At 64.1% G+C, this 56,729-nt stretch carries 50 protein-coding genes (1 of these 50 cut by a window edge); 28 read left to right on the forward strand and 22 right to left on the reverse strand.

Annotated features, from left to right (window positions below):
* From AC0L2L_RS04705 to AC0L2L_RS04720, 4 genes are all read right to left on the reverse strand, one after another.
* Window positions 1–17: the start of a PIG-L deacetylase family protein gene (locus AC0L2L_RS04705; protein ID WP_473576497.1), read on the reverse strand. It extends 724 nt beyond the left edge of the window; only the first 17 of its 741 coding nucleotides appear in the window; the start codon lies at window positions 15–17; its stop codon lies beyond the left edge, outside the window.
* Window positions 14–889: a carbohydrate ABC transporter permease gene (locus AC0L2L_RS04710; protein ID WP_473576498.1), complete on the reverse strand. Its 876-nt coding sequence runs from the start codon at window positions 887–889 to the stop codon at window positions 14–16. Before AC0L2L_RS04710 ends, AC0L2L_RS04705 begins: the two co-directional genes overlap by 4 nt.
* Complete coding sequence (locus AC0L2L_RS04715) at window positions 886–1,818, reverse strand: carbohydrate ABC transporter permease (protein WP_473576499.1); 933 nt, start codon at window positions 1,816–1,818, stop codon at window positions 886–888. Before AC0L2L_RS04715 ends, AC0L2L_RS04710 begins: the two co-directional genes overlap by 4 nt.
* Before the next feature lie 119 nt (window positions 1,819–1,937).
* Complete coding sequence (locus AC0L2L_RS04720) at window positions 1,938–3,209, reverse strand: extracellular solute-binding protein (RefSeq protein ID WP_473576500.1); 1,272 nt, start codon at window positions 3,207–3,209, stop codon at window positions 1,938–1,940.
* 321 nt (window positions 3,210–3,530) lie between these two features.
* Here AC0L2L_RS04720 and AC0L2L_RS04725 point away from each other — a divergent pair, with 321 nt between their 5' ends.
* The 5 genes from AC0L2L_RS04725 (at window position 3,531) to AC0L2L_RS04745 (ending at window position 10,466) form a co-directional block, all read left to right on the forward strand.
* Window positions 3,531–4,823 (forward strand): ABC transporter substrate-binding protein, encoded by a 1,293-nt coding sequence (locus AC0L2L_RS04725; protein WP_473576501.1) that lies wholly within the window; start codon window positions 3,531–3,533, stop codon window positions 4,821–4,823.
* Window positions 4,824–4,858: 35 nt separating this feature from the next.
* A complete protein-coding gene (locus tag AC0L2L_RS04730) occupies window positions 4,859–5,749 on the forward strand; it encodes a carbohydrate ABC transporter permease (RefSeq protein ID WP_473576502.1) in 891 nt (296 codons plus the stop codon).
* On the forward strand, window positions 5,746–6,606 hold the full coding sequence (locus AC0L2L_RS04735) for a carbohydrate ABC transporter permease (protein WP_473576503.1): 861 nt from the start codon (window positions 5,746–5,748) through the stop codon (window positions 6,604–6,606). The genes AC0L2L_RS04730 and AC0L2L_RS04735 overlap by 4 nt, the downstream gene beginning before the upstream one ends.
* A 152-nt stretch (window positions 6,607–6,758) precedes the next feature.
* The gene (locus AC0L2L_RS04740; protein ID WP_473576504.1) at window positions 6,759–7,646 is read left to right on the forward strand and encodes a class I SAM-dependent methyltransferase; all 888 of its coding nucleotides are present in this window, start codon (window positions 6,759–6,761) and stop codon (window positions 7,644–7,646) included.
* Window positions 7,647–7,883: 237 nt separating this feature from the next.
* Window positions 7,884–10,466 carry a bifunctional diguanylate cyclase/phosphodiesterase gene (locus tag AC0L2L_RS04745; protein ID WP_473576652.1) on the forward strand — a complete coding sequence of 861 codons (2,583 nt, stop codon included), beginning with the start codon at window positions 7,884–7,886 and terminating at the stop codon, window positions 10,464–10,466.
* Between the two features lie 51 nt (window positions 10,467–10,517).
* On the opposite strand, the gene AC0L2L_RS04750 is transcribed toward AC0L2L_RS04745, so the two are convergent.
* Window positions 10,518–11,702, reverse strand: a complete 1,185-nt coding sequence (locus AC0L2L_RS04750) for a Gfo/Idh/MocA family protein (RefSeq protein ID WP_473576506.1) — start codon at window positions 11,700–11,702, stop codon at window positions 10,518–10,520.
* A gap of 267 nt (window positions 11,703–11,969) precedes the next feature.
* Here AC0L2L_RS04750 and AC0L2L_RS04755 point away from each other — a divergent pair, with 267 nt between their 5' ends.
* From AC0L2L_RS04755 to AC0L2L_RS04795, 9 genes are all read left to right on the forward strand, one after another.
* Window positions 11,970–12,866 carry a MurR/RpiR family transcriptional regulator gene (locus AC0L2L_RS04755; protein ID WP_473576507.1) on the forward strand — a complete coding sequence of 299 codons (897 nt, stop codon included), beginning with the start codon at window positions 11,970–11,972 and terminating at the stop codon, window positions 12,864–12,866.
* Between the two features lie 71 nt (window positions 12,867–12,937).
* Window positions 12,938–13,720 carry an SDR family oxidoreductase gene (locus AC0L2L_RS04760; protein WP_473576508.1) on the forward strand — a complete coding sequence of 261 codons (783 nt, stop codon included), beginning with the start codon at window positions 12,938–12,940 and terminating at the stop codon, window positions 13,718–13,720.
* Window positions 13,717–15,243, forward strand: coding sequence for a mannitol dehydrogenase family protein (locus tag AC0L2L_RS04765; RefSeq protein WP_473576509.1), 1,527 nt, complete (start codon window positions 13,717–13,719; stop codon window positions 15,241–15,243). Before AC0L2L_RS04760 ends, AC0L2L_RS04765 begins: the two co-directional genes overlap by 4 nt.
* Window positions 15,244–15,263: 20 nt before the next feature.
* Window positions 15,264–16,178: a sugar phosphate isomerase/epimerase family protein gene (locus AC0L2L_RS04770; protein WP_473576510.1), complete on the forward strand. Its 915-nt coding sequence runs from the start codon at window positions 15,264–15,266 to the stop codon at window positions 16,176–16,178.
* Between the two features lie 66 nt (window positions 16,179–16,244).
* Window positions 16,245–17,279, forward strand: coding sequence for an ABC transporter substrate-binding protein (locus AC0L2L_RS04775; RefSeq protein ID WP_473576511.1), 1,035 nt, complete (start codon window positions 16,245–16,247; stop codon window positions 17,277–17,279).
* A gap of 102 nt (window positions 17,280–17,381) precedes the next feature.
* Window positions 17,382–18,926 carry a sugar ABC transporter ATP-binding protein gene (locus tag AC0L2L_RS04780; RefSeq protein ID WP_473576513.1) on the forward strand — a complete coding sequence of 515 codons (1,545 nt, stop codon included), beginning with the start codon at window positions 17,382–17,384 and terminating at the stop codon, window positions 18,924–18,926.
* Entirely contained in the window at window positions 18,923–19,909 is a 987-nt protein-coding gene (locus tag AC0L2L_RS04785; RefSeq protein WP_473576514.1) for an ABC transporter permease, read from the forward strand. The genes AC0L2L_RS04780 and AC0L2L_RS04785 overlap by 4 nt, the downstream gene beginning before the upstream one ends.
* Window positions 19,906–20,892 (forward strand): ABC transporter permease, encoded by a 987-nt coding sequence (locus AC0L2L_RS04790; protein ID WP_473576515.1) that lies wholly within the window; start codon window positions 19,906–19,908, stop codon window positions 20,890–20,892. Before AC0L2L_RS04785 ends, AC0L2L_RS04790 begins: the two co-directional genes overlap by 4 nt.
* Window positions 20,893–20,950: 58 nt before the next feature.
* Window positions 20,951–21,505 (forward strand): hypothetical protein, encoded by a 555-nt coding sequence (locus tag AC0L2L_RS04795; RefSeq protein WP_473576517.1) that lies wholly within the window; start codon window positions 20,951–20,953, stop codon window positions 21,503–21,505.
* A 93-nt stretch (window positions 21,506–21,598) separates the two neighbouring features.
* Here AC0L2L_RS04795 and AC0L2L_RS04800 read toward each other — a convergent pair whose 3' ends face one another.
* The 13 genes from AC0L2L_RS04800 to AC0L2L_RS04860 form a co-directional block, all read right to left on the reverse strand.
* Entirely contained in the window at window positions 21,599–24,292 is a 2,694-nt protein-coding gene (locus AC0L2L_RS04800; RefSeq protein WP_473576518.1) for a nitrate reductase, read from the reverse strand.
* Between the two features lie 3 nt (window positions 24,293–24,295).
* Entirely contained in the window at window positions 24,296–24,628 is a 333-nt protein-coding gene (gene nirD / locus AC0L2L_RS04805) for a nitrite reductase small subunit NirD (RefSeq protein WP_473576519.1), read from the reverse strand.
* 20 nt (window positions 24,629–24,648) lie between these two features.
* Entirely contained in the window at window positions 24,649–27,099 is a 2,451-nt protein-coding gene (gene nirB, locus AC0L2L_RS04810; protein ID WP_473576520.1) for a nitrite reductase large subunit NirB, read from the reverse strand.
* Window positions 27,100–27,115: 16 nt separating this feature from the next.
* Window positions 27,116–28,420 (reverse strand): MFS transporter, encoded by a 1,305-nt coding sequence (locus AC0L2L_RS04815; RefSeq protein ID WP_473576521.1) that lies wholly within the window; start codon window positions 28,418–28,420, stop codon window positions 27,116–27,118.
* A complete protein-coding gene (locus AC0L2L_RS04820; protein WP_473576522.1) occupies window positions 28,417–28,635 on the reverse strand; it encodes a hypothetical protein in 219 nt (72 codons plus the stop codon). Before AC0L2L_RS04820 ends, AC0L2L_RS04815 begins: the two co-directional genes overlap by 4 nt.
* Before the next feature lie 299 nt (window positions 28,636–28,934).
* A complete protein-coding gene (locus AC0L2L_RS04825) occupies window positions 28,935–29,075 on the reverse strand; it encodes a hypothetical protein (protein ID WP_473576524.1) in 141 nt (46 codons plus the stop codon).
* Window positions 29,041–29,838, reverse strand: coding sequence for an ABC transporter ATP-binding protein (locus AC0L2L_RS04830; RefSeq protein ID WP_473576525.1), 798 nt, complete (start codon window positions 29,836–29,838; stop codon window positions 29,041–29,043). The genes AC0L2L_RS04825 and AC0L2L_RS04830 overlap by 35 nt, the downstream gene beginning before the upstream one ends.
* 10 nt (window positions 29,839–29,848) lie before the next feature.
* Window positions 29,849–30,739: a nitrate ABC transporter permease gene (ntrB, locus tag AC0L2L_RS04835; protein WP_473576527.1), complete on the reverse strand. Its 891-nt coding sequence runs from the start codon at window positions 30,737–30,739 to the stop codon at window positions 29,849–29,851.
* 111 nt (window positions 30,740–30,850) lie between these two features.
* Window positions 30,851–32,167, reverse strand: a complete 1,317-nt coding sequence (locus AC0L2L_RS04840; RefSeq protein WP_473576529.1) for a CmpA/NrtA family ABC transporter substrate-binding protein — start codon at window positions 32,165–32,167, stop codon at window positions 30,851–30,853.
* A 352-nt stretch (window positions 32,168–32,519) separates the two neighbouring features.
* Window positions 32,520–33,752 carry a CmpA/NrtA family ABC transporter substrate-binding protein gene (locus AC0L2L_RS04845; RefSeq protein WP_473576531.1) on the reverse strand — a complete coding sequence of 411 codons (1,233 nt, stop codon included), beginning with the start codon at window positions 33,750–33,752 and terminating at the stop codon, window positions 32,520–32,522.
* A complete protein-coding gene (locus tag AC0L2L_RS04850; RefSeq protein ID WP_473576533.1) occupies window positions 33,749–34,351 on the reverse strand; it encodes an ANTAR domain-containing response regulator in 603 nt (200 codons plus the stop codon). The genes AC0L2L_RS04845 and AC0L2L_RS04850 overlap by 4 nt, the downstream gene beginning before the upstream one ends.
* A 120-nt stretch (window positions 34,352–34,471) precedes the next feature.
* On the reverse strand, window positions 34,472–35,965 hold the full coding sequence (locus AC0L2L_RS04855; RefSeq protein ID WP_473576534.1) for a helicase HerA domain-containing protein: 1,494 nt from the start codon (window positions 35,963–35,965) through the stop codon (window positions 34,472–34,474).
* Between the two features lie 123 nt (window positions 35,966–36,088).
* A complete protein-coding gene (locus tag AC0L2L_RS04860; protein ID WP_473576536.1) occupies window positions 36,089–37,438 on the reverse strand; it encodes a lactonase family protein in 1,350 nt (449 codons plus the stop codon).
* Window positions 37,439–37,555: 117 nt separating this feature from the next.
* On the opposite strand from AC0L2L_RS04860, the gene AC0L2L_RS04865 reads away from it, so the two are divergent.
* Both AC0L2L_RS04865 and AC0L2L_RS04870 read left to right on the forward strand, forming a co-directional pair.
* Entirely contained in the window at window positions 37,556–38,449 is an 894-nt protein-coding gene (locus AC0L2L_RS04865) for a LysR family transcriptional regulator (protein ID WP_473576537.1), read from the forward strand.
* 130 nt (window positions 38,450–38,579) lie between these two features.
* Entirely contained in the window at window positions 38,580–38,831 is a 252-nt protein-coding gene (locus AC0L2L_RS04870; RefSeq protein WP_473576539.1) for a hypothetical protein, read from the forward strand.
* Between the two features lie 50 nt (window positions 38,832–38,881).
* On the opposite strand, the gene AC0L2L_RS04875 is transcribed toward AC0L2L_RS04870, so the two are convergent.
* Both AC0L2L_RS04875 and AC0L2L_RS04880 read right to left on the reverse strand, forming a co-directional pair.
* Window positions 38,882–39,400, reverse strand: a complete 519-nt coding sequence (locus tag AC0L2L_RS04875) for a hypothetical protein (protein WP_473576540.1) — start codon at window positions 39,398–39,400, stop codon at window positions 38,882–38,884.
* Between the two features lie 335 nt (window positions 39,401–39,735).
* On the reverse strand, window positions 39,736–40,221 hold the full coding sequence (locus AC0L2L_RS04880; protein ID WP_473576541.1) for a hypothetical protein: 486 nt from the start codon (window positions 40,219–40,221) through the stop codon (window positions 39,736–39,738).
* Window positions 40,222–40,483: 262 nt separating this feature from the next.
* Here AC0L2L_RS04880 and AC0L2L_RS04885 point away from each other — a divergent pair, with 262 nt between their 5' ends.
* Window positions 40,484–40,861 (forward strand): RidA family protein, encoded by a 378-nt coding sequence (locus tag AC0L2L_RS04885; RefSeq protein ID WP_473576655.1) that lies wholly within the window; start codon window positions 40,484–40,486, stop codon window positions 40,859–40,861.
* Between the two features lie 26 nt (window positions 40,862–40,887).
* Entirely contained in the window at window positions 40,888–42,120 is a 1,233-nt protein-coding gene (locus AC0L2L_RS04890) for an amidohydrolase/deacetylase family metallohydrolase (RefSeq protein ID WP_473576543.1), read from the forward strand.
* Window positions 42,121–42,322: 202 nt separating this feature from the next.
* Here AC0L2L_RS04890 and AC0L2L_RS04895 read toward each other — a convergent pair whose 3' ends face one another.
* A complete protein-coding gene (locus AC0L2L_RS04895) occupies window positions 42,323–44,110 on the reverse strand; it encodes an NAD(P)/FAD-dependent oxidoreductase (protein WP_473576544.1) in 1,788 nt (595 codons plus the stop codon).
* Window positions 44,111–44,325: 215 nt separating this feature from the next.
* Window positions 44,326–45,273: a MurR/RpiR family transcriptional regulator gene (locus AC0L2L_RS04900; protein ID WP_473576546.1), complete on the reverse strand. Its 948-nt coding sequence runs from the start codon at window positions 45,271–45,273 to the stop codon at window positions 44,326–44,328.
* 274 nt (window positions 45,274–45,547) lie between these two features.
* Here AC0L2L_RS04900 and AC0L2L_RS04905 point away from each other — a divergent pair, with 274 nt between their 5' ends.
* The 10 genes from AC0L2L_RS04905 to kdpC all read left to right on the forward strand — a co-directional run bounded on the left by AC0L2L_RS04905 (window position 45,548) and on the right by kdpC (window position 56,611).
* Complete coding sequence (locus AC0L2L_RS04905; RefSeq protein ID WP_473576548.1) at window positions 45,548–46,375, forward strand: ABC transporter ATP-binding protein; 828 nt, start codon at window positions 45,548–45,550, stop codon at window positions 46,373–46,375.
* Complete coding sequence (locus AC0L2L_RS04910; RefSeq protein WP_473576550.1) at window positions 46,372–47,220, forward strand: ABC transporter permease; 849 nt, start codon at window positions 46,372–46,374, stop codon at window positions 47,218–47,220. Before AC0L2L_RS04905 ends, AC0L2L_RS04910 begins: the two co-directional genes overlap by 4 nt.
* 72 nt (window positions 47,221–47,292) lie before the next feature.
* Window positions 47,293–48,465, forward strand: coding sequence for an ABC transporter substrate-binding protein (locus tag AC0L2L_RS04915; RefSeq protein ID WP_473576552.1), 1,173 nt, complete (start codon window positions 47,293–47,295; stop codon window positions 48,463–48,465).
* Between the two features lie 76 nt (window positions 48,466–48,541).
* Window positions 48,542–49,633 carry a Gfo/Idh/MocA family protein gene (locus AC0L2L_RS04920; protein ID WP_473576554.1) on the forward strand — a complete coding sequence of 364 codons (1,092 nt, stop codon included), beginning with the start codon at window positions 48,542–48,544 and terminating at the stop codon, window positions 49,631–49,633.
* Window positions 49,634–49,822: 189 nt separating this feature from the next.
* Complete coding sequence (locus tag AC0L2L_RS04925; RefSeq protein WP_473576556.1) at window positions 49,823–51,259, forward strand: amidase; 1,437 nt, start codon at window positions 49,823–49,825, stop codon at window positions 51,257–51,259.
* A gap of 634 nt (window positions 51,260–51,893) precedes the next feature.
* Entirely contained in the window at window positions 51,894–51,983 is a 90-nt protein-coding gene (locus AC0L2L_RS04930) for a K(+)-transporting ATPase subunit F (RefSeq protein ID WP_036257910.1), read from the forward strand.
* Window positions 51,984–52,004: 21 nt separating this feature from the next.
* Window positions 52,005–53,708 (forward strand): potassium-transporting ATPase subunit KdpA, encoded by a 1,704-nt coding sequence (gene kdpA / locus AC0L2L_RS04935; RefSeq protein WP_473576558.1) that lies wholly within the window; start codon window positions 52,005–52,007, stop codon window positions 53,706–53,708.
* A 7-nt stretch (window positions 53,709–53,715) separates the two neighbouring features.
* A complete protein-coding gene (locus AC0L2L_RS04940) occupies window positions 53,716–53,946 on the forward strand; it encodes a hypothetical protein (RefSeq protein ID WP_473576560.1) in 231 nt (76 codons plus the stop codon).
* The gene (gene kdpB, locus AC0L2L_RS04945) at window positions 53,943–56,036 is read left to right on the forward strand and encodes a potassium-transporting ATPase subunit KdpB (protein ID WP_473576562.1); all 2,094 of its coding nucleotides are present in this window, start codon (window positions 53,943–53,945) and stop codon (window positions 56,034–56,036) included. The genes AC0L2L_RS04940 and kdpB overlap by 4 nt, the downstream gene beginning before the upstream one ends.
* An 11-nt stretch (window positions 56,037–56,047) precedes the next feature.
* A complete protein-coding gene (gene kdpC / locus AC0L2L_RS04950; RefSeq protein WP_473576564.1) occupies window positions 56,048–56,611 on the forward strand; it encodes a potassium-transporting ATPase subunit KdpC in 564 nt (187 codons plus the stop codon).
* The last annotated feature ends 118 nt before the right edge of the window (window positions 56,612–56,729 follow it).

The following is a 56,729-nucleotide window of genomic DNA, read 5'->3' on the forward strand; positions in this document are numbered from 1 at the left end:
ACCTTGTCCTCGATCATTTCATGCCTCCCCCGGCGCCGACGCCCTCGCGAATCTGGCGCGCCAGCAAACAATACATGATCAGGATCGGCGCCATGGAGATCGCCAGCGAAGCGAACACCAGGCCCCAATCGGTGCGGAACTGCCCGACGAACACGCTGATCGCCAACGGCACGGTCTTGTAGCGGTCGTCGAAGATGAAGATCAGCGGGAAGAAGAAATCGTTCCACACTGCGATTGCCGTGAAAATGGCGACGATCGACACCGCCGGCTTCACCATCGGCAGCACGATCTGGAACAGGATGCGCGCCTCGCCGGCGCCGTCCATGCGTGCCGCCTCGTCGAGCTCGGAGGGCAGCACGCGCATGAAATTGGCGAAGATGAAGACGGCGAAGGGAATGCGGATCGCCGAGTAGACGAGGATCAGCCCGGTGAGCGAATCGAGCAGGCCGAGGCTGCGCATCAGCGTGAACAGTTCCACCGAGGCGAGCCGGATCGGCAGCATGATGCCGGAGAGGAAGAGGCCGAGCATGATGCCGTTCCAGCCGAGCCTGTAGCGGCTGAGCGGATAGGCGGCCATCGCCGAGACGACGATGGTGAGGATCACCGCGCCGCCGGTGACGATCAGGCTGTTGATGAAATTCTGGCCGAGATCGGCGCGCGTCCAGGCGCGCACGAAATTGTCGAACGCCCAGCTTTGCGGCAGGCCAAGCCGGTTGTCGTAGATTTCCGCCGTCGTCTTGAAGCAGGAGACGACGAGAATATAGAGCGGCAACAGCACCGCCGCTGTCCAAAGCACCAGGATGGCCCAGCCGGGCAGCCGCGCCAGTCGCTGCGGGATAGCCAATCCTTGCTGGAGGGACAATCTTCGCTGGAGGGATGGCGCGCTCATAGCTCGACCGTCCGCTTGTCGAAGAAGCGCAGCATCAGAAGCGTGCCGAAGCTGAGGACAAGGAACAGCATGGTGCCGAGCGCCAGCGCCAGCCCGATGTCGGTGATGCCGACCGCACCCTCGGCGCCGAAGGCCAGCCGGTAGAAATAGGTCACCAGCGTATCGGTGGAATAGCTCGGATTGCCCTGCACGCCCTGCATCACATAGACGATGTCGAACTGGTTGAAGGTGTTGATGAAGGAGAGCGTCGTCAGAGTGCCGAGCGCCGGCATCAACAGCGGCAGCGCGACGGAATAAAGCATGCGCGCATTGCCGGCGCCGTCGAGTTTCGCCGCCTCGAACACCTGCGGCGAGATCTGCCTGAGGCCCGCCGTGTAGATCAGCACCGGCAGGCCCATCCAGTTCCAGGCGTCGACGGCGATCAGCATGCCAAGCGCGGTGTGGCTGTTGCCGAGCACGGTCAGGCTGCCCTGATGCAGGCCAAGGCCGTTGAGCGCCCATTCGACGATGCCGCCGGGCGCCAGCAGCAGCCGCCACAGCGCACCGACGATGACGGGGCTGAGCACTGCCGGGAAGAAGAACACCGACTGGAAGAAGGCGGCGCCCCTGCCGCGCAGGAAGAGCAGCCAGGCGAACAAAAGGCCGAGACCGTTCTGCAGCACCATGATGCCGAAGAACCACGCGACGTTATGCCAGAGCGCCCCGTAGAGCCGCGCGCCGCTTGGGAACACGAACAGCCGCGAGAAGTTCGCCAGCCCCGCGAACTCCTGCATGCGCAGCCCCTTCCAGGTGAAGAAGCTGCCCCACAGCGACAACAGCAGCGGATAGAGCACGAACAGCCCGTAGACGGCCAAAGCCGGCAGGATGAACAGCACCGCCATGCGCTGCTGCGTGCGCTGGAGGCTGGTCGTGTGGCGAAACTTGGTCATGCGCTGCATTCTATCGAGGTAAAGCGCCGGTCGACCGGGGCATGATGCCGAAAAGTGTGAAGCGGTTTTCGGACGACATCATGCCCCGTCTCTCTGATAAGAGCGTCCGGCGGCACACCTTACTGCTTTGGCTTGAACCATGTGGCGACGGCCGCCTGCATGTCGGCCGCCAGCTTCTCCGGCGCGACATTGCCTTCGACCATGTCGATGATCTCGGATTGCAGCACCGACGACGCGGTCGGCGTCTGCCAGCGGAAGCCGACGAGTGTCAGGTAGGGCGTCGAGTTTTTCGACATCTCCATCATCTTGGCAAGCACCGGGTCCTTGACGGTGACGTCGGTGCGGGCCGGCGGCCAGCCGAGCTCGTCGGCGAAGGCCTGGGCGAATTCGGCCGAGGCCATGTAGTTCAATACCCTGGTCGCTGCTTCCTTGTTCTGGCTTTCCGAGACCAGGCCGTAGGAGCCATCCGAGAAGGCCGAGGTGTAGAGCTTGGTCGAGGCGTCGTCGGCCGGGAACGGGAAGATCGAGAATTTCAGCTTCGGGTTCTGCGACTTGAAGCTGCCGTTCTCGAACGAACCGCCGAAGAACATAGCCGCCTTGCCACCGATGAACTGCTGCGTCGCGGTGGTGTAGTCGATGCCGGCGAAACCGTCGGAATAGTATGGCTTGAGCTCGGCGAAACGCTTCAGCGCCGCGACATAGCGCGGATCCTCGAAACTCGCCTTGCCGCTCATCATCTCGTCATAGAAACCGGAGCCGTAAAGCGTCGGGCCGATAACGCCGACCCCGATCTCTAGCTCCCAGGCCGAACCGTTGGCGCCGCCATTGGCGATCGGCGTGATGCCGGCCGCCTTGAGCTTCTCGCAGGCGGCGACGAAGTCCTTGTAGGTCCTCGGGATCTCGATGCCTTGCGCGGAAAAAATGTCCTCGTCGTAGAAGACGCCCATCATCGGCACCGAATAGGGCACGCCGTAGATCTTGCCGTCGGCGCGGCCGCGCGCGCCGCCAAGGGCTGCGTCCGGCATGTTCTTCAATTCCGCCACGCTGTCGTCGAGCGCGTCGAGATAGCCACCCTCGATGAAAGGCTGCAATTCGCCATAGGCCTTGAGCTGCGCGATGTCGGGCCCGCGGCCGCCACGCAGCGCCGTGCTCAGGCGGTTCTGGTAATCGGCGTCCGGCGTGAACTGGATGTCGACCTTGATATCAGGGTTCTTCTTCTCGAAGGCCTCGAAGATGCGGCGCATGGCGGCCTCGTCCTCGGTGCGCCAGCTCCATAGCGTCACCGTCGAGTCGGCGCGGGCCGGCAGCGTCGTGACGACGCCGGCACAGGCCGCCGCGATACCGCCGATCAGACCGAGCGCGGCGCGCCGATGGATTGAAAACATGCTCATTGCCAGTTCTCCCATTTTTCGGTTTTGAGGCTCGCGCGGCAACAGGCCGAAGGCAGTTGTCTGCTTTTCCGCAAAGTCATTATAACGACATGATGCCATCCGCAAGAGCTATGAAGATGCTGACTGCCGACAGTCGATCGGAAGTCAGACGGGAAGAGATGTCATAATCATCTGAGTTATATGAATAATTTAATGCGATCGGCATTGCCGGGGATTTTTGATCCACAAGCGTAATCAAAACGTTCGCGTGCAAGGGCTTGCGCCTTTGCTCAAACTTGTCATAACGTCGTTTGCTCTCGTACGGCTATGTGGAGGATGCGGATGTCGCTTGCCTGGATTTCGAAGCTCGCTCTCGCCGCGGGGCTCATCGTCCTCCCCGCAACCGGCTGGGCGCAATCGGTTAACATTTCCTATCTGACACATTGGTCGCCGGAGACGGTCGCGCTGCTCGAAGCGGCGGCCAAGGATTTTTCCAAGGCCAATCCGGATGTCGCCATCACCGTTCGCGCCGTTCCCTTCGGCGATCTGCTGACCACGTTGCGGTCGCAAGGCGGCTCCTCCGACGGTCCGACGATCGGCGGCATCTATGATTTGTGGCTGCCGGAACTCGCAAGGGACAAGCTCGTCGCCCCTGCCCCCGAACCGGTGGCTGCCGAGGTGAAAAGCGCCTGGCCGGCCGGCGTCGTCAGCGCCGCGTCGGTCGGCGGCACGCTCTATGGCATCCCGAATGAGATCGACGTCTACGCGCTGAACTACAACAAGGAACTGTTCAAGGAAGCAGGCGTCGCCGCGCCTCCGAAAACATGGGCCGAATTCAAGGAAGCCGCCGCCAAGCTGACCAACAAGGACAAGGGCCAGCAGGGCTTCGGCATGATCAACTCATGGGCGGCGGGCGTGGTCCATCCCTTTGCCTCGCTGCTCGTCTCCAATGGTGGCAACCTGGTCAAGGATGGCAAGCCGGCGCTGGACAGTCCCCAGGCCGGCGAAACCTTCGCGCTCTACGAAGACTTGATAAAGTCCGGCGCGAGCAATCCGGCGATGGCGACGGCCGACGCCAACACCACCGGTCCGTTCCTCGACAATTTCGTGTCCGGCAAGACCGGCATGATCATCATGGCGAACTGGTGGGAAAGCGCGCTGAAGTCCGGCATGGGCGACAAGTTCACTAATGTCGCCACCGCGCCGATCCCGGTGGGTCCGAGCGGCGACAAGCCGCATTCGATCTCCTATTCCTGGATGACCGTCGTCAACGCCAAGGCAGGCGAGTCAGAGCAGAAGGCGGCCTGGGAGTTCCTCGCCTGGCTGAACAGCCCGAAATCGGGCAAGAACGGCGCCTCGGCCATGTCTGATATCCTGATGTCGATGGGCATCCTGCCGTCACGCAACTCCGACATCGAGGCGCACAAGGACAAGCTCGGCTCCGAGTTCCTGTCCGGCTATGTCAGCGTACTTGCCGATGCGCGGCCCTTCCCGGTCGTGCTCGGTGGCCAGGAGTTCTCGGAATCGCTGCAGCAGACGCTCGAGGCGTTGCAGTATGGCCAGGTCTCGGCCAAGGATGCGCAGGCGAACGCTGAGACCGACGCGACCTCGATCCTGGAGCGCGCCGCGAAGTAACGCTGGGAGATCCCAGCGCTTTTCGGGACCGAAGAATGGCGAAAGCTTTTCGTGCCTCGGCGGGCATCATGCTTGCGCCCGCCGCGACGTTGATCGGCGTGTTCGTGCTGCTGCCGATGCTGCTCACCATCTGGCTATCCTTCCAGGACTGGTCGACGCAGACGCCCTTTTCCGACGCGAGCTTTGTCGGGCTTGGCAATTTCCATGAGATTTTTGGCGCAACATCCGTCGGGCGCGATTTCAAGACCGCGCTCCTCAACACGGCGATCTACACAGCGCTCTCGGTCGTTCTCATCCTGCCGCTTTCGGTCGTCTTCGGCCTGCTGGTCTATCAGCGCGAGGTCGTGGGCGGCACGGCGCTGCGCACGGTGCTGTTTTCCACCTACATGGTGCCGATGATCGCTGTGGCGCTCGTCTGGTCGAAACTCTATTCGCCAAGCGAGGGCCCGCTCAACCAGTTGCTCGGCCTGGTCGGCATCGGCCCGCAGCCCTGGCTCTCCTCGCCGCGCTCGGCGCTGGTCTCGATCGTTTTCCTCAATGTCTGGCAGCAGGTCGGCTATTTCACGGTGCTCGCGATCGCCGGACTGACGCAGATCCCCGGCAGCCTCTATGAGGCGGCGACGCTCGACGGCGCCAACCGTCGCGAGCAGTTCCGCTTCATCACGCTGCCCCTGCTTCGCCGCACGCTTTTGTTCAGCGCCGTCATCGCCATCATCAACGCCGTTCAGGTGTTCGAGCCGGTGGCGCTGATCACGCAAGGCGGGCCGGTCGGCTCGACCAATGTGCTCACCTACCATATCCGCCGCGTCGGCATCGAACGCGCGCAAGGCGGGTTGGGCTCGGCCATGGCGGTGATGCTGATGCTGTCGCTGATCGTCTGCGTTTCGGCGCTGTTTGCCTTCGTCAACCACAAGGACAGCGAATGAGCGCGGCAACCCGGTCGCTCGTCCGCAAGCGCCCGTCAGGGCGCAAGGCGCTGGTTGCGACACTGATGCTCCTGGTCGCCGTGGCCTCCGCTTTCCCTCTTGCCTGGATGGTGCTCTCCAGCCTGAAGACGCCAGCCGAGACGATGCAGGTGCCGCCGGTCTGGATCCCGCGCACGCCGACCCTCGATGCCTACGAAAAGGTCGCGGGCGTCATCCATGTCGGCCGCTCGATGTGGAATTCCTTGGTCATCGCCACTATCACCACGGCCGGCATTCTGGTCACCAGCATGATGGCCGGCTACGCCTTCGCCAAATATTCGTTCCCTGGCCGCTCGCTGCTGTTTTCGCTGCTGATCGCCACCATGTTTCTGCCGCCGATCGTGACGCTGATCCCGCTCTACCGCATGGTCGGCTCGCTCGGGCTGAATGCCAGCCTGGCCGGTATCATCGTGCCCAATCTGGCCAACGCCTTCGGCATCTTCCTGATGCGCCAGTTCATCGCCGGCGTGCCTGACGATTTGATCGACGCCGCGCGCATGGACGGCGCCTCCGAGCTGCTCATTCTGTTCAAGATCGTGGCGCCCAGTATCGCTCCCGCGATCGCCGCGTTGGCGCTGTTCGCCTTCGTCTATCACTGGAACAGCTATCTCTGGCCGCTTACCGTGCTGCAGGGCAATGCCGACGCCTATCCGATCGTCATCAGCCTGAGCCGGCTGCTCAGCTACAACCGCGGCGCCATGAACACCGGCCTGGTGATGGCCGGCGCGACGCTCGCCGTGCTGCCGCCGCTGGTCCTGTTCGTCTTCCTGCAGCGCTTCTTCGTCGATTCGATCGTGGGTTCCGCAATCAAGGGCTAGCTCTCGCGGCATTCAGGTACCGGTCGGCAATTCCCCTCAGGCGTAGTAGCACCTGAGCATCTTTGTCGAGCCGCACGCCCCTGCGCCATTGCGACATCCAGGATTGACGGGCATGCCCGCGCACTGCAATGTGCATTAACCAGCTGTTTACCATGCGGCGGCTGAAGATCGGGGGCGATTTGGAACCGTTTTTGGACGCGAACCTCCTGAACTGGGATGATCGGGCCGAGCTGCATGCGACCGACAGAACAGGCAGCTACCGCATCGAGAATGTACTGGCTGGCGGATCCAATCTCTATGAGCTGGAAACGCGCGAGGTCGGTGACATTCTCGGCAAGGACATCGTCCATCTGCAATGTCACATCGGGCTCGACACGATCAGTCTGAGGAACCTCGGCGCGGGCAGCGTGACCGGCCTGGACTTTTCACCAAAAGCAATCGCTGCAGCGCGGGATTTCGCCTCCAAGGCGGGCAGCGACGTTCGCTTTGTGGAAGCGCCGCTGTATGAAGCTGTCGAAGCACTCGACCGGACCTACGACATCGTCTACGTCACCTGGGGATCGGTAAACTGGCTTGACGACGCCTTCCGTTGGGCCCGTGTGGTCGCCGATCTTCTGCGGCCCGGCGGCCGGCTCTATTTGGCCGAGGGCCATCCCTTGATGTTCCAGTGCAATCGCAAGGCTGCGGCGCTCGAGTTGAAGCACGACTGGCGCACGCCACTGACGCGGCCGCTCGTCTGGAACGAGGATCTGACCTACACCGGCGATGAGCGCACCTTGAAGCATCCTCGATATTATGAATGGATCCATCCGATCAGCGACGTGGTGAACGCGCTGATCGCAGCGGGACTATCGCTCGATTTTCTCAACGAGCACGACGCGGTTTCGTGGCAGCACTTTTCCTTCGCAGTGAGGGCCGGCAGGGATATGTACGGCCTGCCCGAAAACGCCCCCAAGATTCCGATGGCCTATTCAATCGGAGCGACCAAGCGCGGCGCCGGGACATATCGGATCATGCCACAGAAGGTCGATAGCCACTAGCTTCGCCATGTACGGGTTCTGGTGCGATTGCGCGCGCAACGGCCCCGAACGGTCGGAAGGCTCAAAAATTTTAAAGATTGTGAAGGCTAATATTAAGTTATTGCGAACTAATATTCCCTTGGTCAGGTTCGCCCGGAGAGCCTGAGAAGCACAGGGAAACTCGCCCTATTGGCTCTTTTCGCCAGCAGGTTCGGCCGCCTGAAGGGGGTCTTTTCACCGGCAAGGATTCCGGCGGCGATCGCGATTGTGGTCATTGCCGTTTGCGCGATGTTCGCGGACCATCAGAATAAAATCGTCTCCGACCAGGCCACCCGCGCGGACGTTCTGGCCAAGGTCAGTGTCATTCGCGCCAAGCTCGAAGGCAACATCAACGGCAACCTTCAGCTGACTCGAGGACTGGTCGCGGCAGTCACGACCGAACCCTACATGGGACAGCAACGTTTTGCTGAGCTTGCCAGCCGGCTGTTCAACGAAGAGTCACAACTTCGCAACATTGCAGGCGCGCCCGACCTGGTCATTTCCTTGATGTACCCAATGGCCGGCAACGAGAAGGCCATCGGGCTTGATTACCGCAAAAACGACCAGCAGCGTGCGGCTGCCCTGCGCGCGCGCGACGAGCGCAAGCCCATTCTCGCCGGTCCGATCGATTTGCAGCAGGGAGGACAGGCCTTCGTCGGTCGATTTCCGGTATTTGTAAAAAGCGCAGGCAACACGGACCGATTCTGGGGCATCGTTTCCGCTGTAGTCGACGTGCAGCGCCTTTACCGGGCGAGCGGTCTTCTCGACAAGGATCTTGGAATTGACGTCGCCCTCACCGGCAGTGACGCCCTTGGCGCGAAGGGACTCCAATTCTTCGGTGACGAACGGGTCGTCAAGAGCAATCCGGTGACGGCAGACGTTCTGGTTCCGTCGGGCTCCTGGCAGATTGCTGCCATTCCCAAGAACGGTTGGCCCACCACTCCCGCCAATGCATGGCTGCTGCGGACGATCATGGCGGCGGCGGCGGCGTTGATCTTGCTTCCTTTCCTGGCGGCAGGCCGCCTCATTGATGAAAGACAGCGAAACTATTGGGAACTGCAACGGCTGTCGCGACGGCTGGAACTTGCTTTGGAGGCGTCGGCCATCGGAGTATGGGAGCACGATCTCGAAACCAACCATCTTGGTTGGGACGATCGCGTCAATGAGATATACGGCAGAGAGGCTGACGGCGGGCCGCGCGGATATACCGACTGGGCCGCAGCCATTCATCCTGCCGATCTGCCTGGCGCGCTTGCGGACTTCGACAAAGCCGTCGCCGGGCGGAGCACATATTCCTCGGAATACCGCGTCGTTCGCCCCAACGGCGAAATTCGTCACGTCCGGTCCAGGGCAATGTTTTACCAGACTGCAAGCAATTCGCCTCGAATGGTCGGCGCGGAGTGGGACGTAACGGCAGACGTTTTGCTGAACAACGATCTGGTTCGTGCAAAACAGCTGACCGAGTCGAAAAATGTGGAACTCGAGTCTGCCAGGGCGCGCATAGAACACATCGCCCTGCACGATTCGCTGACGGATTTGCCCAATAGGCGTTACCTGGACCAGGTGCTGGAGGATTACGCGGCAAAGGCCAGGCTCGACGGCGGTTACGCAGCGCTGCTTCACGTAGATCTGGACCGCTTCAAGCACATCAACGATACGCTCGGCCACGCGGCAGGCGACGCAATGCTGGTGCATGCGTCATCCGTTCTCCAGTCCAACGTCGGCGACCGCGGTTTCGTCGCCCGGATTGGGGGAGATGAATTCATCGTGCTCTGCACGGTGCATGATGATGTCGGCCAGGCAGCCACGCTTGCCGACCGTATTATCGAGCAGATGCGCCGACCCGTGTATTACCACGGTCATCAATGCCGTTTTGGCGTCAGCGTCGGAATAGCAATCGACAATGACAGAGACACCGATGCCAAGCAGTTGCTGGTGAACGCCGATATCGCGCTTTACCGGGCAAAGAGGCGGGGTCGCAATCGGCATGAATTCTTCAGTGGAGAGCTGCAAAGCGAAATCGTCAACACGAAGAGGATTGCCGACGAGATTCTGGCCGGCCTCGAGCGAAACGAATTCATCGTATTCTACCAGCCTCAATTCGACGCGAAGACACTGGAAATTGTGGGCGTTGAAGCACTGGTGCGGTGGAAGCACCCACAGAAGGGTATTCTGGCTCCTGACGTTTTCCTGAAGACCGCCGAAGAACTGAACGTCGTCTCGATGATAGACCAGAAGGTCCTCCAGCAAGCGCTTTTGGATTTCGAGGCGTGGTCTGCCGAGAAGATTGGCATTCCGCGCGTGTCAGTCAACGTCTCGGCGCGGCGCCTTCGCGATGAGGAACTCCTGAAGAGTTTGCGCGACCTCAATATCGGCAAGGGAACTTTTTCATTTGAGCTCGTCGAGTCGATCTTCCTCGACGACAACGACGATCTGGTCACATGGAACGTTGAGCAGATCAAGCAACTCGGCATCGACATCGAAATTGACGATTTTGGCACCGGCTATGCGTCCATTGTCAGTCTGCTCAAACTGCAGCCGCGCCGCCTGAAGATAGATCGCCAATTGGTGGATCCCATCGTGAACTCACCCCAGCAAAGGCAGATCGTCTCCTCGATCATCGAGATTGGCAAATCCTTGGGCATCGAGATCATTGCCGAAGGTGTCGAGACAATGGAGCACGCACGTCTGCTCAGGGGGCTGGGCTGCGACATACTGCAAGGCTATGCATTCGGGCGCGCAATGGATTCCGATAGCCTGAGAAGGTTTGTTCGATCTCGTCGGTTCCGCGTCGCAAGCTAGTCCAATTGAAACTCCGGCATGCATTCTGTCGCGGCAAGGCTTCGCCCCGCGTCAGCCAAACCGCGCCCGAGTCCACGCCCCACCCCCCGCGTTCGACTCCACCGCCGCCGCCACGAATTTCACGCCGCGCGCACCGTCGACCACGTCGGGCACCTGCGCCACGCGCGCTGGATCGACCGCGGCGCCCGAGCGATGCGCGCGGATGATGTCGGCGGCGTCGCGGTAGAAATTGGCGAAGGCCTCGATGTAGCCTTCAGGATGCGCAGCCGGCATGCGCGAGACGCGCCGGGCCTCCGCCGTCGAGCCATGGCCGCCGCGCACCAGCGTGCGCGTTTCCTCGCCATAGGGCGAGAAGCGCAGTTCCTCCGGCCGCGAACCAAACCATTCAAGCCCGGCCTTCTCGCCATAGATGCGCACCGAGAGGTCGTTGTAGTGGCCGGGCGAGGTCTGGCTGGCCAGGATGGTGCCGCGCGCCCCGCCGGTCCAGCGCATCAGCACATGCGCGTTGTCGTCGAGGCGCCGCGCGGGCACGGCGGTGAAGAGGTCGGCGGAAACCGCCTCGGCTTCGAAGCCGGAGATGAAACTCGCCAGGTTGAAGGCATGCACGCCGATATCGGCGAGCACCGCCGACTGGCCGGCGCGCGCCGGGTCGGTGCGCCATTGCGCCTGCTTCTGGCCCTCGGCGTCGATCGGCTTGGTCAGCCAGTCCTGGATATAGGCGCCATGCACCGACACGATGCGGCCGAGCTCGCCCGCCTCGACCATTTCGCGCGCCTGGCGGACCATGGCATAGCCGGTGTTGTTGAGCGTCACGACGAAACGGCGCTTCCTCGCCTTTGTCAGCGCCACCAGCGCTTCAGCCTCGGCAAGCGTCGTCGATAGCGGCTTGTCGCAGATCACGTCGATGCCGGCTTCGAGGAAAGCGGTCGCGATCGGCGCGTGCAGATGGTTGGGCGTGACGATGACAACCGCCTCGATGCCGTCCGGCCGTGCTGCCTCGGCCTTCGCCATGGCATGGTAGTCGGCATAGCTGCGCTCGGGCGCGATCCCGATTTCCGCGGCGGAGGCCGCGGCATTGTCGGGATCCGAGGACAGCGCGCCGGCGACAAGCGCGATCTGGTCGTCGAGCCGCATGGCCAGCCGATGCACGGCGCCGATGAAGGCATTGCGGCCGCCCCCGACCATGCCGACCCGAAGACGTTGACGCGACATACCATCGGCGGTTGCATAGACCATGATTGCGATTATTCTCCCTAAGGTTCGATGTACCGGCCGGCGCGGATGCCTGTCGTGACCGACAGCCATTGTTTTCGAATGATATTTCTATTTTTTGTTTTGTAAAACGATTGTGCCGCGTTAGCTTTTGCACAGGTCCGGCTAGAGCATGATCCCGAAAAGTGGGAACCGGTTTTCGGAAAAGATCATGCTTCAAAAGGAACCGCATCCGGAGGGCAGCGATCGGATGAAGCATCCGATGGTTGGGGTCACAATGAGGCATATCCTATGAGCGGCCGTCGTGGAGCGGTCGACGAACCGTCCGCGCATAGCCTGGAGACGGCGGCGAGAAAGCGAAGCCGTTCGCTGGCGGCGCTGGGCTACACCAAGCCGCAAACCTATGAAGAGCTGCGCGCGGTGCTTTCGTCAGGCACCGTGCATTTCCCGAAGCGGCTTCGCCAGGTCGCGATCTTCCTGTGGCAGCATCCGAGCGAAGTCGCGCTGGGCACGATCGCGCAGGTGGCGGACCAGGCCGGCGTGCAGCCTTCGACCCTGGTGCGCTTCGCCCAGATCTTCGGCTATTCCGGCTTTTCCGATTTCCAGGTCCTGTTCAAGGACCGGATGAAAGGTTCCTGGCCGGATAAAGGCAGCCAGGAAAAGGCCGCCGAACCGAATGCGAACCTGCATTTCCTCAACGGCATGGTCGGTGCCTGCCAAGCCTCGCTCGGCCGCGTCGGCAATACATTCGACATCGACCGTTTCGAGACGATGGTCGGCCATCTGGCGGCGGCGGAACTGATCTATGTCATCGGCAGCAAGCGCGCCTTCCCCGTCACCGCCTATCTGTCGCTCACGCTCTCGCAGCAGGGCGTGCGCAACGTGCTGGTCGACAATGTTGGATCGACCGCGCTCGACCAGGTCGGCTGCATAGGCCAGCGCGACGCGGTGCTTGCCGTCTCCTTCAGTCCTTACAATTCGATCACGCCCGATCTCGTCGCCGTCGCGCATGAGCGCAAGGCGCGCATTGTCACCATCACCGACAGCACCTTTTCACCGCTTGTGAAGCTCTCCGACACTTGGCTGGAAGTGGTCGAGCAGGATTTCGCGGGCTTCCGCTCGCTCGCCGCCTCGCTGGCGGTCGGCATGGCCTTGGTCCACGGCGTCGTCGCGCGGCGGACAGGCTGACGAGAACGATTGACTAAAAAGAACTGCCGTTCCATATTTGAAAAAATGGAAACTTTGTTCCGGGAGGAGGAATGGAGGTTCGTCTCGACGGCAAGGTGGTGCTGGTCACCGGCGCGACGCAAGGCATAGGCCGCGCGGTCGCCAAGATCGCCGCGCGCTCCGGCGCCGCCGGACTGCTGATCACCGGCCGCGATCAAAAACGCGGCGACGCTGTCGCCGCGGAGATCTCGGCCATGGGCACCGCCACCGCCTTCGCTTCCGCCGACCTCGGCGATCCCGAAGCTCCAGCGCGGCTGGCGCAGGCCTGCATCGAACGCTTCGGCCGCATCGACGGCCTGGTCAACGCCGCCGGCCTGACAGACCGCGCCTCCTTCGGCGATGCCACGCTCGACGATTGGTCGTCGCTGTTTGCCGTCAACGCGCGCGCCCCCTTCTTCCTGATGCAGGCGGCGATCGCCGACATGAAGAAGCGCGGACAGGGCGGCGCCATCGTCAACATCCTGTCGATCAACGCGCATTGCGGCTCGCCGGAGCTTGCCGTCTATTCCGCGACCAAGGGCGCGCTGGCGACGCTGACCAAGAACGCCGCCAACGCCCACCGCTTCGACCGCATCCGTGTCAACGGCATCAATGTCGGCTGGACCGACACGCCGGCCGAGCGCGTCATGCAGGCCGACACGCTCGGCCATGGTCCGGGTTGGCTCGACGCGGCCAATGCGACGCAACCCTTCGGCCGGTTGTTCTCCGTTACCGACATCGCCAACCTTGCCGTCTTCCTGCTTTCCGATGCGGCCGGCCCGATGACCGGAACGCTGGTCGACCAGGAGCAATGGGTCATCGGAGCCAACCGGTGAGGCCCGAAAACCTCGGCCCTCACCTGCTCGACCGCTTGCCGTCAGAGGTCCTCAAGCCGGCTTACGATCGCGCCGCGCTGAAGCCGGGCATCGCCCATATCGGCGTCGGCGCCTTCCATCGCTGCCATCAGGCCGAATATACCGACGATCTCTTGGCAAACCATTTCGACCACTGGGGACTGGTCGGCATCAACATACGGCCGCCTTTGCTTGGCCGGTCGCTTGGCCGGCAGGACGGTCTCTACACGCGGCTCATCCGCCAGAGCGACGAGGTCGAGGCGCGCATCATCGGCAGCATCGTCCGCACCGTCGACAGCCAGGAAAATGCTGCGCCGGCGCTGTCCGTGCTCGCCTCGCCGGAGATCGAGATGGTCACCATGACAGTGACCGAGAAAGGCTATTGCCACGTCCCGTCGAGCGGCGCCCTCGACCTCGATCACCCTGATATCGTCCACGACCTCGCCAATCCCGAGACGCCGCGAAGCGTGCCCGGCATCATGGCAAGAGCTCTGGAACTGCGCATGGCTTCGCATGGGCGGCCGGTGACGCTGCTTTCCTGCGACAACATCCCGGCCAACGGCATCATCCTCGGCAATGTCGTGCGGACATTCGCCGAACGCCGCGGCGCCGCTTTGGCGGACTGGATCGAAGCCAACGTCGCCTTCCCGTCGGCCATGGTCGACCGCATCGCGCCGGCGACGACCGGAACTGACATCGAAACCGTCGCAAAACGCTTCGGCTACCATGACAGCGCCGTGGTCGTCGGCGAGCGCTTCCGCCAATGGGTGATCGAGAACCGCTTCGCCGGCCGCGTGCCGCGATGGGATCTCGTCGGTGCGACCTTCGTCGACGATGTCACGCCATTCGAGCATCTCAAGATGCGGGTGCTGAACGGCGCCCAGACGACGCTCAGCTATCTTGGCGTGCTCGGCGGCTTCGAGCACACTTTCGAGACGATCGCCGACCCGCTTCTGGCAGGCTTCGTCCGCCGCATGCTGACCGAGGAAACCCTGCCGACACTTCATGCGGTGCCCGGCATCGCGCCGACCGCCTATGTCGAGCAGAGCCTTTCACGCCTCACCAACACGGCGATCCGTCACCGCAACCACCAGATCGCCACCGACGGCTCGCAGAAGATCGTACAGCGCCTGCTCAACCCGATCCGCGACCGTCTGGCGAAGGGTGAAAGCATCAGGCTTCTCTCGGTGCCGGTCGCCGGCTGGATGGCCTATCTGATCAAGGCTTCCGCGCAGTTCGGCCGCGCCTGGCAGGTGTCGGATCCCTTTGCCGGAAGAATTGCGGAAATCGCCGACCGCATCGGCCAGGACAGCAAGGCACTTGTTGACGCGATCCTGGCCATCGACGCCATTTTCGACCCGTCTTTGGCCGCCAACGCGACATTCCGCACGCATGTCGTGGCCGGGCTCGACGGCTTGCTTTCAGGCGATCCGATGGGCTTTGTCGGGCAAGTCTGCGCTGAGCCAACAGATGCGCGGTTGAAGCAGCCGGCGCGATCTGCATAGTTAGGAAACTGGGAGGGACTATGAAGCTTGGACTGCTCACCGCACCGTTTCCGGATGCGCCGCTCGGCGAGGTCGTCGACTGGGCGCGCTCGGTCGGTTTCGAAGCGCTGGAAATAGCCTGCTGGCCGAAAACGTCAGGCGACAGCCGCCGCTATGCCGGCACCAGCCACATCGATGCCGCCGGCACTTCGGCCTCGCAGGCCAGGGACATTGCCGCCGAGCTTGCCGGCAGGGGCATAACCATCTCCGGCCTAGGCTTCTACCCCAATCCCTTGCATCCCGACCGGGCGCATCGCGAAGCGGTGATCGACCATCTGAAGAAGGTGATCGTGCTGGCCAGCCATATGGGCGTGCCGCTGGTCAACACCTTCTGCGGCGGCGATGCATCGAAGACCGTCGATGCCAATTGGGAAGACGCGCAGAAAGTCTGGCCGGCGATCATCGCCCATGCGCGCGACCACGGCGTGAAGCTCGCCTTCGAGAACTGCCCTATGATCTTCAGCTATGACGAATGGCCGGGGGGGCACAACATCGCCTATTCGCCTTATGTCTGGCGCCGCATCCTCGAAGCCTGGGGCGGCGATGTCGGCATGAACTTCGACCCTTCGCATCTTGTCTGGCAGATGATCGACAAGGAGCGCTTCATCCGCGAGTTCGGCAAGCACATGCTGCATGTCCATGCCAAGGATCTGATGATTGATCATGATGGTTTGTACGAGCGCGGAATCCTTTCGGCTGGCATAGGCTGGCAGGTGCCGCGCATGCCGGGGCTTGGGGATATCGATTGGAGCAGGATCTTTTCCGGCCTTTACCGGGCCGGATATGACGGACCGGTCATCATCGAACATGAGGACCGCCGCTTCGAGGGGACGGACGAAAAGGTCAAGCGCGGCTTCCTGCTTGCCCGCGATGTGCTGCGCCCTTTCATCAAATAAGGCTTGGCTCCGATTGCATCGGAGCCCTGGAACTGAACTGAAAGATCAATGTGGAGGAATACAGAAATGAAGAAACAACTGACCATCGCCTCGCTGCTTGCCGGTGCCGCCTTGCTTGCCTCGGTGGGCGTCTCGGTCGCCGCCGGCAAGTACACGATCGGCATTTCCAACACCGTGCAGGGCAATGGCTGGCGCGAGGAGATGATCTGCGCGATGAAGGCGCAGGCGCTCGCTTCCGGCGAGGTGGCCAAGCTCAACATCGCCCACCGCAACACCGACGCCGCCGGCCAGCTCGAGGACATCCGTAACCTGATCAGCGCCAAGGTCGACGCCATCGTCGTCAACCCGGCCGATCCGGCAGGCATCAAGGCCGGCCTCGAGGAAGCCACCAAGGCTGGCATCGTCGTCGTCGCCGTCGACCAGGCTGTGACCGAGCCGTCCGCTTACATCATTTCCAACAACCAGGAACAATATGCCTATCTCGGCGCCAAGTGGCTGTTCCAGCAGATGGGCGGCAAGGGCGAGGTGTTCTATATGCGGGGTGCCGCCGGCGCTTCGGCCGATAGCGACCGCGACAAAGGCTTCAAGAAGGCGCTGGCCGAATTCCCCGACGTGAAGGTCGCGCAGGAAGTGTTCACCGGCTGGCAGCAGGATCAGGCCAAGCAGCAGATCCTGTCCTTCCTCGCCACCGGCACCCCGATCAACGGCATCTGGACCTCGGGCATCGACAACGTCATCGTCGATGCGCTGGTCGAGCAGCAGGCCCCTATGGTGCCGGTCGTCGGCGCCGACAATGCCGGCTTTGTCGGCCAGCTCAGCTCGGTCAAGGACCTGGTCGGCGCGGCCGTCACCAATCCCGGCTCGATCGGCGGCGCCGGCGTGACGCTCGCCTTGCAGATCCTCGACGGCAAGAAGCCGGCGCAGCAGACCGTGCTGGTGGAGCCGCAGCTCTGGGAAAACGCCACCGACGAAGGCAAGGCCAAGCTGAAGAGCGTCGTCGATCCCTCGCTCAGCCCCGAATGGCCGGTGTCGATTTCGATCCCCGATTGGACAACCTACACCAAGGATCAGATCGTCGCCTGCAAGGGCCCGGGCGAATAAGCGCCTGATCTGAACGAAAGCGCGAGGACGCCGGACCAAGGTCTGGCGTCCTTGCCATTTCATTTGGCACGCATAATTTTGAGCCGTTAGATCGAGAACGCTTTGACCACCAACCTACTCCTCGACGCCACCGGCGTAGCGAAGAACTATGGCGCGGTTGCCGCGCTGCGCAACGCCTCGCTGTCCGTGCTGCCGGGCGAAGTGCACGCGCTGATGGGCGCCAACGGCGCGGGCAAGTCGACACTGGTGAAGATCCTCACCGGGGCGCTCCGCGCCGATGCCGGCCGCATCCTGATCCGCGGCGAGCAGCTTGATGTCCGCTCGCCGGCCGCCGCCCGCCGCGCCGGCCTGCTGCCAGTCTATCAGGAACCGTCGCTGATTCCCGATCTCGATGTCTTGTCCAATTTGCGGCTGACCGGCACGCCGGTCGAGCCGTTCCGCGCCTGGGTGCGCGAGCTCGGCATTCCCGACCTCGATATCCGCGAGACCGCGCGCCATATCCCTTTGGCCATCCTGCGCGTGCTCGACCTGGCGCGCGCGCTTGCCGTCGAACCCGACGTGCTTCTGCTCGACGAGATGACCGCGGCGTTGCCGGCGAACCTCGCCGAGAAGGTGCTTGAAGTCGTGCGCCGCCAAGGCGACGCCGGCCGTTCCGTCATCTTCATCTCGCATCGTTTCGTCGAGATCTCCGCGCTTTGCGACCGGGCGACCGTTCTGCGCGACGGCTCCACCGTCGGTGTCGTCGACATCCAACCGGGCATCGAGGAAAAAATCGTCGAGATGATGCTCGGAACCCGCATCGAGAAGACCCGTGTCGCAGCGCGCGGGGCAAGCGATGTCGCGGTTGCCGACGGCAGCCGCCCGCGGCTGTCGGTCCGCAACCTGCAACTCGGCACCAAGCTCAACGACGTCTCCTTCGATCTCGCCAACGGCGAGGTCGTCGGCGTGTTTGCGCTGGAGGGACAGGGCCAGGACGAGCTCTTCGCCGCCCTTGCCGGCTCGATCCGCCCGACGGGCGGCACCATCGACGTCGATGGCGCGCCGGTCAAATTCTCGCATCCGAGCGACGCCATCCAGGCCGGCATCGCCTATGTGCCTGGCGACCGCACCGAGGCTCTCGCCATGCAGCGCTCGGTGCGTGAGAACATCGCGCTCCCGTTCAGCGCCGCGCTTCGCAAATGGGGGCCGATCCGCATGCGCCGGGAGCAGGTGGTGGTTTCCAGCGCCATCGCCCGATTGCAGATCGACACGCGAGCGCAGGGCGAAGTGCAGCGCCTCTCCGGCGGCAACCAGCAGAAGGTGACCATTGCCCGCTGGATAGCGGCGAATGCCCGCACCATCCTTTGCTTCGACGCGACGCGCGGCATCGACGTCGGCACCAAGCAGGAGATCTACAAGCTGCTGCGCGAGCTCGCCGGCCAGGCCAAGTCGGTGCTGTTCTACACATCCGAAATGGAAGAGGTGCAGCGTGTCTGCGACCGCGTCATCGTCATCTTCGGCGGTCGCGTCGTCGATACCTTCCCGGTGGAGCAAGCTGACGAGCCGGCGCTGATGCGGGCCGCCTACGGCCTGCCGCGCGGCGCCAGGACGGATGTCGGCATTCTTGCGGAAGTCAAACCCGGTTCCAGTGCGGAGGCCGCGTCATGAGCCGCTTCTTCCGCAATCAGGGCTGGGTCGCCGGCCTGCTCGCCCTGCTGATCTTCGTCTTCGTCATCACCAGGCTGATCCAGCCGGGCTATGGCAGCGGCGACTTCGGCTCGCTGGCACGGGCGGTTCTGCCTTACGCCTTTGCCGTCGCAGCCCAGACCGTCGTCGTCATCGCCGGCGGCATCGACCTTTCGGTCGCCGCGATGATGGCGCTGACCAGCGTGACGGCCGCCTCGATGATGAACGGCGCCAGCGAGGAATATGCGCTGTTCGTCGTACCCTTCGTGCTCGCCATGGGGCTGGTGCTCGGCGCGCTGAACGGCGTCCTCATCGTCGTCACCCGCGTGCCGGACATCGTGGTCACTTTGGCGACATTGTTCGTGCTGCAGGGCGCGGCGCTGCTTGTGCTTGGCGCTCCGGGCGGCGCCGCCGCAGAATGGCTGAAGGCGAGCGTTGTCGGCACCGCGCCGATCCCCGGCCTGCCGGATTGGGCCGACGCCTGGGTTCCCAAGGCGCTGGTGCTGCTCGCCGTCTGTCTCTGCATCGTCTGGATTCCGCTCAGGCGCTCACGCCTCGGCCTCTCCATCTACGCCATCGGCAGCAATGAGCTCGCCGCTTTCCGCAGCGGCGTGCCGGTGGCGCGCACCAGGATCATTGCCTATGCGCTCTCCGGCCTGTTCGGCGCGATGGGCGGATTGTCGCTCACCATCAGCACCGGAATAGGCGCACCGATCCCCGGGCCTTACCTGCTCGCCAGCGTCGCCGCGGTGGTGCTCGGCGGCGTCGCGCTCGGCGGCGGCAAGGGCGGCCTGCTTGGGCCGATCATCGCCGTCTTCGTGCTGAGGCTGGTGCGTACCGACCTGACGCTCTTGGCCATCGATCCCAACGTCACCGCCATCATCGAGGGCGCCATCATGGTCGCGGTCGTGATGTTCGGCGCCTTCATCACCATGCGAAGCCGCCCGGTGGGAGCAACGCCATGACCGACACCGCGACCATGCCCCAGCCTGTCTCGTTCGGCCGCCGCATCAAGCGCTTCATGGCCGATCGGCCGCTCATTCCGCTGATCATCCTGCTGATCATTCTTGTGGTGATCCTGCAGATCCTGCGCCCCGGCATCGTCAACGAGCGCTGGCTCGCCAACACGGCGAAGTTCGCCATCCCGCTGGCGATCCTCGCCGGCTGCCAGACCATGACCATGCTGACCGGCGGCATAGACCTTTCCGTCGGCACGGTGGCGACCATGAGCGCCTTCATCATGGCGACCCAGATCGTCAACCAGGATCCGGCGGTGGCTTTCCTGCTGGCCATGCTGCCGGCGGTGCTGATCGGCCTCGTCAACGGCATCGGCGTCGGCGTGTTCCGCGTCCATCCGCTGATCATGACGCTTGGCACCAGCCTGATCGGCACCGGCTTCCTGCAGGTCTACCAGCGCACCGTGATCGCTTCCGGCGCCAAGATTCCGGATTTCCTGAGCTGGCTGGGCACCGGCGTCACCTACGGCTTTCCCAATGCGCTTTTCCTGTTCGTGCCGGTGGCTGTGCTGATCGTCTTTATGCTCAACCGCACCGGCTTCGGCCGCCTGCTCTACGCCGTCGGCGACAATGAGCACGCTGCGAGACTCTCCGGCGTCCGCTACTGGCAGGTGATCACGGCGCTCTACGTCCTCTCCAGCTTGCTCGCCGGCATCACCGGCCTGCTTTATATCGGCCTGATCAAGGCCCCCTCGCTGTCGCTCGCCGAGCCGCTGGTGTTGCCTTCGGTGGCTGCCGCCGTCATTGGCGGCACCTCGATCTTCGGCGGCCGCGGCGGCTACATGGGCACCATCGTCGGCGCTCTGATCCTGACCGTGTTGACGACGCTGCTTACCATCCTGCAGATGCCCGAAGGCGGCCGCCGCATCCTGTTCGGCTTCATCGTGCTGTTCGTGACTGCGGCATATCTGCGGATCGTCGAGGACCGGTAGGCGGAAGTGCTTAAACGAATGGCCGCTTTGACCCGTTGCCGAAGGATTTGAGCCAAGTTTGCCCATCCTGCCGTATCAGAGAGTCACGCCTATGGCAGAACGTCCGAGGGGGAGCGAAACCAACAGAACCGCCGCAAGCGACCTTGCCGACGACGATCCCCGCCTTGCCTTCATCTATCAGGAGGCGGTGAGAGGTCTCACCCATCAGCAGACCGTGGTGGAGAACATGAGCACCCGCGCCGGCAGCCTGATCTTCGCCACCGCATTCGCGAACTCGCTGCTCGGCGGCGCGGCCCTTTCCGACGGGCTCGGGCTTTGGGAATGGATTGCGGTGGCCCTGCTGTTCAGCATCGGCGGGCTGATCGTCTTCATGCTTTGGCCCTACCACCAATACTCATTCCGCTTCGATCCGGAAGAACTGCTCCGTGAATATGTCGATGGCGATGGGCCGACAACGATGACGGCGATGCACCGCGCGCTTGCCCTTCGCATCACGGCAGACATGGCCGGCAACTGGCGAATTATCCAGCGCCTGCGGGCGGCCTTGCAGATAGCGCTGCTCTTTCTGTTGCTCGATATTCTGGCCTGGCTTTTGGCAATCGCGGGCGTCTGAGCCAAAACGCACTATGGCCTACGCCGGATCGGAACAAGCGGAGCGAAGGTCGAAATAGAACATTTCGAAGCCGGCGACCGCGACACATATGGGTTACTCGGCCGCCTGCACATGACGTGCATCGATGATCGCCCTGATCTCCGAGCGGCACGAGCCGCAATTGGTGCCGGCACGCAGCGTCGACCCGATCGCTTCCAGACTGTCGCATCCGGCGGCAACCGCCGAGGCAAGCTGATTGGCGCCGACATGGAAGCACGCGCATACGACGCGCCCGATGGCCGGCATCGGCACCGGCGAGCGGCCGGACAGGAGCGCGTGGCGATCGGCAGTTGACAGCGGCTGGCGCGTGGCAAGCAGCGACACCAGCCAGTCCCGCACCGGCAACTGGTCCGGAGCGGCGACAAGCAGGGCTTCGGCCATGGCGCCGGCATCGTCGACGGCTGCGGCGCGATAGGCGAGCCCGCGGCGGTCGGTGTATTCCAGGAGTTGGTCCTGCCGCTGGACGCCGAGCAGCTTGCGCGCCAGGAGGATGCCCTGGTCCGGCGGCTCGGTCCCGGTCAGTTCGTAGACCCAGCCGCCCTCGACCGCCTGTCGGCTCCAATGGACGAAACCCGTTGGCCTGAGATCGCGCCGCGTGATGAGCACGCCGGCCCAGCCGGTCTCTTCCCGCACGATCCTCGCCGGAACGTGTTTGAGTTCCGGCTGGCCGGAATGCGGGTCGGTCACCGGCGAGGACAACAGGCCGGCCGCAGCCCTGGCCGCGAACTGGCCGCTCCAGTGCATGGACATGAAGGCGTGGCCGCGCCGCTGCGCCTCCGTCATGCGCACCCTTACGCGGGCGAAGCCGAAGCGCGTCGAAAGATGCGCTAGGTCGCCATCCTTGAGATGATGGGCGGCCGCATCCGCCGGATTGAGGTCGACCGCGGGCTCCGGCGCGTTCGCCATCAGGCGCGGCACGTTTCCGGTGCGCGTCATGGTGTGCCATTGGTCGCGCAGCCGGCCGGTGTTCAGGGCAAGCGGATAGTCCGCGTCGACCGTGAAGGCCGTCGCCTCCTGTCGCACCGGCACGAAACGAGCGCGACCATCGGGGGTCGGGAAACGACCGGCGGCGAACAACCTCGCCTGGCGTTGGTTTCGGTGCGGCGCGGGCCAGTGGCGCGGCGCGAAGGCCGAATAGTCTTCGTCGCTGAGAGCAGCCACGCCGCCGAGGTCGAACAGGCGCCCGCCGTCATTCTCGAAAGCGGAGAGCGCGGCATGTTCGCGGAAGATTTCGGCCGGTGACTGATAGCCGAAGGCGTCGCCGTAGCCCATACGTTCGGCCACATCGCAGACGATGCGCCAGTCGGCCCTCGCCTCGCCCGGCGTCGGCAGGAACGGCCGCTGACGCGAGAGGCGCCGTTCCGAATTGGTGACCGTGCCGTCCTTCTCGCCCCAACCGGCTGCCGGCAACAGCACGTCGGCATAGCGCGTCGTGTCGGTGCGGGTCACGTCCGAGACCGCGACGAAATCGCATTTGGACATGGCGGCCCGAACGCGTGAAGCGTCGGGCATGCTGACGGCCGGGTTTGTACCCATGACCCACAGCGCCTTGATGCGGCCATCGGCGACCGCCTGGAACATATCCACCGCCTTCAGGCCGCCGCGGCGCGTGATGCTGGGCGCCTTCCAGAAGCGGGAGACGCGGTCGATAGCCGACTGATCCGTGAAGTCCATATGCGCGGCGAGCTGGTTGGCCAGGCCTCCCACCTCGCGCCCGCCCATGGCATTCGGCTGGCCGGTGACCGAGAATGGTCCCGTGCCGGGCTTGCCGATGCGGCCGGTGGCGAGATGGCAGTTGATGATGGCATTGACCTTGTCGGTGCCATGCGCCGATTGGTTGACGCCCTGGCTGTAGACGGTGACCGCTCGCTCGGTGCCGGCAAAAAGATCGTAGAAGGCTTCGACATCGGCGGCTGCCAGGCCGCAGCCTTTCGCGACACGCGCGATCGACGGCGCATCGGCGCCGGCGAGCGAGGCTGCCGCGTCGAAGCCCGACGTATGGTCGCGGATGAAGCCGGCATCGGTCTTTCCGGCCTGGACGAGATGCGCGAGCAGCCCGTTGAACAAGAGCACATCCGTGCCGGGATCGAGCGCCAGATGCAGGTCGCACTCGTCGGCCGTGGCGGTGCGGCGCGGATCGATGACGACGATCCTGGTCCCGCGTTCCCTGCGCGCCGCGAGCATGCGCTGATAGAGCACGGGATGGCACCAGGCGGTGTTGGAGCCGGTCAGCACGATGAGATCGGCGCAGTCGAAATCCTCATAGACGCCGGGAACGATGTCCTCGCCGAACGCGCGGCGGTGGCCGGCGACGGACGAGGCCATGCAGAGCCGCGAATTGGTGTCGATATTGGCCGAGCCGATGAAGCCCTTCATCAGCTTGTTGGCGACGTAGTAATCCTCGGTGAGCAACTGGCCGGAGACATAGAATGCGACTGAGTCCGGCCCGTGCTCGGCAATCGCCTGCGAGAATTTCGCGGCGACGAGGTCGAGCGCTTCGTCCCAATCGGTCTGCCTGCCGCGGATTTCCGGCTGGAGCAAGCGGCCTTCAAGGCCGAGCGTCTCGCCAAGCGCGGCACCTTTCGAGCAGAGGCGCCCGAAATTGGCCGGATGATCGGGGTGGGGGGGGGGGGGGGGGGGGGGGGGGGCGGGGCGGCGCGCCCCGCCCCCCCCCCCCACCTCGGCCAGCACGCCGCATCCGACCCCGCAATAGGGGCAGGTGGTCCTCACCTCGCGTGCTTCTTCCATGCCTCAGGCCGCTTTCGACGAGGCCAGCGCTTCAAGCGCGATGTAGAGCCGTTCGCCCTCGAGCTTAACCGGGATCGTCCTGACCGAGCCTTCGTCCGCGCCCAGCGCCTTGCCCGTGTCCAGCGAGATCACCCAGTTGTGCAGCGGGCAGGTCACTGCCGCGCCATGGACGATGCCCTGGCTGAGCGGTCCGCCCTTATGCGGGCAGTGATCGTCGATGGCGAAGACCTGGTTGTCCGCAGTTCGGAAGACAGCGATCTTGCCTTGCGGGGTTTCGACACAGCGCGCGCCGCGTGGTGGAATGTCGGCGATGGAGCCGATTGCGATCCAGTTCATGTTGTTTCTTTCCGCTCGGCTCACTCCGCCGCCTCCGCAAACCCGACCGACGCCATCGGCCGGAACTCGTGCTTGTCCTTGCCGGAGACGCGTTCGGACCAGGGATCGACCTGCGCGAATTTCTGCGAGAAGACGAAGCGCTCGAAGAGGCTCCCGCGGCGCTCGGCGTCGTCGAGGATCTGGCGTTTGATCTCAGCGGTGCCGACGCGCTTGGCCCATTTGTAGATACGCTCGAGATATCGGGCCTGCTCGCGATACATCTGGACGAGCGCCACGATCACCTCCAGCGCCTCGTCCTCGGTCTTCACCATGCCGAGCACTTCGGTGCCCTTGATGTCGAGGCCGGCGGCGCCCGCGAAGTGGATCTCGTAGCCAGAGTCGACGCAGACCACGCCGACATCCTTGCAGGTCGCTTCCGCGCAGTTGCGCGGACATCCCGATACCGCCATCTTCACCTTGGCCGGCGTCCAGGAGCCCCACATGAACTTCTCGATGCGGATGCCCAGCCCCGTCGAATCCTGCGTGCCGAAACGGCACCAGTCGGAGCCGACGCAGGTCTTCACGGTGCGCAGGCCCTTGGCATAGGCATGGCCGGAGACGAAACCGGCCTTGCCGAGATCGGCCCACACCGCCGGCAGGTCTTCCTTGCGGATGCCCAGCATGTCGATGCGCTGGCCACCGGTCACCTTGACCATCGGGATTTCGAACTTGTCGACGACGTCTGCGATGGCGCGCAATTCACCGGCGCTGGTAACCCCGCCCCACATGCGCGGCACGACCGAATAGGTGCCGTCCTTCTGGATGTTGGCATGCACGCGCTCGTTGATGAAGCGCGACTGATAGTCGTCGGCATATTGGTCCGGCCAGTCGCAGACGAGATAGTAGTTGAGCGCCGGGCGGCACTTGGCGCAGCCGCAGGAGGTCTTCCATTCGAGCTCCTGCATGACGGCGGGAATCGACTTCAATCCCTTCGCCTTGATCAGGCGGCGCACGTCGTCGTGGCCGAGGCTCGTGCAGGAGCACATGGGCTGCACCGCCGCCGGATTGTAGGCCTCGCCCAGCGTGAGCTTCAGCAACTGCTCGACGAGGCCCGTGCATGAGCCGCATGAGGCCGAGGCCTTGGTGTGGGCGCGCACGTCGTCGAGCCCGGTCAGCCCCTTGCCCGTGATCGCGCCGGTGATCTTGCCCTTGCAGACGCCGTTGCAGCCGCAGATTTCCGCATCATCCGCCAGTGCTGCAACGGCCGCCAAAGGGTCCGAGGAAGCGCCCCCCTGGAATGCCTGTCCGAAGATCAGCGTGTCGCGCATCTCCGAGATGTCGGTCGCCTTCTTCTTGAGGTCGTTGAACCAGGCGCCGTCGGCCGTCTCGCCGAACAGCACCGTGCCGATGATGCGGTTGTCCTGCAGCACGACGCGCTTGTAGATGCCCGCTGATGCATCGCGCAGGATGATCTCCTCGCGGTCGTCGCCGTCCGCGAAGTCGCCCAGCGAGTAGAGGTCGATGCCGGTGACCTTGAGCTTGGTCGGCGTATCCGAATGGACGAAGCGCTTGTCCTCGCCGTCCGCCAGTCTGGCTGCCGCCACCCGAGCCATCTCATAGAGGGGCGCGACCAGCCCATAGACATGGCCGCCGACCTCCGCGCATTCGCCGAGCGCCATGATCGCCGCATCCGAGGTTTCCATGCGGTCGTTGACGACAATGCCGCGATTGACCTCCAGCCCGGCCTCTTTGGCCAGGGCAGTGCTAGGGCGGATACCGACCGCCATCACCACCAGCGTTGCCGGGATGATCGTGCCGTCCATGAGCTCGACGCCCTCGACCTTGCCGTTGCCGAAGATTGCCTTGGTGTTGGCCTTGGTCACGACCTTGATGCCGCGCGCCTCGACGGCCTTCTGCAGCAGGTAGCCGGCGGCCGGATCGAGCTGGCGTTCCATCAGTGTCGGCATGACGTGCAGCACGGTGACGTCCATGCCGCGTTCCTTGAGCCCGGCTGCGGCTTCCAGGCCGAGCAGGCCGCCGCCGATGACGACCGCTTTGGCGCGCGACTGCGCGGCGAGCAGCATGGCCTCGACGTCGTCGAGGTCGCGGTAGGTGAGCACGCCGGGCAAGTCCTTGCCCGGCACCGGGATGATGAACGGCACCGAGCCGGTAGCGATGACGAGCCTGTCGTAGCTTTCGGTCACGCCGTGGTCCGAGGTGACGGTCTTGGCTTCCCGGTCGACGGCGACGATCCTGTGCCCCTTGTAGAGGGTGATGCCATGCTTGATGTACCAGCCGTCGCCATGGATGACGATTTCCTCGAACGCCTTCTCGCCCGACAGCACCGGCGAGAGCATGATGCGGTCGTAGTTCACGCGCGGCTCGGCGTTGAAGATGGTGACGGCATAGCGGTCAGGGGCCGCCTCCAGCAGGTGCTCGAGCATCCTGCCCGGCGCCATGCCATTGCCTATGATGACGAGTTTCTCGGTCATGTCGGTCTGCTCCGGTCTATTCGGCGGGGGCATAGGAAAGGGACGGCGTCTCGACCTCGGCCGCGCGCTCCATCCGGCGGACGGCGAGATGCATCCAGACCAGGCAGGAGACGACGAGCAGGAACAGCAGCATGAAGCAGCTCGACCAGACGCCGGTGAAGTCGTTCAGCGCGCCGAAGGCGATCGGCAGGATGAAACCGCCAAGCCCGCCGATCATCCCGACCACGCCGCCGACCGCGCCGACATTGCCCGGATAGTAGACCGGGATGTGCTTGTAGACGGCGGCCTTGCCGAGGCTCATGAAAAAGCCGAGCACGCAGGCGACGGCGATGAAGGCAAGCGGGCCGATCTCGAAATGGAATGCGATCGGCCCGCTGATGCCGCGCACGACGTAGTCTGCCGAGGGGAGAGACAGAACGAGCGTCGCGACGGCACAGACGGTGAAAGTCCAGTACAGCACGGTACGCGCGCCGATGCGGTCGGAAAGCACGCCGCCATAGGCGCGGAAGATGCTCGCCGGAATTGAATAGGCGGCGCCGATCATGCCGGCGGTGGCGATGCCGAAGCCGTAGACGCCGATCAGGTAGCGCGGCAGCCAGAGCGACAGCGCCACGAACGCGCCGAAGGAGAAGAAGTAGTAGAAGGCGAAGCGCCAGACCCGCAGGTTCTTCAGCGGCGCGAACTCCTGCCAGAAGCTTCTTGCCGGCGTTGCCTTGCCGGCGCGGCGCTCGCGAATGACGGGATCGTCGTCGGTCATGAACCAGAACACGGCGGCCATGACCACCAATGCAGCGGCCCAGATCAGCGCGACCGACTGCCAGCCCCAGGAAAGCAGCACGAACGGCGCCAGGAACTTGGTGACTGCGGCGCCGACATTGCCGACACCGAAGATGCCGAGCGCGGTGCCCTGTTTTCCAGCCGGGAAGAAGCGCGAGACATAGGCGACGCCGACGGCGAAGGAGCCGCCGGCAAGCCCGACGCCGAGCGCCGCGATCAGCATCTGCCCATAGGTATGCGCGAAAGCGAGCAGGAACGTCGCCACCGCCGCGGCGAGCATGGTCATGGTGTAGACGATGCGGCCGCCATAGCGGTCGGTCCAGACGCCGAGCACCATGCGCACGAGCGAGCCTGTCAGGATCGGCGTGCCGACCAGCAGGCCGAACTCGGTTTCGTTCAGGCCGAGCTCCTGCTTGATGCGCACGCCGATGATGGAAAAGATCGTCCACACCGCGAAGCAGACGGTGAAGGCGATGGTGGATATAACGAGCGCCTGCCGGGGAGCACTGTCCTGGCTGGGCGCGGCTGGGAGGTTTGCGGTCATGGTCGGCTCCGATTTGCGGCGTGGGAGGCGCCGCATGTTTTGTTGATCAAGCGCGGCGGGACTTGCGCGGTCACTTGCGGCCCCTTGCCCTCGGCCTCGTGACTGACGGGGAACAAGAGCAGTGCCGCAGCGAACAGCACCGCCGTCAGGATGCTGCTCGCCAGGAAATCGCGGCGGGCGAAATCCTTGAGCGAGGGTCTGATCCGTTTCGTCATCGTCGTCTCCGGTTGGCACCGCGCGGGATTGGCGCCATCGATTGCGTTTCGGGTCCAAAACAAAAAAGCTGCCGTCCAGGCCTGTCGCGTCCGTACATCCGGGATCGCGTGGTGACCTGAGCGGCAGCTTTGCCTGGGGCGCCCGCCATTGGACGCCGTGTCTCTTGACCCTTGCGGGTCTACACTCTGACAATCAAGAAGCGTGCCAATTTGGCAGCTCTCGAAATAACCGAATAAAATCAACGCGAAACGGTAGCCGCACGGCTATTGGTCAGGCCCGGCGATGGATCAAAGATTAGTCAGAATGCTCGCATGGCAGCATAATATTTGTGCAGTGCGGTATATTGCTCATTGTCGATGCAGATCGTCCCGTTGCCGATGACGGCGAGTTTTTCGGTCGTGGCGCTACTGCGCAGCTTCGACGAAGCGATGGCGTTCATAGAGGAACTTCAGCACGGCCTCGCGGCAGCGCAGAAAGGTGCGGTCGGATGCAAGCTCGATGCGCCGGCGCGGGCGGGCGAGCGGCACTGAAAGCACCTCGCCGATGGTGGCCGCCGGACCGTTGGTCATCATCACGATGCGGTCGGACAGAAGCACCGCCTCGTCGACGTCGTGGGTGATCATGATCATGGTCGAGCCCAGTCTGGCATGGATGTCCATCACCGCATCCTGGAGGTGAGCGCGGGTCAGCGCGTCGAGCGCGCCGAACGGCTCGTCGAGCAGAAGGATCTTCGGTTCCATGGCGAGAGCGCGGGCGATGCCCACGCGCTGCTTCATGCCGCCGGAAATCTCGGCCGGACGCTTGTCCTTGGCATGCGCTATCTGCACGAGGTCGAGGTTGCGCATGATCCAGCCATGCCGCTCTGCCCGGCTTTTTGTCCGGCCAAAGACCTTGGACACGGCAAGGTTGACGTTCTCGTAGACAGTGAGCCAGGGCAGCAGCGAGTGGTTCTGGAACACCACGGCGCGCTCCGGGCCGGGGCAGTCGACCTCCTTGTCCTCAAGCAGCACGGCACCCTTGGAAACCTTGGTCAGCCCGGCGATCAGGTTGAGCAAGGTCGACTTGCCGCAGCCAGAATGGCCGATGATGGAGACGAACTCGCCGGCGTCGATGGTGAGCCTGATGTCCTTCAGCACCTCGCTGACCTGGCCGCCACGGACGAAGGATTTGTCGATATGGTCGAGCTTCAGATAGGCGGCCATCCTGCCCTCCTCACTTTGCCGTTGTGCCACGGGTGACGAAGGCGCCGGCCGCTGCGACCAGCCGGTCGAGGCAGAAGCCGGTGACGCCGATATAGGCGAGGGCGACGATGATGTCGGGCAGCCGCGACGAGTTCCAGGCGTCCCAGATGAAGAAGCCTATGCCGACGCCGCCTGTGAGCATCTCGGCGGCCACGATGGCGAGCCAGGACAGCCCGATGCCGATCCTGAGACCCGTGAAGATGTACGGCGCGGCGGCCGGCACCATGATCTTGATGAAGAATTCGAGCTGGTTGAGCCGCAGGATGCGGGCGACGTTGCGGTAGTCCTCGGGGATGTTGCGGACACCAACGGCGGTGTTGATGATCACCGGCCAGATCGAGGTGATGAAGATCACGAACAGCGCCGACGGGTTGGAGTCGCGGAAGGCGGCGAGCGACAGCGGCAGCCAGGCGAGTGGCGGCACGGTGCGCAGGATCTGGAACACTGGGTCGAGGCCGCGCATCGCCCAGACCGACTGGCCGACGAGCGCGCCAAGCGCCACGCCGACCGCCGCCGCCATGCCGAAGCCGATGGCGACGCGCTGCAGCGAGATCAGCACGCGCCAGGCCAGACCGATATCCTGCGGCCCGTTGTCGAAGAACGGATGGGCGATCAGGTCATACGCCTCGTTCCACACCTGGCTTGGCGGCGGCAGGCTGGCCGTCGGCGACGAGCAAGCCACCTGCCAGACGACGAGCAGGATGAGGATGACGACGGCCGGCGGCACCAGCGCCGTCGCCAACCGGCGGGCAATGGCGAGCGGGTTGATGCGGCGCCTCGCCTTGGCGGCGAAGGCGACGACCTCGGCGGGCTTTGCCGGAAACGCCTTCACCTTGGTGTCCTCGACGGATTGGATGGACATGTCGCAGAAAAACTCCGTGGGCGGTGTTGGCGACGACGGCGCGAAGGCGCCGTCGCGCTTTGCTGCGCTTGCGCCGATGGCGACAAACGGCACCTTCGGCGCCGTCTGCGCTTAAGCCGAAGCCTTGATCTTCAGGCTGTTGAGATAGGCGGACGGGTTGGCCGGATCGAAGGTCTTGCCGTCGAAGAAGGTCTCGATGCCGCGCGAAGGCGATGCCGGGATATCGCTCGCGGCGACGCCCAGATCCTTCGCCGCCTCGCGCCACAGATCCTCGCGGTTCACCTGGTCGACCAGCGCCTTGATGTCGGTGGTCGGCGCGAACTTGCCCCAGCGGATGTTCTCGGCGAGGAACCAGGCGTCGTGGCTCTTGAAGGGATAGGAGACCCCGTCCTTCCAGAACTTCATATAGAGGTCGGTGCCCTTGGCGACGCGGTCGTTGCCGTAGTTGATATCGCCCTTGAGGCGACCGATGATGTCGGCGACAGGCACGTTCATCCATTGTCGTTTGCCGATGATCGAGGCCATCTCGTCTTTGTTCTCCATGGCCTCGCACCATTGCTGGGCTTCCATCACGGCCATCAGGATCGCCTTGGTTGCGTTGGGGTATTTCTCGATGAAGGCGGCGCGCAGGCCGAGCGCTTTTTCCGGATGGCCCTTCCAGAGCTCGCCCGTGGTCGCGGCGGTGAAGCCGATGCCTTGGTGGACGAGTTGCTCGTTCCACGGCTCGCCAACACAGAACACGTCCATGTTGCCGACCTTCATGTTGGCCACCATCTGCGGCGGCGGCACGACGATCGTCGAGACGTCCTTGTCGGGGTCGATGCCGCCGGCGGCCAGCCAGTAGCGCAGCCACAGGTCATGCGTGCCGCCCGGGAAGGTCATCGCGGCCTTGACTTCCTTGCCGGCCGCCTTCTTGGCGGCGAAGGCTTCCTTCAGTTTGGAGGCGTCGAGGCCGACGCCGGTTGCGGCGTATTCCTGTGCCACCGAAATGCCCTGGCAGTCGTAGTTCAGCCGCGCCACGATCGCCATCGGCAGCGGCTGCTTGTTCTGCGTCACCTTGCCGGTGTGCATGAGGTAAGGCATCGGCGTCAGGATGTGGGCGCCGTCGATGCCGTTGGCCTCGCCGCCGAGCACCAGATTGTCGCGCGTCGCGCCCCAGGAGGCCTGCTTCAGCACCTCGACGTCGGGCATGCCGTATTTGGCGAACAGCCCCCTCTCCTTGGCGATCATCAGGGGTGCTGCATCGGTCAGGGCGATGAAGCCGAGCTTGGCGCCGGTCACCTCGGGCGCGGTGGTCGCCGCATAGGCGCCGGAGGGAAACAGCTCGCGTGCCGCCATGAGCAGCCCGGCCGCCATGGCGCTGCTGGCGAGGAAGTCGCGCCGCGTCATGCCCTTCAGCGTCGTTCCAGTTCCGATCCGTTTCGTCATCGTCATCTCCATTGGGCGCCGCTTGGGACGCGTCGATTTCGTGGTCGGTCAAAACAAAAAAGCTGCCGGCCAGGCCGCGCGCGTCCGTCCATCCGGGATCGCGTATCGACCTGAGCGGCAGCTTTGCCTGTGGCGCCCGCCATTGGACGCCTGTTCCGTGACTCCTGAGGAGCCTGCCTATTGCGAAGCAGGAACTGTGCCAGTTTCGAACCGAATGAAAAACATCAATTAATTCAATTATATGCGACAATGATCCGCGCGCCGGCCGGCAAGGCGAGCAGGACAAAGATTGCTCATTAGCGCAAGCGCACGCATAATTCTTGTGCAATGCACAAGAATGGCGCGCAAACGATCAGGCGCGTTTCTGGCCCGCGATGTAGGCATCGATCCGATCCGGGTCGAAGATCTGGCCGTCGAAGAATCCGTCAGGACCAAGCACGAGACTCGCCCCGGCGGAGCCGACCGGCGTCGCGACCTTCAGCGCGCCCTCGACCTTGGCATTGGCGCCAGGCAGCGCCACGCCGAGCGGTTTCAGCGCCGAGCGGTAGAGATCGGGCCGATAGCAGTCGCGGGCGATGGCCAGGTTCTGCGGCGTATGCGGCAACTGGCCCCAGCGCACCATCTGCGTGTAGAACCACAGCGCATGGCTCTTCCAGGGGAAATTTGCCGCCTTGTCGAAGGGCAGGAAGAAATCCTCGACGTGCCGTTCCGCGCCGCCGCCGAGTTGAAGCTGTCCGGTCAGGATCGGCATCTGAATCGCCTCCGGCTGGCCGAGGAAAGCGGGCCTCGCCATCAATGCGGCCAGTTCGCCGCGATTTGCCGGCTCCTGGCACCACCGGGCGGAATGATGCAGCGCTCTCAGCAAGGCGGCCAGGGCGTCCGGGTTTTCCTCTGCCCACGCCCTGCGCGCGCCGATCACCTTTTCCGGGCTGTTGCGCCACAACAACGCCTTGACCGTGACGATACGGCCGATGCCGGCGGCGACGGCAGCGCTGTTCCAAGGCTCGCCGACGCAATAGCCGTCGATGCGGCCGGCGGCCAGCGCGTCGGCCATGAAGGGCGGCGGCACGATGACGATCTCGATGTCGCGGTCGGGATCGACGCCGCAGGCGGCGAGCCAGTAGCGCAGTTCGTAATTATGTCCGGAATGCGGATGCACGACCGCAAAGCGCAGCGGTTCGCGGCCGGCCGCCGCCCGCTCGCGGATCAGTGCGCCAAGGGCGGTACCGGCCCGCGCGGGCTCGAGGTCGGGCGCAGCCCCGTGCGCCGCCATGCCCTCCCACACCGCATTGGAGACGGTGACGCAGTTGCCGCCGAGCCCGAGCGAGAAGGGCACGATGGTCTCGGAGGCAATCGGCGTGAGACCGAGGCTGCAGGCGAGCGGCATCGGCCCCAGCATGTGGGCGACGTCGAAATGACCGATGGCGATACGGTCGCGGATATTGGCCCAGGAGGTCTCGCGATGTAGCTTGAGCTCGAGGTCCTCGCGGGCGGCAAAGCCCATCTCACCGGCCGCGATCAGGACGGCGCTGTCGAAGAGCGGCATGAAACCGGCGGTGATCTCATACGGCGCGTCCATGCTCATTCGCCCTCCAGAGGCCCCAGCAATCCCGCTGCCGTCACCAGGCTTTGGGCGATATCGGCGATCTTGCGGTTCTGGTTCATGGCGGTCTTCCGCAGCAGCGCGTAAGCCGCTTCCTCGCCCAGGCCGCGCGACTTCATCAAGATGCCCTTGGCCCGGTCGATGACCTTGCGGTTCTCGAGTTCGCTGCGTGCCTCCTCCAGCTCGCGCGCCATGCGCGAAAAGGCGTTGAAGCGGCTGATCGCCATGTCGAGGATCGGCTTGATGCGTTCCTTCTTCAGCCCGTCGACGACATAGGCGGACACGCCGGCATCTACGGCCGCCTCGATCGAGGCCTGGTCGGAGCGGTCGACGAACATGGCGATCGGCCGTTTTACCGCGCGCGAGAGCTGGAACATGTTCTCCAGCATGTCGCGGTTCGGATTTTCGAGATCGATGACGATGACATCCGGCTCGATCTCGGCGATGCGCTTGGCGATGCCCGCGACGTCATGGACGACCGTGACGTGGCGATGGCCGGCCTCCCGCAATCCGGCCTCGATGATCGAGGCACGGATGCGGTTCTCGTCGATAACAAGGATGGTCAACGAACCGGAGGACATGCGCCTATTGTGCAGCCGGTGGGCAATTGTGCAATGCGGTAGTCGGCTGGAGGTGAGATTCAGGCTCCCGTTGTGCGGCGCCTTGGTTGAATCTTGGATCAGCACCGGCCATCGATCCGGTCACGCCGCCGAACTGTCCTGCTCTGCGGCGTTGGGATCGCCCGGCGCCGTCGCCCAGGCGAGCTCGACCAGCGTCACCGTGCGCCGGCCGGCGCCGTCGACCTGGCAGACGATGAGGCCCTGCTCCTCGATATAGTCGAGCAGCCGCCGCGCGCGGCGCAGCGAATGCGAGCCATAGGCCCGCGCGATCGCCGCGTCGCTCGGGCATGGCCAGCCCTCCTTCGCGGCGCGGGCGATCATCATGAACACGCCTTGCATGTCCTCGGGCAGCAGCGAGGCGCGCACGGACACGTCCCGCCATGCATCGTCCTCGGCCATGTCGGAGCCGACGCCGGCGCGGGCCCGCGTCAGCATGCGGCGGAATTCCGAAAGATCGGGCACCACGGAAGCGAGCCCTTCGATCCGGCAGCGGACCACGAACTCCTGATAGAGCACGCCGATGACGCGGAAACCTGCATCCGGCTCGGCCAGGATGGCGCGCAGGATACGGTCCATCCGCACGCGCCGCTCGGCCAGGTCCTCGGCGCTCGGCTGCGGCTCGGCCGGCTCGGGGCGGATGTCCAGCGACGCGGCCTTGGCCGCCATCAGTTGGTCGAGCAGATCGGGCGAAGACCTGCGCTGCGGCCGCATTGTCTCCGGCGGCGGCGCGGCAAGAATGATCGCGCGCGCATCTTCAAGCGCAGCCCCAGGCATCGGCATCAGCCGCGGCGTGCCGTTGCGCGGGCTGGTTTCGGTCTGGCCGATGCGCACGCCTAGCGGGCGACGCGACAAGGCAGGACCGAGCGCCATGAAATGCCCACGCTCCAGGTCGCGAAACGCTTCGGCCTGGCGCCGCTCCATGCCGAGCAGGTCGGCCGCGCGCGCCATGTCGATGTCGAGGAAGGTGCGGCCCATCAGGAAGTTGGAGGCTTCCGCCGCGACGTTCTTGGCAAGCTTCGCCAGCCGCTGCGTGGCGATGATGCCGGCAAGCCCGCGCTTGCGGCCACGGCACATCAGGTTGGTCATGGCGCCCAGCGAGAGCTTGCGCGCCTCGTCCGAAACCTCACCGGCGACAGCGGGCGCGAAGAGCTGCGCCTCGTCGACCACCACCAGCATCGGATACCAATGGTCGCGCGCCACCTCGAACAACCCGCCGAGGAAGGCGGCGGCGCGCCGCATCTGGTTCTCGGCGTCGAGCCCTTCGAGGTTGAGCACCGTCGAGACACGGTGGATGCGCGCCCGCTCGCCCGCCGCCTGCAGGCCGCGCTCGGTATGCTCCTCGGCATCGATCACCAGATGGCCGTAGCGTTCGCCGAGCGACACGAAATCACCTTCTGGGTCGATGATGGTTTGCTGGACCCAAGGCGCGCTCTGTTCGAGCAGTCGGCGCAACAGATGCGACTTGCCGGAGCCCGAATTGCCCTGCACCAGCAGGCGGGTCGCCAGCAGTTCCTCAAGGTCGAGGGCGGCGGGCGCGCCGGCCGACGTCTGCCCCATCTCGATTGCAACGGTCATGTCTCGACTCGGATCCCTGCGAGCGACGGGCTTACCAACCTGAGCGCGGCGCGTCGAGCATACGATCGCTGGCCGCCCCGGTATTCTGCACAAGAGTGCGGGCTATCTCCGGTATGGCGCGGCCTATCCCGCAAGATCGACGTGATGTGCGCCATGCGGCAGCGGGATTCGGCCGATCCGTTCGAGGGCGGGCTGGTCGCCCTTGACGACACGGAACACTTCAAGCCCCGCGCCGGCTTCCGGTCCGGCGCCCTCATGGCCCTGAAACACAGTGGCGAGGAAATGATCCCCCGTTCGGTCGAAGGTGCCGCCTTCCGGCAACGAGCCCTCGAAAGGGTAGTCGGCAATCTTGGCGATGCCGCCGGTCGCCGGATCGAGACTCATCAGGCTGACGGAGGCCTGGCGCTGAAAGCGGGCGGACTGTGTTGGGAGAGCGGTGCCCCGCATGTTGACGGTCGCCACCAGCCGGCCATCGGGGCTCACCGCGATTCCCTCGGCCGACAGGTCGCTCTCGATGGCGGCGACAACCTCATGGCGGCCCATCGGCGCCGCGGGATCGGCAAGACGCACGACGCTGATGGTCGAAGGCGTCTCTGGGATGCGGCCTTCAAGGTTGGCGGCTGCAAGGTCGCGTCCCCAGTTGGAGGTCAGGTAATGGCGTCCGTCCGGCGTGAATCGGCCGACGAAAGGATCGGCGCCCACATTGACGATATTACCCCACGGGCGCAGGCGGGGCGCACCATTCTCCTCGCCGACAGCGAAGAAGGCGACGCGGTTCTGCGTGTTGATGTTTACGGCGATGAACCGGCCGCCCGGATGCCAATGGACGTTGGTAGCTGTGACACCTCCGCGAGGCGTGGCGGCTGACCCCGATATCCCGACATCGGCGAGATCGAACCGGGCGACGGGGCCGAAGCGACCGTCGGCATAGCCGACGATCTGGACGAGACTTGCCTCCGGCGTGTTCGATACCACGGCAACGCGGCGTCCATCCGGGCTGACCGACAGGCCTTCGGGAAAGGCGGCGATCTCGACTGTGTCCGCTAGGCGAGGCGTGGCGGCGTCCAACAGGTCGACCGCGAACAGGCGTCGCCCTGGCGGGAGGTCGTTGATTGTGTCGCCCGCCGCCGGTCGCTCCCCCAGCCTTTCGGTGACGAATGCGGTTCGCCCGTCCTTGGTCAGTTGCAGGATTTCCGGCGCCGCTGTGACTGAATTCGAGACCGCAATCGTTCCTTTCACCACCTTGCCGTCGGCAACGGACAGCACCGTCAACATGTCGCGAAAACCCGAATCGCGCGGCGAAAGCCGTCCCGTCGCGTAGGTCTGGGCGCTGAAATCGCCGTCGGAGATCACTGCGATCCGCGAGGCTGAAATCCGCCCGGCAAGGTCGAGCGGCTGTGCCGCCGTTACCGACGGCGCGGCGGCGGACAGTGCAATGGAGAGAGCGATGGAACTGAGGACAGGTCTGATCATGATCGGTTTCCCTACGGTCAGTTGAACTGCTTGCGCCTCGGAAAATAGCAACAAGGTTGATTGCGATCCAATTAGAATGCCACCATCTGTGATAGGCAATTCGCATCAGGAGACGCCATGGACATTCGCACGCTTGCCTGCTTCGTCGCCGTGGCAGAGGACTTGCATTTTCGCCGTGCGGCCGAGCGAATGAACCTGACCCAGCCATCGCTCAGTCAGCGCATCCGTGCCCTGGAAATCGAGGTAGGCGCCCAGTTGTTCGAACGGGATCGCCGCGGCGTCGCGCTCACGCCGGCTGGACTTGCCTTTCTCGGCCCCGCCCGAAAGGCGGTCGAGCACGCCAATGCCGCCACGACCCAGGCGCTCAGGGCCGTTCGCGGCGAAGTCGGCCGCCTGCGGCTCGGCTTCACCGTCATCGCCTTCTACGGCGTGCTGCCGGAGGCGGTGCGAAACTTTCGAAGCCGCCATCCTGATGTCGATGTGGATCTGATCGAAATGAATTCGCCACTGCTGGAGTCAGCGCTTGCAGCGGGAGAGATCGACCTCGGTGTGCTGCACCCGCCATTATCGACGCCGGATCTTGTCGTTCACGCTTTACCTGACGAACCGTTGGTGCTGGCACTCCCTTCGGCACACCGGCTTGCCGGACAGGCGACGATCCGCGTGGCGGACCTCGACAACGAGCCTTTCCTGCTGGCGCCCCGCGCCATAGGCCCAAGCATCTATGATCGCGTGATCGCATTGTTCCAGGCTGAAGGCCTCAGCCCGCGCGTCGTCCAGGAAGTAACACCGATGACGACGCTGGTGGGTCTGGTCGCGGCAGGCGCAGGCGTGGGATTCGTCACGGCCGGCATCGCCCGGGCGGCGCGCCCGGGCGTGGTCTATCGCCCGGTCGTTCCGCGCCCGCCAGCCCTGCCGATGGCAGCCGCCTGGCGCGAGCCGTCGCTATCGGCCAGCGGCAGGCGTTTCCTTGAATTGGTCGAGACGCTGATCGAAGCCTCTAGGGCATGATGCCGAAAAGTGTGAAGCGGTTTCGGACCACATCATGCTTTCGAGCACTGGTCGGACCACCATTTTGCTGGCGCTATTCAACCATTGGCGTATCATCTTTCCAGGGAGGGTTCATGGCAGGAGGAGGCCGATGAACGTCGCTGCGGAAATGCCCGTCATGGACTCGACGGTGCAAGGTCTTGTTTCGTCTGCTCTTTCGAAATTTCGCGCCGGCGACACCGTGTCGACACGCGCCATGCTCGATGCCGTACGCCATGCCGACCCGTCCTGCGAGGACAGCGATGACCATCTGGTCGAACTGATTGTGATGGCCGCCGTTGGTAAGACCATGGGGGTCGTGTTCGATCACCGTTCCCCGGACGAACGGTTGCCGCATCTCTAGCGTGCCTTTGCACGCGAAGGAGTGGCATTTTGTTTAGCCAACTCAGTCAGTCACCGTCGTGAAAAGCTCGAGTACCAATTCCATTCCCACGTTCTACCTGCATCGGCGGAGAACGCACGGCTGTAAATCGGGGTTTTCGGGTTGCGCTTATCCCAGTGGAATTTCACGATAACGTCCTTGCCGGCCACAACCTCACGGCCGAAGAATTCGCCTTCGTCGCCATTGAACGAGCCCACCTTGCCGTCGTCGAGTTTGCCCGCGTTGCTGTCGGCCCAGTAGATCGTCCAGAGACGCGTCTTTGGATCGAACAATCGCACGGTGAGGCCCTCGAACGGCTTTCCTCCCAACTCCGTATGAAAAATGTCGAAGTTGCCCAAACCCACCAGGATTTGGCGGCACTCCTGGGTCGCGTCGAATTCCTCCCACTCGTCGCTGCCGGCCAGCGGTTCCTTCAACGTACGATTCCTGATGTTCCAGTTGCCCACCAAATAGTCGAAATCATTTTTGGACGATGTCTCGCTCGCCGTTATCGCAAGTTTCCCGTCCGATGAAAGAGAGAATGCACTCATCTACTTTCCTTTGGATCGACGTCGTGCCCAGCCACTCCCATCGCAGCGGACATGACGAATGTATGGGCGTTTCTTCGATGACTGCGGCGCGCTTCGCATATCCGATCGCGGCAACAAATTGGATGGGACCCAACCACGCGTCGTGATGCACGCCCGCCGTCACCTCCATATCGCAACGCGGAAGCCGAAGACCCGTTCCAGGCACGATCCGCTTCGGGCAGTTCCGGCACTCCCTAGCGAAGCCGCGTTGCTCCGCGCTCCACTCAGGATTCGCTAACCGCCCTGAACCCCTGAACCGACTCCCAACCTGGTACCAAAGTGTCAGATTCTGACCACTAGCTTCCTAGCGGATGCGGCATGTAGCCGACGAAGCCAGAGATCTTCCAGCGGCCGCCGACCTTGCGGCAGAAGTAGAGCGTCTGCCATTTGAGCCGGTCGACACCACCATCGGCCTTGGCGACCGAACCGTCGAATTTCTTGTGCAGCACCGCGCGGTCGCCATCGACATCGATGTCGCGCATGTTGGTGACGCGGAACAGCGCCTCGCGCAGCGGTTCGGCGAATTTCGTCGCCGCGGTTTCCTTGGCCTGCCGCAGCCATTCGTCGCGATAGACGTCCAGCCTGGGAAACTGCAGCCGCCAGGCATCGGCATTGGCAAGGAAATGCGCATGCATGCCGAAGAAACTTTCCGCGATGAAATCGTCCTCGACCATCGACCAGTCTTGTCCGAGGAAGGCATCGATGTCGCGCCGCACCAGCATTTCCCAAAGCGCGTGGCGGTCGGCATCGCCTTGCGGAAACGGATTATTGTCGAAGGTCATGCTGGATCTCCCCTCTCGCAAGCAATTCCAGGAAAAGTGCGTAGCGGTTTTCCGTCCGGAATTGCGTAAAACAAAAACAGCGCGCGCCGGCCGCCGGCGGTCGCCCACCTGTCGCTGCAGCGGCGTCGAGCGCAAGATGCTCAGGCTTCTGTAATAAAGCAACATGGATTTCGAAAAAATGTTGCTTTCCGACATTGCCTCTATGAGGATCATGCCGACAGGGGTAGACGGCTATGCGACCCGGTTCCCGTCGGTCGACAAGATGGAGGCTCACTTGCCCAAGCAATGCTTTGGAAAATCGCATGTTCCGCTCTCGCCCGCCGTGCGCGCGGGCGATTTCGTCTATGTCTCCGGCCAGGTGCCGGTGGGCAGCGACGGGCTTGTGGTGAAGGGCGGCATCGCCGAACAGGCCGAGCAGGTGCTGCAGAACGTCAAGGCGGCGCTGGCGCTCGCCGACTGCACCATGGACGATGTGGTGAAGACTACCGTCTGGCTGGAGGACGCGCGTGATTTCGGCACTTTCAACGCCGTCTATGCAAAGCATTTCCCCAAGGACCCACCGGCGCGCACCACGGTGGAGTCACGCCTGATGATCGACATCAAGATCGAGATCGAAGCCGTCGCCTACCGGCCGGCCTGATCGCGACCACACAAAGGAAGGCACCGATGCAGTTCGATCTCCTGATCAAGGGCGGGCGTGTCATCGATCCCGCATCGGGCCTAGATGCGCAACGCGACGTTGCCATTGCCGACGGCCGCGTCGCTGCGATCGACGCAGCCATCGATGCCGAGGTGGCGGGTGAAGTCGTCGACGCCAGGGATTGCATCGTTACGCCCGGCCTCGTCGACCTGCACAGCCACGTCTATTGGGGCGGCACCTCGCTCGGCGTCGATGCCGACCGACTGGCGGCCAAGAGCGCCACCACCACCTTCATCGACGCCGGCAGCGCCGGCGCCGGCAACTTCCTCGGCTTCCGCCGCCATGTCATCGAGCGCTCAAAGGTGCGCATCCTGGCCTACGTCAACATCTCCTTTGCTGGCATATTCGGCTTCTCGAACACCGTGTCGGTCGGCGAATGCAGCGATCTCAGGCTCTGCGAGCCGCGCGAGACGGTGGCCGCGGTGCGTGAGCACGCCGATGTCGTCGTCGGCATCAAGGTGCGTTCCGGCAAGCATGCCGGCGGCACCAGCGGCATCGCGCCGGTCGACCTTGCGCTCGAAGCCGCCGACAAGGCAGGCCTGCCGCTGATGGCGCATATCGACGAGCCGCCGCCCGGTCGCTCGGAAGTGCTGCCGCGCCTGCGCCGGGGCGACATTCTCACCCACTGCTTCCGGCCGTTCCCCAACGCCCCGGTCTTCGCCTCCGGCGCGGTGCGGCCGGACATGCGGCTGGCGCGCGAGCGCGGCGTCATCTTCGACATCGGCCACGGCATGGGCTCCTTCGACTTCGAGGTGGCGAAGGCGATGCTCGCCGAAGGGCTGGCGCCCGACGTCATCTCGAGCGACGTGCATCTCTACTGCGTCGACGGCCCCGCCTTCGACATCCTGGTCTGCATGTCAAAGCTACTGGCGCTCGGCATGCCGCTGGTCGAGGTGCTGCGCGCGGCGACCGTGGCCCCGGCGCAGGCAATTGCCAGGCCGGAGCTTGGCGCGCTGAAGGTAGGCGGCATCGGTGATGTCGCGGTGCTGAAGTTGCAGCCGGGACGGTTCACCTTCGTCGATGCCATGGGCGCTGCGCTGGCTGCGGATCGGCGGCTGGTCTCGAACGGCATCGTTATCGGCGGCAAGTGGTGGCCGAACGAGGAGCCCGACCACAATGAGACGGAGCGTTTTGAGCCGCACGCGCGTCACACGCATGTAGATGTGGCGGCCAGGCATTTCGGGCATGGGCACGATTAGCCGATCTCGGCAGGGCTGGCCCGCCTTGCGGCGGCGGCGCGTTTGGCGAATGGCTTCCCTCACTCCGTCGCTGCTTCGCAGCACCACCTCTCCCCCTCCGGAGGGAGAGGAAGGGCGCCAAGGCCGGCAAACTGGCGCTTTTCCTCTCCCCCGTCGATCGGGGAGAGGTGTCGAGCGAAGCTCGACAGAGTGGGGGGCGACCTTACGCGGCGTTACTTGGCTCGCCGTAAACCGGCGTCGCAATCCCTTCCATCCTCGCCTTGAGCTGCAGCGCCACGAACTTCGAATAAAAGCGCGACAGCGCCAGGTTGCCGCCATGGAACCACAGCGCTTCCTGCGCCGTCGGCTTCCACATGTTGCGCAATTCGCCCTGCCAGGGTCCGGGATCGCCCTTCACGCCGGAGCCGAGGCCCCAGCACGGGCCGACCTTGTCGGCGACCTCGCGCGAGACGATCGCAGCAACCGTCTCGTTCATCGACTGGTAGCCGGTGCAGCAGACGATCGCGTCGACGGCGAGCTCGCTGCCGTCCTCGAACAGGATGCCGCTCGGCGTCAGCGACGTGATGCCGGCGCCGCTCTTCACCTTGATCTCGCCGTTCAGGATCAGCTCGCAGGCGCCGACATCGATGTAGTAGCCCGAACCTGTGCGGTAGGCTTTCATCAACAGCCCGGTCTCGTCCTCGCCGAAGTCGATGGCAAAGCCGCTGTCGCTGAGGCGCTGGTAGAAGTCCGCGTCGCGCGCCCTGATCACATTGTAGAGCGCGCGCTGGCCCTTCGGCACCAGCGCGAAGGGCGTCGAGGCGACGATCATATCGGCCTTGTCGGTGGTGATGCCGCGCGCCAACGCCTTCTCCGAAAAGATCTCGAAGCCGACATCCATCAGCGTGTCTGACTTCACCACGGTCGTCGGCGAGCGCTGGACCATGGTGACCTTCGCGCCTGCTTCCCAGAGGTCGACGCTGACATCATGGCCTGAGCTTGCGGCGCCGATCACCGCGACGCGTTTGCCGCGGAACTTCTCGCCGGTGGAATACTGGCTGGAATGCAAAAGCTCGCCCTTGAAGCTGTCCGCGCCCGGCAACTCGATCTGCCGCGGCGGCCCATAGGCGCCGGTGGCGAAGACGATATGCTTCGGCTTCAGCGTGATGCGCTGGCCGACGCGGTCAACCACCACCGTCCAGACCTTTTCGGCCTCGTCAAAGGCGGCGCTGACGCATTTGGTGGCGACCCAATAGTTCAGCTCCATGACGCGGGTATACATTTCCAGCCAGTCGCCCATCTTGTCCTTGGGCGTGAAGACCGGCCAGTTCTCCGGGAACGGAATGTAGGGCAGATGGTCGTACCAGACCGGATCGTGCAGCACGAGCGAACGATAGCGGTTGCGCCAGGAATCGCCGGCGCGCGCGTTCTTTTCGATGACGAGCGTGGGGACGCCGAGCTGCCGCAGCCGGGCGCCCAGCATGATGCCGCCCTGCCCCCCGCCGATCACCAGGCAATAGGGCTGCTCCTGCACGCCGAGATCGCGCGCTTCGCGCGCTCGTGCTTCGGCCCAGGTCTCGCGCTTGGGGTCGGCCTTGTGACGGATGCCGAGCGGCCGTGCCGGGCCTTTCCGCTCCTCGAAACCCTTGAGCTCGCTCATCGCCGTGAACAGCGTACGGCAGCGGCCGTCCTTGAGCCGCAAGATCCCTTCGCCGCGGGCGACCGCCGTCTCGAAGGTGAACCAGGTTTCGATGATGCCGTCATCGACGCTTGGCTCCCCGGACGGCCGCCAATGCGACGGTTGTGCCGCGGGCAGCGTCGCCTTCAGCATCTCGCGGATCGCCGCCTGTCCCTCCATCGTCTTGATGTTCCATGTGAAGGTCAGCAGATCGCGCCAATAGCAATCCTCGGCGAAAAGGTTGGCCACCGCCTCGATGTCGCCGGCCTCGAGCGCGCGGCCGAAAGCGCCGAGCCATGTTGCCGCCTGTTGCGATGGTGCGATATCGAGCATTTTGTCCTTCCCATTGTCAGTTCGAATTCCTCCATCGAGGCCGGCGCCGCCGACTTTCCCTTCTCCCCTTGTGGGAGAAGGTGGATCGGCGCGTCAGCGCCGAGACGGTTGAGGGGTGTTCCAGCGGAGTGAGACGCCGGCTTTCCCTGGAACACCCCTCATCCGACCTCGCTTCGCGAGGCCACCTTCTCCCACAAGGGGAGAAGGAATAGTCGCTAATCTCCCAACGGCTCCATCTCTTTCCCCGTCCGATGGATCTGGGCGTTGTACTTTATCCGGCGTACAGTCTCTCGCGCCGGTCCGTCGATCCGGTAAGCGGTCGCCACCGCAAGAAGATCGATGGCCGCGAGGAAAGCGTAGCGCGACGCGGTCGGCTTCAGCGTATCAGGGTATTCGGGAACAGCCATCGTCAGCCGCACATCGCAGACCTGCGTCAGCTCGGTGTCGGGCGCAGTCACGCAGATCGCGTTGGCGCGGTAGTGCTTGGCGAGTTCCACCGCTTCGATCACCTCGCGCGTGCGCCCGGTGGCCGAGATCGCGATCACCAGATCGCCCGGCTTCAGCGTCGAGGCCGTCATGCGCATCAGGTAGGGATCGCATTGCGCGCTGATGGTGATGCCGTAGCGGAACAGCCGGTATTGCGTCTCCTGCGCCAGCGCAGACGAACTGCCGCCGAGGCCGAACACCGTCACCTGGCGCGCCTTGGCGATCAGCTCCGCCGCCTTCTGCAACTGTCCCGGATCGATCTGCCGCTCCGCTTCCTGCAGCGCGCGCCGCGCTTCGCCGAACACGGCGTTCCAGAACGGCATGCCGCTGTCGCTGTTCGCGGGTTGCGGCTTGGTGCTGAGATAGAGCGCGCCGACGACGAGGCTCTGCGCCAGTTTCAGCTTGAAATCACGCACGCCGTCGCAGCCGATGGCGCGGCAGAACCGGGTGACGGTCGGCTCGCTTACCCCTGCTCGCTGGGCAAGCGCGGCATTGGAAGCATCGACGGCATATTTGACGTTGTCGAGCACGACATCGGCGACGCGGCGCTCGGCCGGACGCAGCTCCGCGTAGCTGTCCTTCACCTGCGAGATGATATCAGGAATACGCCTGACATGGTCGTGACGGTCGCCGTCCTCGTCCGTGGTTCGCAATGCCTGACTGTCAGCTTCGGTCATTAGCCAATCCTCCCCAGCCCGCTTCCGAACCATTATCTTCGCGATTATCCGCTCGCTGGCCATAGGCAATCAACCGAGCCGAGTATGTAGGAAAGTAACACGCATCGCAAGCTGGCAAAAAATAACGCAAAATCAAATGCTTATCCAAGTATTGATTGAACCTGATTGCTTCCGTTCTTTGTCGCCGCTTGACAGTAAAGTAGGATAGTTACAGACTGATTTTGCGGACAGATGAGGCCTCCGGCAACGCATCGCGCAGTCTCCGAGGGGGAGCATGAGTACGGCAAGCGCAAGAACGCCGAAGCTCGGCGTGCAGGCAGCGACCAAGGTCTATCAAACGGCCTCCGGCGATCTTCTGGCGCTGGATCGCTGCAGCCTGGATGTCCAACCCAATGAAATCGTTTCGATCGTCGGCCCCTCCGGCTGCGGCAAGACCACGCTGTTGTGGTCGATGTCGGGCCTGCACCGGCTGACCGGCGGCTCCATCGTGCTCGACGGAAAGGAGATCACCGGACCGCGCCCCGAGATCGGCATCGTCTTCCAAGAAGCGAACCTTTTGCCCTGGCGCAACCTCGACGCCAACATCAACTTCCCGTTCGAGATCAAGGGCGAAAAACCCGATCGCGCCTGGATCGCGCATCTGCTCAACCGCGTCGGGCTCGAAGGCTTCGGCGGCAAGTTCCCGCGCGAGCTTTCCGGCGGCATGCAGCAACGGGCGGCAATCGTGCGCGCGCTGGCGCTGAAACCTTCCGTGCTGTTGATGGACGAGCCCTTCGGCGCGCTCGACAGTTTCACCCGCGAGGAGATGAACCGCCTTGTCGAGGAGATCTGGCTCGATACCAAGACCACCATCGTCTTCATCACCCACAGCATCGAGGAAGCGATCTTCCTGTCGGACCGCGTGGTGGTGCTGACGACAAGGCCAGGCCGTGTCGCTAAGGTCTACGACGTGCCGTTTCCACGGCCGCGTTCGCTGGAGATCATGGCGACGAAAGAGGTCTTCGATCTCACCAACAAGATCAAGATGGACATTGTTGGCGAGCGCGTCCGGCCGAGCACGCCGGAGCGGCCGTCAGCTGAAATCGTGAGGATCAGGCCGTGAGCGGGGGCGACGCCATTCCGGAATTCTCAAAGGCCAAATCCGGCGATGGCCAGGATGTCAGCCTGACCAATCTTTCGGCTTTTGCCAGCGGACCCGGCATCAAATCCGGCGCCGAAGTGGTTGCGATCCTCGCCGTCGCCGTGGTGATCATCGGCGGCATCGAACTGGCGCTGCGCATCTTCCATGTGCCGCAATACATTATGCCGCCGCCGAGCTCGATCGCTTACGCTTTGTTCGACGAATTCCCGCTGATCGCGCCGCATCTCGGCTACACGCTTGTCGAGCTCGTTTCCGGCTTTGCCATCGGCGCCATCGTCGGCCTGGTGATGGCGGCTGTCATCACGCAATTCCCTTTTGCCGAAAAGATCGTCGCACCCTACATCCTGATCCTCGTCACCACGCCGATGCTGGCGCTGGTGCCGCTGCTGATCCTGCGCTTCGGCTTCGGCTACACGCCGCGCATCATTGCCGTGGCTTTGGCCGCCGGCCCGATGGTGATGATCAATGCCGCGACCGGCTTCCGTCGCGTCGACAGCGCCAAGATCGCTTTAGCCCGCTCCTATGGCGCGAGCACGTTGCAGATCTTCTGGAAGATCCGCGCCCCTATGGCGCTGCCGATGATCCTGGTCGGCCTGATGATCGGCGCGATTTTCGGACTGCTCACCGCCGTCGGCGCCGAGATGGTCGGCGGCGGCTTCGGTCTCGGCAACCGCCTCACCTCCTATTCGTCGATGATCCAGATGCCGCAGTTCTTCGCGGTCGTGCTGATCCTCTCGACGCTCGGCATCCTGATCTACGTGCTGTTCTTCCTGATCGGCAAGAAATGGGCGAGCTGGGAGACGTGATAGCGAAAGGATGAAGTCGCCCGGGAGGCGGGCGAAAAAGGCAAGGCAAGCAATCAACAAAAGGGGAGTGCCATGACAAACGAAAATCCGATCCATTCCAGTGCTCCGGCCGGCATCAGCCGCCGCTATTTCCTGCAGGTGACTGCGGCCGGCGTCGTCACCGCCACCGCGCTCGGCGCGTCCGGCCTGAGGGCCAGGGCGGCGGCTTATGAGAAATTCACCTGGATCTCGCCGCGCGGCACGCTCGAAGTGCTGGACGATTATCCCTACTGGTCGGCCAAGAAGGCCGGCTATTTCGGCGACCTCGCCACCGACATGCAGCCCGGGCCGTCGGACGGCACCGCGACAGTGAAGTTCGTCGACGTCGGCCAGGCCGATATGGGCTTCCCCTCGCCCGGCGTGTTCTCCTTCGCCATCCAGAACGGCATGAAGCTGAAGTCGGTGTTCCATATGGGCGCGCGCGACACGTTCAGCATCGCCTTCCGCAAGGGCGAGGGGTCGAACGACCTTAAGAAGCTTGAGGGCAAGACCGTCCTGCTCGGCTCCGCCGCCTGGCAGTCGATCACCGATCCGCTGCTGGCAGCGCAAGGCGTCGACATCAAGAAGGTGAAATATGTCGAGGCCGGCTGGCCGACCTGGGGCACCGCGCTCGCCGGCGGCCAGGGCGATGCGGCGCTCTCCTGGGAGGGTCTGCGCGCCGAATGGATCGCCAAGGGGCTCGACTTCGAATACTGGCTCGGCGTGAAGAACTCCAAATTGCCGGCCAACACCTTCGTCGTGCGCGCCGCCGACCTCGAGGACGCCGACAAGAAGGCATTCCTGGAGAAGTATCTGCGCGGCTGGGCGATGGGTCTCGAATTCGGCTACCAGAACCCGCGCGCTGCGGTCGAGGCCGTGTTCGAGCAGTTCCCGACCTTGGCCAAGAACCTCGGCCCCGAACTCGGCACGACCTCGATCCTGCAGCAGATCAACGTCTTCCGCGGCGACATGGACAAGCGCGGGGGCTGGGGCTCGCACGACATGGCGAGTTGGCAGGGCTTCTTCGACGAGATCCTCAAGATCGGCCAGATCTCCGCGCCGGTTAAGGCCGAGGACGTCTGCACCAACGACCTGATCCCGGCCGCCAACGACTTCGACAAGGCCAACGTCAAGGCCGACGCCGATGGCGTGAAACTGTCGGAAGGCTTTGCCGCGCTCGACGTCGACAAGATCAAGGCGCACCTGTTCGACTCCGCCGTGAAGTAGCCCGGCGACGGACATTAGCGACAAACGGGCGGCGACTGAATCGCCGCCCCCAATCAACGAAATGCGGGAGGCTGCAGTGGCCGACAGGGTAAAAATATTGGTGGTTGGTCTGGGCAATATGGGCGCTTCGCATGCCAGCGCCTATCATCGCTCCGACGGCTTCGAGATCGTCGGCATCATGAGCCGCTCGATCAAGAGCAGCAAGAAGATCCCCAAGGAACTCGCCGGCTATCCGCTCTACGAGGATTTTGACCTGGCTCTGAAGGAGACGAAGCCTGATGCGGTCTCGATCAACAGCTGGCCGAACACGCACGCGGAATATGCGTTGAAGGCAATCGCCGCCAACTGCCATGTCTTCATGGAAAAACCCTTGGCCACCAACATCGAGGACGCCGAGAAGGTGGTGGCCGCGGCGCGGGCGAAGAACCGCAAGCTGGTGCTCGGCTACATCCTGCGCGTCCACCCCTCCTGGATCAAATTCATCGAGGTCGGCAAGACGCTCGGCAAGCCGCTGGTGATGCGCCTCAACCTCAACCAGCAGAGCAGCGGCACGGCCTGGCACTGGCACAAGAACCTGATCGACTCGCTGATCCCGATCGTCGACTGCGGCGTGCACTATGTCGATGTCATGTGCCAGCTTACCGGCGCCAAGCCGGTGCGCGTACACGGCATCGGCGCCAAGCTATGGGCCGAGGCCGACAAGCAGAATTACGGCCACCTGCATGTCACCTTCGACGACGGCTCGGTCGGCTGGTACGAGGCGGGCTGGGGTCCGATGATGAGCGAAACCGCCTATTTCGTGAAGGACGTGGTCGGCCCGAAAGGCGCCGTCTCGATCGTCGCCGGCCAGTCGGGGAGCAGCGCCAAAGACGCCGAAGAAGTCTCGGATTCCGCCGACATCGACCGCCACACCAAGACCGACGCGCTGAAGATCCATTACGCGCAGGTCGACGGCGACAAGAACTTTTCCAAGCCCGACGAGATCGTCAGCATGGAGGACGAGCCAGGCCACCAGGAGCTTTGCGACCGCGAGCAGGCCTTCTTCCTGCGCGCCATCCGGGAGGACCTCGATCTGACCGAGCAGATGGATGCCGCCGTCAACAGCCTGCGCATCGTGCTGGCCGCCGAGCAGAGCATCGTGGAAAAGCGCACCGTCGAGCTGGCCTGAGGCCGCGCCAGGCCCCCTCACCCGGCCGCTTCGCGGCCATCTTCTCCCCGGCGGGGAGAAGAGATTGGCGCTAGCGCCGAAAACCTCCTCTCCCCGCCGGGGAGAGGTCAGCCGAGCGAAGCGGAGGCTGGGTGAGGGTGAGTCCGCCGAGCCTTTCTTGGCTCTCACTGCATCATGGAGGAGGAAGACATGGCCGCGATTTCCGAGAGCCTTCTCGAGACCTACACCAGTTCCGACGCCCTGGGCCTGGCAAGCCTCGTCAAGCGCGGCGAGGTTTCTCCTGCCGAGCTGGTCGAAGCGGCGATCACCATGATCGAGCGCCTCAACCCCTCGCTCAACGCGGTCGTCCACCGCCTCTACGATATGGCGCGCGCTCAGGCGAAAACGGTCGACAAGACGGCGTCCTTCGCCGGCGTTCCCTTTCTGCTCAAGGAGCTCGCTTCGTCCTGGAAGGGCGCGCCGCTCACCAACTCCTGCCGCTACCTGAAGGACTTCGTCGCCGATTCCGACAGCGAGGTCGTACGCCGCATCAAGGCGGCTGGCCTGGTGCTCGTCGGCAAATCCAACGCGCCCGAGAACGGCTGGTCGATCACCACCGAGCCAAAACTCTACGGCACGACGAAGAACCCGTGGAAGGAAGGCATCACGCCGGGTGGCTCGAGCGGCGGCGCCGCCGCCGCGATTGCTGCGTGCATGGTGCCGATCGCCGAAGCCAGCGACGGCGCTGGCTCGATCCGCGTGCCGGCCTCCTGCTGCGGCATCATCGGCCTGAAGCCGTCGCGCGGTCGCGTCAGCCTGGCGCCCTTCGGCGACTATTGGTATGGCGGGGCCTACTTCCTCTGCTGCTCGCGCACGGTGCGCGACACCGCCGCCTATCTCGACGCGGTGGCCGGCGCCCTGCCTGGCGATGCCTACACGCCGCCGGTTCCCGCGGACAGCTGGCTGAACCTTTCCGCACGGGCGCCGAAGAAACTGCGCATCGGCTTTACCGTCACGCCACCCCATGGCGCGGCGATAGATCCTGAAGTCAAGGCAACGGTGCGCTCCACGGTCACCGCGCTCGAACGCCTCGGCCATGATGTCGAGGAGCACGACATGCCGCTCGACGCCGACGCGGCGTGGAGAACCTACACCGACATGACCAATGTGCAGACGGCCGCCACTTTCGGTTTTCTCGAGACGCTGGTCGGCAAGCCAGTCACGCCAAACGATGTCGAGCCGGTGACCTGGGCGGTCATCGAGCGCGGCCGCGCGACCAGCGGCATCAAGCATGTCTCCGATGTCGAGCAATTGAGGCTGATCGGCCGCGACATCGTCGGCGACCTCAACGCATACGACATCTTCATCACCCCAACGCTAACTGAGCTGCCGCGCCCCTTCGGCTACTACGACATGTCGGAGACGGACCTCGACCGCTACAATGCCAAATGGGGCGACGCGGTCTTCAACTTCCCCTTCAACATCTCCGGCCTGCCGGCGATCTCGCTGCCGCTCGGGCAGTCCGCCGGCGGCGTGCCGATCGGCGTCCAGCTCGTCGGCCGCTACGGCGACGAGGCGACGGTGCTGGCGCTTTCCACGCAGTTGGAAGAGGAGATGCCGTGGAGGGATAGGCGGCCGGCGCTCTAGGCGATCACCTTGTCGGGCAAGGCTATCGACGTCCGTTGGGGTAGTCATCGCAAACGCCGGTGATGAGCTGAAGGCTCATGAACCTCGTCATTCCAGGGCGGAGCAAGGAGCGAAGCGACGCGCGCAGACCCTGGAATCCATGCCGTTACCTGGACCGAAGTGTGCATCGGTGCAGAATTCTGGACCGCCGCGGCGCCTCCAAGTCACGGCATGGATCCTCGGGTCTGCGCGCGTCGCTTCGCTCCTTGCTCCGCCCGTGGATGACGACCGCGGGAGGTGTCTCGGCCAGTCGCCAAGGCGTGGAACCTGCCCACGCACATTAACCAACCGGACTTCGGACGGGATCGCCAAAACCCCTATAGAATTCCTATATCTTTCCTCCCCACCCCGTCTCGAACCTTTATGGCGATCGGGTCCATATTTCCATTCGAAAAACGCTTTGATTGCCATCACCGGCAAGGTGATGCGCGTCCGCGTGCAGTTTTGATCCCGCCGATGCGGGACACGAACACAAAGTGGAAAACAAGGAAATTCTGCCATGGACCTCATTGTTCTCGGGATCGGGGTTTTGTTCTTCGCCCTGTCCTTGGCCTACGTCAAAGCCTGCGACAGAATCTGAGCGGAGGGCCGGATCATGCTTTTCGACTACATCCTCGGCGGCGCGGTGACCTTGTTCCTGCTTGCCTATCTCACCTACGCCCTCATCCGCCCAGAGCGCTTCTGACCGGCGCGCGGAGAACTCATCATGACCATAAATGGCTGGATACAGATCCTCCTCTATTGCGGGGTCCTGCTTTTGCTCGTGAAGCCGCTCGGCGGCTACATGTACCGCGTCTTCAGCGGCGACCGCACCTTGCTGTCGCCCGTGCTCGCCCCGGTCGAGCGCGGCCTCTATCGCCTCGCCGGTACGAGCGAGAAGGAAGAGCAGCATTGGGCCGTCTACGCGACCGCCATGCTGCTCTTCAATCTCGCCGGCTTCCTGGTCCTTTACGCGCTGCAGCGGCTGCAGGGCGCCCTGCCCTACAATCCCGCCGGCATGAGCGCGGTCGACCCTCAGCTTGCCTTCAACACGGCCGCCAGCTTCGTCACCAACACCAACTGGCAGAACTACGGCGGCGAAAGCACGATGTCCTATCTCGTGCAGATGGCCGGCCTCACCGTCCAGAACTTCGTCTCGGCCGCCACCGGCATCGCCATCGCCATCGCTTTGGTCCGCGGCTTTGCCCGCGCTTCCGGCAAATCGATCGGCAATTTCTGGGTCGATCTCACCCGCTGCACGCTCTATGTGCTCCTGCCGCTCTGCATCGTGCTGACGCTGGTCTATGTCTGGCTGGGCATCCCGCAGACGCTTGGGCCGTATGTCGACGCCACCACGCTGGAAGGCGCCAAGCAGACCATCGCACTCGGGCCGGTCGCCTCGCAGGTCGCCATCAAGATGCTCGGTACCAATGGCGGCGGCTTCTTCAACGCCAACGCCGCGCATCCGTTCGAGAATCCGGACGCGATTTCCAACCTGATCCAGATGCTATCGATCTTCGCGCTGGGTGCCGCTCTCACCAACGTCTTCGGCCGCATGGTCGGCAACCAGCGCCAGGGCTGGGCGATCCTCGCCTCGATGGGCGTGCTGTTCCTCGCCGGCGTCGCCGTCTGCTACTGGGCCGAGGCCGCCGGCAACCCGCTGGTGCATGCGCTCGGCATCGACGGCGGCAACATGGAAGGCAAGGAGAGCCGCTTCGGCATCGCCTTGTCGGCCCTGTTCGCCGTCATCACCACCGCCGCCTCCTGCGGCGCCGTCAACGCCATGCATGACAGTTTCACCGCGCTTGGCGGCATGATCCCGCTGATCAACATGCAGCTCGGCGAGGTCATCGTCGGCGGTGTCGGCGCCGGTTTCTACGGCATATTGATGTTCGTCGTGATCGCGGTCTTCGTCGCCGGCCTGATGGTCGGCCGCACGCCGGAATATCTCGGCAAGAAGATCGAGGCCAGGGAGGTCAAGATGGCGATGCTCGCCATCCTTTGCCTGCCGCTGGCGATGCTGGTCTTCACGGCCATCGCCGTTGTGCTGCCGAGCGCCGTGGCCTCGATGGCCAATGGCGGCCCGCACGGCTTCACCGAAGTGCTCTATGCCTATACCTCGGCGGCCGCGAACAACGGCTCCGCCTTCGGCGGCCTCACCGGCAACACGCCCTGGTACAACATGACCATGGCAATCGGTATGCTGATGGGCCGTTTCCTGGTCATCATCCCTGCGCTTGCAATTGCCGGCTCGCTGGCGGCCAAGAAGACCGTGCCTGCCTCGGCCGGCACCTTCCCGACCGACGGCACGCTGTTCGTCGGCCTGCTGGTCGGCGTCATCGTCATCGTCGGCGGCCTCACCTTCTTCCCCTCACTCGCTGTCGGTCCGATCATCGAGCACCTGGCGATGATCCACGGACAGACTTTCTGAGATGACCATGCCTTGGTTCAATTACATACGTCGGCACGACCGCCACCAGCCCGGTGGCGGAACGCCCGACGACGGAGGGGACGAGAGACCTCGTCCTTTCCCGACCCTGTCGACCTTCCTGGGGATAGCGGCCGTGCTCTTCGTCATCTGGCTGCTGGCCTCCGGCCTTCCGCATCTGTTCCCGAAGACCGAGCACCCGGCGCCGTCCAACATCACCGATACTGGAGCTACGAAATGAGCCAGTCCAAATCAGCGAGCATTCTGGATGCCCGCATCCTGGTGCCCGCCATCGGCGGCGCGTTCCGCAAGCTCGACCCGCGCACGCTGATCAAAAATCCGGTGATGTTCGTCGTCGCCATCGTCTCGGCGCTTACGACAGTGCTGTTCGTCAAGGATCTGGTCACCGGTGGCGGCGATCTCGGCTTCACCCTGCAGATCATCATCTGGCTGTGGTTCACGGTTCTGTTCGCCAACTTCGCCGAAGCCGTGGCCGAGGGCCGCGGCAAGGCGCAAGCCGACTCGCTGCGCAAGGCGCGCACCGAGACCCAGGCCAAGCTGCTCGCCAATGGCGATCGTTCGAAGTTCAAGCTGGTGCCGGGCACCAGCCTGAAGGTCGGCGACATCGTACTGGTCGAGGCTGGCGACATCATCCCCTCCGATGGCGAGGTCATCGAAGGCGTGGCTTCAGTCAACGAGGCCGCGATCACCGGCGAATCCGCGCCCGTCATCCGCGAATCCGGCGGCGACCGCTCCGCCGTCACCGGCGGCACGCAAGTGCTGTCCGACTGGATCCGCGTGCGCATTTCCGCCGCTTCCGGCCACACCTTCCTCGACCGCATGATCTCGCTGGTCGAGGGCGCCGAGCGCCAGAAGACGCCGAACGAGATCGCGCTCAACATCCTGCTCGTCGGCATGACGCTGATCTTCGTGCTGGCGACAGCGACCATCCCGAGCTTCGCCTCCTATTCCGGCGGCTATATCCCGGTGACGATCCTCGTCGCGCTGTTCGTGACGCTGATCCCGACCACGATCGGCGCGCTGCTGTCGGCCATCGGCATCGCCGGCATGGACCGCCTGGTGCGCTTCAACGTGCTTGCCATGTCCGGTCGCGCCGTCGAGGCAGCCGGCGACGTCGACACGCTGCTGCTCGACAAGACCGGCACCATCACGCTGGGCAACCGCCAGGCGACCGAGTTCCGCCCGGTCAAGGGCGTCGCCGAGCAGGAGCTGGCCGATGCGGCCCAGCTTGCCTCACTGGCCGACGAGACCCCGGAAGGCCGCTCGATCGTGGTTCTCGCCAAGGAGAAATATGGCATCCGCGCCCGCGACATGGCGACGTTGCACGCGACCTTTGTGCCCTTCACCGCGCAGACCCGCATGAGCGGCGTCGATATCGACGGCTCGTCGGTGCGCAAGGGCGCGGTCGATGCGGTGCTCGCCCATGTCAACCAGGCGACGTCCGCCGCGCATGGCGCACGCCCGGCCAGCGAGACGATCCGGGACCTGCAGGCGATCGCCGACGAGATCGCCAAGGCTGGCGGCACGCCGCTGGCGGTCGAACGCGACGGACGCCTGCTCGGCGTCGTTCACCTCAAGGACATCGTCAAGGGCGGCATCCGCGAGCGTTTCGCCGAACTGCGCAAGATGGGCATCCGCACGGTGATGATCACCGGCGACAACCCGCTGACGGCCGCGGCGATTGCCGCTGAAGCTGGCGTCGACGACTTCCTTGCCCAGGCGACGCCGGAGAACAAGCTGTCGCTGATCCGCGAGGAGCAGGCCAAGGGCAAGCTGGTGGCCATGTGCGGCGACGGCACCAATGACGCGCCGGCGCTCGCCCAGGCCGATGTCGGTGTCGCCATGAACACCGGCACGGTCGCCGCGCGCGAAGCCGGCAACATGGTCGACCTCGACTCCGACCCGACCAAGCTGATCGAGATCGTCGAGATCGGCAAGGCGCTGCTGATGACGCGCGGCTCGCTGACCACCTTCTCGATCGCCAACGACGTGGCCAAATATTTCGCCATCATTCCGGCGATGTTCGCCGTCTTCTATGTCGCGCCCGGCCAGTCCACCGGTCCGTTGCAGGCGCTCAACGTCATGCATCTGGCGACGCCGCAGAGCGCCATCCTGTCGGCCATCATCTTCAACGCGCTGATCATCATCGCGCTGATCCCGCTGTCGCTGAAAGGCGTCAGATATCGGGCCATCGGCGCCGGCGCGCTGCTCACCCGCAACCTGCTCGTCTACGGCCTTGGCGGCATCATCGTGCCGTTCGTCGGCATCAAGGCGATCGACCTGATCGTCACGGCCCTCGGCCTCGCATAAGGATTGTCCCGATGTTCAAGCAACTCAGGCCCGCTTTTGTCATGATCGTCTTCTTCACGGTGCTGACCGGCCTCATCTATCCGATCGGCATGACCGGCATCGCCCAGGCGCTGTTCCCCAACCAGGCCAATGGCAGCCTGATCGCCAGGGATGGCAAGGTGATCGGTTCCAGCCTGATCGGCCAGGCCTTCGCCAGCGACCGCTATTTCCACGGCAGGCCGTCGGCAGCCGGCAATGGCTACGACGCCAGCGCCTCCAGCGGCTCCAATCTCGGCCCAACCAATCCCAAGCTGATCGAGCGCATCAAGGGCGATGCCGGGAGACTGAAAGCGGAAAATCCGAATGCGCCGGTGCCGATGGACCTCGTCACGACTTCCGGCAGCGGCCTCGATCCCGACATCAGCCCCGACGCCGCCTATTTCCAGGTGCCGCGTGTCGCCAAGGCCCGTGGCGTGGACGAGGCCAAGGTGAAGGCGCTCGTCGACAGCCATGTCGAGGATCGCAAGCTCGGCTTCATGGGCGAGCAGGTGGTCAACGTTCTGGCGCTGAACCTCGCGCTGGATGACCTGAAATAATCCGCTCCGCGGCCGGGGGGGGGCCCCCCCCCCCCCGCCCTACTATGATTTGAGGAGGGCGGGGGGCCACGACGAGACAACCACCAACGCCCCCCCCCCCACCCCGAGCAGCGCCGAG

The sequence above is a fragment of the Mesorhizobium sp. WSM4832 genome (genome assembly GCF_055811115.1).

What these genes read in the sequence shown, in the direction of transcription:
- AC0L2L_RS04900 (WP_473576546.1), bottom strand. Translation starts at nt 45,273, where the DNA reads ATGACCGAAGCTGACAGTCAGGCATTGCGAACCACGGACGAGGACGGC.
- AC0L2L_RS04840 (WP_473576529.1), bottom strand. Translation starts at nt 32,167, where the DNA reads ATGACGAAACGGATCGGAACTGGAACGACGCTGAAGGGCATGACGCGG.
- AC0L2L_RS04885 (WP_473576655.1), top strand. Translation starts at nt 40,484, where the DNA reads ATGGAGGCTCACTTGCCCAAGCAATGCTTTGGAAAATCGCATGTTCCG.
- AC0L2L_RS04845 (WP_473576531.1), bottom strand. Translation starts at nt 33,752, where the DNA reads ATGAGCATGGACGCGCCGTATGAGATCACCGCCGGTTTCATGCCGCTC.
- AC0L2L_RS04895 (WP_473576544.1), bottom strand. Translation starts at nt 44,110, where the DNA reads ATGCTCGATATCGCACCATCGCAACAGGCGGCAACATGGCTCGGCGCT.
- AC0L2L_RS04770 (WP_473576510.1), top strand. Translation starts at nt 15,264, where the DNA reads ATGAAGCTTGGACTGCTCACCGCACCGTTTCCGGATGCGCCGCTCGGC.
- AC0L2L_RS04800 (WP_473576518.1), bottom strand. Translation starts at nt 24,292, where the DNA reads ATGGAAGAAGCACGCGAGGTGAGGACCACCTGCCCCTATTGCGGGGTC.
- AC0L2L_RS04750 (WP_473576506.1), bottom strand. Translation starts at nt 11,702, where the DNA reads ATGGTCTATGCAACCGCCGATGGTATGTCGCGTCAACGTCTTCGGGTC.
- AC0L2L_RS04825 (WP_473576524.1), bottom strand. Translation starts at nt 29,075, where the DNA reads ATGAACGCCATCGCTTCGTCGAAGCTGCGCAGTAGCGCCACGACCGAA.
- AC0L2L_RS04940 (WP_473576560.1), top strand. Translation starts at nt 53,716, where the DNA reads ATGCCTTGGTTCAATTACATACGTCGGCACGACCGCCACCAGCCCGGT.
- AC0L2L_RS04905 (WP_473576548.1), top strand. Translation starts at nt 45,548, where the DNA reads ATGAGTACGGCAAGCGCAAGAACGCCGAAGCTCGGCGTGCAGGCAGCG.
- AC0L2L_RS04725 (WP_473576501.1), top strand. Translation starts at nt 3,531, where the DNA reads ATGTCGCTTGCCTGGATTTCGAAGCTCGCTCTCGCCGCGGGGCTCATC.
- AC0L2L_RS04875 (WP_473576540.1), bottom strand. Translation starts at nt 39,400, where the DNA reads ATGAGTGCATTCTCTCTTTCATCGGACGGGAAACTTGCGATAACGGCG.
- AC0L2L_RS04755 (WP_473576507.1), top strand. Translation starts at nt 11,970, where the DNA reads ATGAGCGGCCGTCGTGGAGCGGTCGACGAACCGTCCGCGCATAGCCTG.
- AC0L2L_RS04790 (WP_473576515.1), top strand. Translation starts at nt 19,906, where the DNA reads ATGACCGACACCGCGACCATGCCCCAGCCTGTCTCGTTCGGCCGCCGC.
- AC0L2L_RS04915 (WP_473576552.1), top strand. Translation starts at nt 47,293, where the DNA reads ATGACAAACGAAAATCCGATCCATTCCAGTGCTCCGGCCGGCATCAGC.
- nirD (WP_473576519.1), bottom strand. Translation starts at nt 24,628, where the DNA reads ATGAACTGGATCGCAATCGGCTCCATCGCCGACATTCCACCACGCGGC.
- kdpB (WP_473576562.1), top strand. Translation starts at nt 53,943, where the DNA reads ATGAGCCAGTCCAAATCAGCGAGCATTCTGGATGCCCGCATCCTGGTG.
- AC0L2L_RS04715 (WP_473576499.1), bottom strand. Translation starts at nt 1,818, where the DNA reads ATGACCAAGTTTCGCCACACGACCAGCCTCCAGCGCACGCAGCAGCGC.
- AC0L2L_RS04740 (WP_473576504.1), top strand. Translation starts at nt 6,759, where the DNA reads ATGCGGCGGCTGAAGATCGGGGGCGATTTGGAACCGTTTTTGGACGCG.
- AC0L2L_RS04850 (WP_473576533.1), bottom strand. Translation starts at nt 34,351, where the DNA reads ATGTCCTCCGGTTCGTTGACCATCCTTGTTATCGACGAGAACCGCATC.
- nirB (WP_473576520.1), bottom strand. Translation starts at nt 27,099, where the DNA reads ATGACCGAGAAACTCGTCATCATAGGCAATGGCATGGCGCCGGGCAGG.
- AC0L2L_RS04860 (WP_473576536.1), bottom strand. Translation starts at nt 37,438, where the DNA reads ATGATCAGACCTGTCCTCAGTTCCATCGCTCTCTCCATTGCACTGTCC.
- AC0L2L_RS04925 (WP_473576556.1), top strand. Translation starts at nt 49,823, where the DNA reads ATGGCCGCGATTTCCGAGAGCCTTCTCGAGACCTACACCAGTTCCGAC.
- AC0L2L_RS04735 (WP_473576503.1), top strand. Translation starts at nt 5,746, where the DNA reads ATGAGCGCGGCAACCCGGTCGCTCGTCCGCAAGCGCCCGTCAGGGCGC.
- AC0L2L_RS04815 (WP_473576521.1), bottom strand. Translation starts at nt 28,420, where the DNA reads ATGACCGCAAACCTCCCAGCCGCGCCCAGCCAGGACAGTGCTCCCCGG.
- AC0L2L_RS04785 (WP_473576514.1), top strand. Translation starts at nt 18,923, where the DNA reads ATGAGCCGCTTCTTCCGCAATCAGGGCTGGGTCGCCGGCCTGCTCGCC.
- AC0L2L_RS04890 (WP_473576543.1), top strand. Translation starts at nt 40,888, where the DNA reads ATGCAGTTCGATCTCCTGATCAAGGGCGGGCGTGTCATCGATCCCGCA.
- AC0L2L_RS04870 (WP_473576539.1), top strand. Translation starts at nt 38,580, where the DNA reads ATGAACGTCGCTGCGGAAATGCCCGTCATGGACTCGACGGTGCAAGGT.
- AC0L2L_RS04820 (WP_473576522.1), bottom strand. Translation starts at nt 28,635, where the DNA reads ATGACGAAACGGATCAGACCCTCGCTCAAGGATTTCGCCCGCCGCGAT.
- AC0L2L_RS04775 (WP_473576511.1), top strand. Translation starts at nt 16,245, where the DNA reads ATGAAGAAACAACTGACCATCGCCTCGCTGCTTGCCGGTGCCGCCTTG.
- AC0L2L_RS04855 (WP_473576534.1), bottom strand. Translation starts at nt 35,965, where the DNA reads ATGACCGTTGCAATCGAGATGGGGCAGACGTCGGCCGGCGCGCCCGCC.
- kdpA (WP_473576558.1), top strand. Translation starts at nt 52,005, where the DNA reads ATGACCATAAATGGCTGGATACAGATCCTCCTCTATTGCGGGGTCCTG.
- AC0L2L_RS04760 (WP_473576508.1), top strand. Translation starts at nt 12,938, where the DNA reads ATGGAGGTTCGTCTCGACGGCAAGGTGGTGCTGGTCACCGGCGCGACG.
- AC0L2L_RS04930 (WP_036257910.1), top strand. Translation starts at nt 51,894, where the DNA reads ATGCTTTTCGACTACATCCTCGGCGGCGCGGTGACCTTGTTCCTGCTT.
- AC0L2L_RS04720 (WP_473576500.1), bottom strand. Translation starts at nt 3,209, where the DNA reads ATGAGCATGTTTTCAATCCATCGGCGCGCCGCGCTCGGTCTGATCGGC.
- AC0L2L_RS04830 (WP_473576525.1), bottom strand. Translation starts at nt 29,838, where the DNA reads ATGGCCGCCTATCTGAAGCTCGACCATATCGACAAATCCTTCGTCCGT.
- AC0L2L_RS04710 (WP_473576498.1), bottom strand. Translation starts at nt 889, where the DNA reads ATGAGCGCGCCATCCCTCCAGCGAAGATTGTCCCTCCAGCAAGGATTG.
- ntrB (WP_473576527.1), bottom strand. Translation starts at nt 30,739, where the DNA reads ATGTCCATCCAATCCGTCGAGGACACCAAGGTGAAGGCGTTTCCGGCA.
- AC0L2L_RS04865 (WP_473576537.1), top strand. Translation starts at nt 37,556, where the DNA reads ATGGACATTCGCACGCTTGCCTGCTTCGTCGCCGTGGCAGAGGACTTG.
- AC0L2L_RS04880 (WP_473576541.1), bottom strand. Translation starts at nt 40,221, where the DNA reads ATGACCTTCGACAATAATCCGTTTCCGCAAGGCGATGCCGACCGCCAC.
- kdpC (WP_473576564.1), top strand. Translation starts at nt 56,048, where the DNA reads ATGTTCAAGCAACTCAGGCCCGCTTTTGTCATGATCGTCTTCTTCACG.
- AC0L2L_RS04730 (WP_473576502.1), top strand. Translation starts at nt 4,859, where the DNA reads ATGGCGAAAGCTTTTCGTGCCTCGGCGGGCATCATGCTTGCGCCCGCC.